The organism is Haliea sp. E1-2-M8, from assembly GCF_030649675.1.
Taxonomy (GTDB): Bacteria; Pseudomonadota; Gammaproteobacteria; order Pseudomonadales; family Halieaceae; genus Haliea.
Genome location: NZ_JAUTDR010000010.1, coordinates 115,344 through 172,548 on the forward strand (window position 1 = coordinate 115,344; position 57,205 = coordinate 172,548).

Below are 57,205 nucleotides of genomic sequence, written 5' to 3' on the forward strand. Positions count from 1 at the left end.
TCGACATATACTCTGCAACCTTGCTTTCAGAAGCCGAGCGGTAGTGTAGCCCATCGCGCCCTTTAATAGAATGGGATTATCCGTTGCTAACCCGTGCGTTTTTCGAATTCAAGCTCCGGATAGCCCTGGTTGGCAGACTCGTCCATCCTGTCGTAGTAGTTGTTGGCCCCGCCGAAGTAAATCAGCACGCGCGGCGCTTTATCTTCGAGGTTGGCACCCATCATCCAGGAGTTCACCTTGTCACCCTCGGCCATCAGCGTCTGGTTGTGAATCTCCGCGGTGTGTGCCGTCCACTCATCCTCCGCTTCTTGGCGCGGGCTAACCACATCGTAACCTTCGCTTTCCATTTTCTTGATGCAGTTTGTGATCCAGATCACATTCTGCTCAATGGATGTCGGCAGGTTGGCGAAGGGCGCTTGTGGCCCGGTGACAATGAACATGTTGGGGAAATCCGCGACGCAAACACCCATGATCGACTTCGATTGCTGCTGCCACTTCTCCCGCAGGGTCTGGCCGCTGACTCCGCGAATGGGAAAGGCTTCCAGCGCCCCGGTGTAGGCCTTGAAACCGGTAGCGAGCACAATGATGTCGAACTCGTAGTGGTTTTCCGTGGTGCGCACGCCGGTCTCGGTGATTTCGACAATGGGCTCGCGGTCCTTGATATCGATCAGGTGGACGTTGTCGCGGCTGTAGGCTTCCAGATAGCCATGGTCCAGAGGGGGGCGCTTGGCGAACAGCGGGTAATCCTCGAGCTTGGGGACCAGGATCTCTGCGATGGCGGGGTCCTCGATCCGCTCCTTCATCTTGTCGATGATGAACTGCGAGGCCATCTTGTTCGCCTCGGGGTCAGATAGCAGGTCTTCAAAAGTCTCGAACACCCAGCGGAAGCTGCCGGTCCATTTCTCCTCGAAGATGCGCTGCCTTTCCTCTGGTGACGTCTCGACGGCCTTGCGACCCTCGGCAGTGTCGAAGGCCATGCCAAAAATGTGATTGCGGCACTTGGTGACGATCTCGTCGTAGTTCTCCTTGATCTCCTTTTCCCACTCCGGCGTCATCGGCTGCTGCATCGCAGGCAGGATGAAGTTCGGTGTGCGGTGGAAGACCGTCACGCTCTTGGCAGTCTTGGCCATCACCGGCAGCATCTGTACGGTGGTGGCGCCCGCACCGATAATGCCAACGCGCTTGCCGGCGTAGTCGAGGTCTTCCTGGGGCCAGCGCGAGGAATGGAACAGGGGGCCCTTGAACGTATCCATGCCCTTGATCTTCGGAATCACCGGCTCCGAGATCATGCCCATCCCACTGATGAAATATTTGCAGGTGAAGGTGTCGCCCGCGGCCGTGGTGATCAGCCAGTGAGCGCTGTCCTGCTGGTAATCGGCGCTGACAATTTCCGTGTTCAACTGGATGTGCGGCCACATATCGCACTTGTCGGCGACGAAATGAAAGTAGTTGTGGGTCTCTTTCCAGTCGGGGTAGCGCCGGGTCCAGGACCACTCCTGCAGGAGCTCCCTGGAGAAGGTCAGACAGTAGTAGTAACTTTCGCTGTCCGTCATTGCTCCCGGGTAGCGGTTCCAGGTCCAGGTGCCACCGATGTCGGCTGCCTTGTCGAACACGCGGATGGACAATCCCGCCTCGCGGAGGTAGTGAATGAGGGCGAGGCCGGCAAAGCCGGCGCCAATCGCGATGGCATCGTAATCAGTGTGCTGGGTTGTCATGCTGGTATTCCTCGTCTTATATATGATGGCGCCGGCCAAATATCGCTGATCCGGGCAGCCAACAGCAACCCGGATGGGCACGATATTATACTTGCTAGGCGCAAACAAGCAAAATATTCGGGCTTGAGGGGCCCGGCTGGAAGGGCGCGCATCCACTGTTGTCGAGGGCGTAGTGGGCATCCCGGTTGCCTGCGAGCATGCGCTGTCGCCGCAGGAATCTCTGTTGGTAAACGAACACAGGGTTTGAATTACGGACACCTGCAAGGTGTGCCAGCGTACCGACGTCCACCGCGTTAACTTTCATTATGTCTTGGGTGCAGTACGCCACGGTGGTCGCTGAGAGCCACCACGTCATTGAAATCCGGGAGAGAGCTCATGAGTGTAGGAACAATTCTGCTGATCGTACTGATATTGCTGTTGATAGGGGTGATTCCCAGTTGGCCCCACAGCCGCCAATGGGGCTACGGTCCGAGTGGCGCTATTGGGGTGATCGTACTGGTATTGGTTGTATTGCTGTTGATGGGAAAAATCTGATGAATTACGGAGACGATATGACGAACTACGGAGAAGACATGATGAATTACGGTGACAGTGCGAGGAACAACGATCCATCCATGGGTTCCGCCAGAAAGCAGTTCGCCGAGGATTTCAAGGCGGTAGTGGCCGATGCCGAGGCGCTGATAGCGGCGACCGCAAACCAGGGCGACGAAAAGCTGGTTGAGATCCGGGCCCGGGCGGAAGAATCCGTCAAGGCAGCCAAGGCAACGATCGCGGAAATGCAGTCTGCGATGGTGATGAGGTCGAAGGAGGCAGCGGACGCGGTTGATGTCTATGTCCACGAAAGCCCCTGGCAGTCCATAGGTATCGCCGCCGGCGCAGGGGTTATCGTTGGCCTTATGCTGAGTCACCGTTGAACCCATGGCGGAAGATGTAACGCCGCAGAAAAGGGGCTTGATGGCTTCGGTGTTTGCGCTGACAGACACTCTGCTGGTTATAGCCCACACCCGCCTTGAGCTGCTTGCCAATGAGCTTGAAGGCGAGAGGGCCGCCTTGCTGTCATGGCTGGTCCTGACCCAGGTGATGCTGTTTTGCCTGGGGGTCGGAGTGGTGCTGGCATCGATTCTGCTCGTGCTGGCACTGGGCGAGGCCTATCGCCTGCCAGCGCTGGCGGTGTTGACCGTTGTTTTCATCGGCACGGGGGTTGTCGCCGGCTGGTATGCCTATCGGAGCATCAAAAACAAACCGAAGTTGTTTGCGGCCAGTTTGGCGGAACTGCAAAGCGACCGTAGCCGGCCAGAGACACCGCTGTGAGTGCGAAGCGTGAAAGTATTGCAGCGCGGCGACGGATGCTGATCGGCGAAATAGCCCGGCAGCGTCAGTCCCTGGGGCAGGAGGTGGCCTCGTGGGCTGCGCCTCTGGCGGTGGTTGACCAGGGCCTGAACGTGTTGCGCTATGTCAAGCGCCACCCAATAATGGCGACTGTAGCGGTTTCGCTGCTGCTCAAGTTGCGCCGTGGTGGGCGAACTACCACATGGCTTAGCCGCGGTCTGATCGCCTGGCGGTTGATCGACAGGTTTAATGGCCTGGGGAGAGGCGATGGGGGGCGCGCAGCCCATCGACGCGGTGATGAGGCAAAAGAACCCGGGTTGCTGCGCCAGCAGCCCGTGGCCTGAATTGCTTTACCTTTGCTGGTCGGCCCGCATCAGGGCCGCATCGCGGTCAGCGGTCAGCCGCGCTTTTTCGGCGGCAAACTGTGCATCCGCCTCGCTCTTGCAGGCCTTCTTTTCGAGATCCTCCAGGGCATCGCACTTCTCGGTTTCGATATCGTAGCGGCCTTCAGCTTCGGCCTTCGCGATCTCGAATTCAGCCCGCACTTTTTCGCTCATTGCCCCGGACTCGGCTGCAGCGAGATCCTCACGGCTGTCCTTGCTGCTGCTACTGTAGCTGTCCCTCGCCGAAGCCATATCCCTCTCCGAATCCTCATGGTTTTCCCGCGCATCCTCCTTGGCTTCCCGGACCTCCTCAAACGCATCCGAACGGGCCTCCGCCACATCTCCGGCCGTACTCGACGCGTCTTGATCACACCCTGTAATGGCGAGGCCGAGGCTTGCCGCAGCGAGCAGGGATAATAGCTGCTGATTCATTGCACGTACTCCTGAGCGAATGGGAATAACTTGCCGAGGCTTGCACCCGGAATCACCGATGGTGGACCGCGGGCAATCCTGCGTCTGTATGGTGTCGCACTGAGTGTTTCGCTGGCCGGTGGTATGCCCTCGGGTCAAGGTAGCAGGCGTGCATATCCGTCCATTACCATGCCATAGCAGTCGCAGGACTCGGCTTCCAGGGCCTTGCGGTCAAGGATCGAAATGTGGCCTCGGGTGTAGTGAATGATGTTTGCCCGCTGCAGGTGACCCGCAGCGATAGTGACACCGCCTCGCTGCACGCCCAGCATGTCGGCGAGAACCTGGTGGGTCAGATGAAAGTGGTCGCTGTGGGCCCGGTCGTGGACTGTCAGCAGCGCGCGTGCCAGCCGCGCAGCAACATCGTGGAAGCGAAAACAGGTAGCGGTTTGGGTCAGTTGCAGAATCATTACATACAGGTAGTGCTTGAGGTAGCGCGCCGCGACGGGGCTATGCTTCAGAATCTCCAGTAGCTCCCGGGGTGGCATTTGCAGCGCCGTTCCTGAGGCCTGTACCACGCTGCGCTCGGGTGCCACATCGACCCCGAGCAGAACGGTCACGCCGAGCATTCCTTCGTTACCTATCTGCTCGGTTTCAATGGACTGATGACCGTTCAGCACTTTCACCATGCTGATCACCCCGGACATTGGAAAGTACACATGCTGGAACGGCGTTTCCGATTCACACAATACATGGCCCACCTGCAACTCGACCTGCTCGCAATGGGCCATGAAATGGGCGTGTTCCAGTGGTGGCAATTTCTCGATCAGCCGGTTGGCAATGGGCGCCGTTGTTGGCAGCGGGCTTGAAGTTTGCATTATCACCTCGTGCGTCCTGAACTCGAGTCGGGATGGCCTGGTGCGTCGTGGAGGGTGTGCATAACCCGGCGCAACCCAAGTATCGTTCGACTGAGCGCGAGTATCTGTTCGTTTACACACAAATGCCTGCTTCATTCACGCGATTCTCCCAGCGGCCTGCGAGCGGACAGCGGCGTCGCAACGACCGGCCAATGTGCTCGAGCGCACAGACGCGTGCGCACCTCGGGGGTCATGCTGGATGAGGTCGACTGCGAGAGGGGCTCGGTACATTGGTGCCGGGCAGTGGCGTTTATGTCCTTCGAATTGTCGCCCAGGTCAGAAATTCATCGGCCACCCGGTAGTGGTGGCGACAACGAGGCAGGACAACATGAGCAAGAAGCTAACATTCGGATTGTACAACTTTAAGGTACCCAGGTTCGTCTCCTTGCGGTTTGCAGCCGTCCTCGCAGGGGTGCTCGTTCTCGCAGCCTGCGCTTCCGCACCGCAGGCTCCCAACCGGTCCCTGCAGGCCGCTGAGCAGGCGATTGCCACAGCTGAGCAGGCGCGGGTCGCGGATTATGCCTCCCTGGAATTGAGTCAGGCTCGCGAGAAGCTCGCCGCTGCCCGCCGCGCGGTGCACCAGGAGGAGATGATTGTGGCGGAACGGTTGGCGGACGAGGCGCTGGTAGAAGCCCAGCTGGCCACCGCCAAGGCCAGCGAAATCAAGGCCAAAAAGATCAATGACGATATGCAGGAAAGCACCAGGACTCTGATCCTTGAAATGCGCCGCGACACAGGAATTCGCTAATGAACATTCTCAAGCAACATCTGAAACTGCCGCTGGCCGTGGCCCTGGCTTCCCTGGTGCTGGCAGGCTGTACCTCAGTATCTGCACCGGAAGGCTCCGCTGAAGTGCGCAGCAAACTGACCCGGCTCCAGGCCAACCAGGAACTGGCCAGTCGCGCGCCGGTGTCGATCAAGGAGGCCGAACAGGCAGTGCGTGCCGCGGAAGTGCCTGAGGAAGACGAAGACCTCGCCGAGCACCGGGTGTTCATGGCGGACAGGAAGGTCGATATTGCTGCCGCCCAGGCCCACGCCCGTCTCTACGAGGACCAGCGTGTGGAGCTGAGCAAGGCAAGTGAACAGGCGCGCCTGGACGCTCGCACCCGGGAAGCGGACAGGGCACGCATGGACGCCGGTGTCGCCCGCAGTGACGCCGAACAAGCCCGGGCGGAAGCCCGCCGTGCCCGGGATGAAGCCGCTCTCGCCAATCTGGAAGCCGGCGTTGCCCGCGAGGACGCCGAAGCCGCGCGCCTGAAGCAGGCGGAACTCAATCGTCAGCTTGAGGAACTCAACGCGAAGGAAACTGCGCGCGGCATTGTTATCACGCTGGGCGATGTACTGTTCGCCACGGGTCGGGCCGAGCTCACCGGCAGTGCGCCAGAAGGCTTGCGCAAGCTCGCCGCCTTCCTTGGTGAGTATCCGGATCGCAGTATTGCCATTGAAGGGCACACCGATAGCGTCGGCACCGACGAGTTCAATATGGGCCTGTCCCAGCGCCGCGCGGATGCTGTGCAGACCTTTCTCGTCAACCAGGGTGTCGCCGCCAGTCGCATGCGCGCGGTGGGCAAGGGTGAAGGTTCGCCCATCGCGAGCAATGACACAAACACCGGCCGCCAGCAGAATCGCCGGGTTGAGGTGATTATCGAGAAATAGCAGCAAGCATTACCGAGGCACTTTTTGAGGCCTGGCCAGCGGACCGGAAAGACGGTCCATTGGCCAGGCTTTTTATTGTCTGGCAGCGAAGGGTCGGGTACCGTCACGGCTGCATTGGACCTGAGGCCCGATCCTTGAACATACTCTCCCACAGCGACTGGATGCAGCGCGCGTTGACCCTGGCAGACCGTGCGGCCGCCGAGGGCGAAGTGCCGGTGGGCGCAGTGGTGGTGCGCGCTGGCGAGCTCTTGGGTGAGGGTTGGAACTCCGTTATCGGCAGCCAGGACCCCACCGCCCATGCGGAGATTGCTGCACTGCGGGATGCCGCCCGCCGGGAGGGCAACTATCGCCTGCCCGGCGCGACCCTGTATGTCACCCTGGAGCCCTGCAGCATGTGTGCCGGTGCGCTGGTACACGCCCGCATTGAACTGCTGGTGTTTGCGGCCCGTGAGCCCAGGGCGGGGGTGGTGTGCAGCCAGTGCGCCCTGCTGGAGTCGCCCTGGTACAACCACCGGGTGCAGTGGCTGGAGGGGGTGTTGGCAGATGAATCCAGCGCCCGGCTGCAGAGGTTTTTCCGGGCCCGCCGCTTATAGCGCGAGGAAGCGCTTCTCCCGCAGGGGCAGCGGCAGGAAGTCGTCCGGATGCAGGGGCCGTTCCGGCTGGATGGCGGGCATGTCCTGCCACTGCAGGATGCTGTAGTAGTGGCGGATATTCTGCACAAAGTGCATGGCCTCGCCGCCGCGGGCATAGCCATAGCGGGTGGTTCGATAGTGCTCGCGTTTCTGCAGCAGCGGCAGGTGTGTCATCACATCGCTCCACAGGTGCGGGTCGCCACCCATCCGTTCAGTCAGCACCCGGGCATCTTCCAGGTGCGCCAGGCCGATATTGTAGGCAGCGAGCGCCATCCAGGTGCGGTCGGGTTCGTAGATATCTCGTGGCAGTCGCCGCCGCATGTCCTTGAAGTAGCGGGCACCGCCGCGCAGGCTCTGCACCGGGTCGAGACGATCCTCGACCCCCATCTCTTGCGCCGTCGGGTTGGTCAGCATCATCATGCCGCGGACTCCGGTCGGTGACGTTGCCTCCGGTTCCCAGTGGGACTCCTGGTAGGAGATTGCTGCCAGCAGGTGCCAGTCGAGTTGGTATTCGTCGGCGACCTGACGGATCAGTTCGCGGTAAGCAGGCAATTTGCCGCGAATATTGCGGGCGAAGGTATGCGAGCCGATGCGGGACAGCACCGTGGTATGGCCGAAGTGCTGTTCCCGCAGCTGCTCCAGGCTGCCGTCGCCCTGCAGCCGGGCGAAGAACTGGTTGACGCGCTGTTGCAGGCTGCGGTACTCGGGGCCCGGCGGCAGGTACCAGACCATCTCCTGCTCCGGGCCCAGGTCGAAGGCGACCTCCAGCATCGGGTACAGGCTCTGTTGCATGCGAAATTCATTGGAGTCGATTACCGCCAGCTCCGCGCTGCCGTTGTCTACCAGCTCGAGTAGCTCCATGGTGTCGGCGCCTTCGACGACCTCCCAGCGCAGTTCCGGCCAGTCCTCTTCCGCCATGACTTCAAGCGCCTGTTCGTGGCTGCTCCCGGCCAGTACCACCAGCCTCAGGTCGCCGAGGTCATCGAGACCGTCCGGGCGGCGGTTCCCGGTCCGGTAGATAACCCGGGGTATCATGCTGGCATAGCCGATGGAATGGCTGAAGCGCTGGCTGCGGTCGTCGGTGAGGCTGAGGCCCGCTGCCGCCAGGTCGACTTCCTCCCGCTGCAGCCGGCGGAAAATGCCGTCCAGGGAGTACGCGGTCTGCATGCGCAGGTCGACGCCCAGGTCCTCCGCCAGCAACTGAGCCAGGTCGTGCTCAAAGCCCGCAGCGCCTTCCTTGTCGAGGTAGTAGGTGGTGGGACTGTTGCGACTGACCACGGCGATTTCGCCATCGGCCAGCACCTGTTGCAGCCGATCGGACGGGGAACAGGCGCTCAGGGTTGCCAGCACCAGCATGCTGACCAGGCATCGAATGGTAATCATGAATTCATTCTAGCGCAGTCCGGAGCGCACAGCCCGGTAAGCTCTACAACAAGTGGACAATAGGGAGCGACAGCGTCGGTTGTACTCCTCTATCACTCATTCAGGGTATTTGCCCCCGACGAACTGCGGTTAGGCTATTCTACTTGCAAATAACAGGAGTACTGCCCATGACCTTGCCCGTGACGCCGCTTACCCACCGTCCTCCCCTGCGCGCCCAGGATATCTATGACCGGGTGCTGGCGCTGGGCGACCTGTTCCGTCGCAACGCCTCCGAGGCGCGCAAGATCCGCAAGGTGCCCCAGGACAATATCGACGCCCTGCAGGAGGCCGGGTTTTTCCTGGCCCTGCAACCGCGGCGCTGGGGCGGGCACGAGGTGGACCCCCAGGACTTCTTTCGCATGCACCTGGCCATTGCCGAGAACTGCATGTCCACGGCCTGGGCGTCGGGGATTATTGCCGTACACGCCTTCCAGCTTGCTTTGATGGACGAACGTGCGCAGCAGGATGTCTGGGGCGAGGACATTCATACCCGGATCTCGTCCTCTTATGCGCCGCTGGGCAAGGTGACCGAAGTGGAGGGCGGCTTCCGCCTGGGTGGACGCTGGGGCTGGAGCTCGGGCTCCGACCATTGCACCTGGGTGTTCCTCGGCGCCATCTGCCCCGACGGCGGCTTCCGCAGCTTCCTGGTCCCGCGCGGCGATTACGAGATCGTCGACACCTGGCATGCCATGGGCCTGCAGGGCACCGGCTCCAACGATATCGTGGTCAACGATGCCTTTGTCCCCGACTATCGTACCCACAAGGCCGAGGACGGCTTCCTGGGCACCAACCCCGGCGTCACCGCGGACAGCGCGCCGCTGTACCGCCTGCCCTGGGCGCAGCTGTTCGTGCGGGTGGTGTCTACCCCGGCGATCGGCGCCGCGCGGGAAGCCCTGGACCTCTACCGCCAACTGGTGGTGGGCAAGGCCAGCGGCGATGCGACCAAGCTCGCCGGTGATACCGCACCTCAGGAACGCATAGCCGCCGCCATCACCAGCATCGATGAGATGGAGGCAATCCTGTTTCGCAATTTCGACCGCATGATGGCCCAGGTCACCTCAGGTGAGGAAGTGCCGGTCCTGGAGCGGATCAAGTATCGCTACCAGGCCTCACTGGTGATCGAGCGCTGCATGGCGGTGGTCGACAGCCTGTTTTCCTCCGCCGGCGGTGGCTCGGTATTCCTGGGCAGCGAGATCCAGCAGCGGTTCCTGGATATTCACACGGGCCGGGCCCACGTGGCCAACAACCCCACGGCATTCGCCCGTAACCTGGGCTCGGTGCTGCTGGGCAACGAGAGCAAGGACTTCTTCGTCTAGCAGCCTGTCGGTCCGACAGGCTGCTAGCTCCACCAGGGTTACCGCCGGCGGCGCTATCCCGTACAATGGCGGGCTTTCAGAAGACCTCTCCTGGAGCTCGCCCCAGCATGCTGATTTTGCGCGGTGCCCCGGCGCTGTCCCCGTTCCGGCGGGACAAGCTGGCACACAAACTGTCCGCTATTGATCCCAAGATCCGGCTTCTGCACTGTGAATTCGTGCACTTCGCCCAGATCGACGAAGCCCTCGGCGAAGAGCGCCAGGGCCTACTGCGGCAGTTGCTGCATTACGGCCCTGCCGCCGGGAGCGAGCAGTCCGCTGTGGATACGGGCAGCGCCGAACTGCTGCTGGTGGTGCCGCGCCCGGGCACCATCTCCCCCTGGTCCAGCAAGGCCACCGATATCGCCCACAACTGCGGATTGCGGGAAGTGCGTCGCCTGGAGCGGGGCACGGCCTGGTACCTGGAGTTGCCTCAGGGCTTGACGGAAGCGGCGCGCGGGCAGGTGACCGCGGCCCTGCACGACCGCATGACCGAGGCCGTGCTGCCCTCCCTGGATGCCGCGAGTGCACTGTTCCGGGTTCAGGAACCGGCGCCTATGGCCACGGTGGATATCCTCGGCGGTGGCCGCGATGCGCTGGTAGCGGCGGATGCCAACCTCGGCCTGGCCCTGGCCGAGGACGAGGTCGACTACCTGGTGCAGGCGTTTAACGGCCTCGGGCGCAACCCCAGCGACGTCGAGCTGATGATGTTCGCCCAGGCCAATTCCGAGCACTGCCGGCACAAGATCTTCAACGCCAGCTGGACCATCGATGGCGTGGCCCAGGACAAGTCCCTGTTCGGCATGATCCGCAATACCCACGAGTGCGGCGGTGAGAATGTCCTCTCCGCCTATTCTGACAACGCAGCCGTTGTCGCCGGCCACCACGCCGGCCGCTTCTTCCCCGACCCGGAGACCGCGGAGTACGACTTTTCCCAGGAACCCATCCACCTGCTGATGAAGGTGGAGACCCACAACCACCCCACAGCCATTGCGCCATTTCCGGGCGCCGGCACCGGCGCCGGCGGCGAAATACGCGACGAGGGCGCAGTCGGGCGCGGCTCCAAGCCCAAAGTCGGCCTCAGCGGGTTCTCTGTGTCCAATTTGCAGATCCCGGGCTATGTCCAGCCCTGGGAGTCGGACTACGGCAAACCTGCGCGCATCGTGTCGGCGCTGGAGATCATGCTCGAGGGGCCGATCGGCGGCGCCGCCTTCAACAACGAGTTTGGGCGCCCGAACCTGTGTGGCTACTTCCGCAGTTTTGAACTGGATGCGCCGGGCGCGGATGGCGTTGAGCGCCGCGGCTACCACAAGCCGATCATGATCGCCGGCGGTTACGGCAATATCCGCGAGGAACATGTGGAGAAGGGTGAGTTCGCTCCCGGCGCCAAGCTGATTGTCCTGGGCGGCCCCGCGATGTTGATAGGCCTCGGCGGCGGCGCCGCCTCCTCCATGGCCAGCGGTGCCAGCGCCGAGGATCTGGACTTCGCCTCGGTGCAGCGCCAGAACCCGGAAATGGAGCGCCGCTGCCAGGAGGTCATCGACCGCTGCTGGCAGCTGGGTGAACGCAACCCCATTGCCTTTATTCACGACGTCGGTGCCGGCGGTCTCTCCAACGCGCTGCCGGAGCTGGTCAAGGACGGCGGCCGCGGCGGCCGTTTCGCCCTGCGCAACGTCCCCAACGACGAGCCCGGCATGGCGCCGCTGGCGATCTGGTGCAACGAGTCCCAGGAGCGCTATGTACTGGCGGTGGAGCCGGAGCACCTTGCGGGCTTCGAAGCTATCTGCGCCCGTGAGCGCTGCCCCTTTGCGGTGGTGGGGGAGGCCACGGCGGAGCCGCACCTGACTCTGGCGGACAGCCATTTCGGCAACGCCCCGGTGGACCTGCCGATGTCCATCCTGTTCGGCAAGCCGCCGAAAATGCAGCGCGATGTGCGGCGAGTGCCGGTGAGCCTGCCGCCGCTGGCGCTGGAATTGCCGCTGGCCGAGGCGGTCGAGCGGGTGCTGCAGCTGCCGGCGGTGGCCAGCAAGCAGTTCCTGATCACGATCGGCGATCGTACGGTAACCGGCATGGTCGCCCGGGACCAGATGGTGGGCCCCTGGCAGGTGCCGGTCGCTGATTGCGCGGTCACCACCGTGTCCTACGACAGCAATGCCGGTGAAGCCATGGCGATGGGCGAGCGCAGCCCGCTGGCACTGGTCAGCGGGCCCGCTTCCGGCCGCATGGCGGTGGCCGAGGCGATCACCAATATTTGCGCCGCACCCATTGCGGCCCTGCAGGACATCAAGCTGTCCGCCAACTGGATGTGCGCCGCCGGTCACGGCCGCGAGGACGAGGTGCTGTTCGACACCGTGCGCGCGGTGGGGATGGAGTTCTGCCCGGCCCTGGGGATCACTATTCCGGTGGGCAAGGATTCCATGTCCATGCGCACTACCTGGCGCGAACAGGGGGCACAGCGGGCGGTAACGGCGCCGGTGTCGCTGGTGGTCTCCGCCTTTGCCCCGGTGACGGATGTGCGGCTGGCAGTTACTCCGCAGCCGCAATTACAGGAGGGTGCCGAACTGTGGCTGCTGGATCTCGGCCGCGGTGCCGGGCGCCTTGGCGGCTCGGCCCTGGCGCAGGTTTGTGGCCAGGTGGGCGACAGCGTGCCCGACATTGAGCATCCGGAAGACCTGGTGGCGTTCTTCACCCTGCTGCAGGAACTGCTGCAGGCGGGTACGCTGCTGGCCTACCACGACCGTTCTGACGGTGGCCTGCTGGTAACCGCGCTGGAAATGGCCTTCGCCGGCCGCTGCGGCCTGCACCTGGACCTGCCCAACCTGGCAGCCAGTCCCCTGCAGCAACTGTTTGCGGAGGAAGCGGGCGCCGTGCTGCAGGTGGCCGCTGCAGACGTGCCGGCCCTGCGCAGCCGGGCGCAGGAGCTGGGGCTGGCGGCCTGTCTGCACCCACTCGGCCGTGCCGTGGCTGGTGACGAGGTGACCATCAGCGCCGCCGGCTCACCCCTGCTGCGGGACCGCCGCAGCCGCCTGCAGTCGCTGTGGGCACGTACCAGCTACGAGATCGCTGCGCTGCGGGACAATCCGGACTGCGCCGCCGAGGAATACCAGCGCGTGCAGGCTGCGGACCCCGGCCTCTCGGCCCGGCTCGGATTCGATCCGCAGGAGGATGTGGCCGCTCCCTATATCGCCACCGGCGCCCGGCCCCGGGTAGCCGTGTTGCGGGAGCAGGGCGTGAACGGTCATGTAGAAATGGCGGCGGCCTTCCACCGCGCGGGCTTTACCGCGGTGGATGTACACATGAGTGACCTGCATGCCGGTACCCGCACCCTGGCGGAGTTCAAGGGTCTGGTGGCCTGCGGCGGTTTTTCCTACGGGGATGTGTTGGGTGCCGGCGAGGGCTGGGCCAAGAGCATTCTCTTCAACCCGGCCCTGCGCGACCAGTTCAGCGCCTTCTTTGCCCGCGATGACAGTTTTACCCTGGGGGTGTGCAACGGTTGCCAGATGGTCTCCACCCTGCGCGAACTCATTCCGGGGGCGGAGCACTGGCCGCGCTTCGTGCGCAACCGTTCCGAGCAGTTCGAGGCCCGGCTGGCGCTGGTGCGGATCGAGCAGAGCCCGTCCATCCTGCTCGCGGACATGGCCGGTTCGCACCTGCCGATCGCGGTTGCCCACGGCGAGGGGCGGGCGGAGTTTGCCGTTGCCGGGTCCCAGGCGGCCTGCGAGAGCAGCGGCAGCGTGGCCCTGCGCTACCTGGAGAACGACCTGTCCGTGGCCGAGCGCTACCCTGCGAATCCGAACGGCTCGCCGGCTGGTATTGCCGGACTCAGCAGTCGGGACGGCCGCGCCACTATCATGATGCCGCACCCGGAGCGCGTGTACCGGACGGTGCAGCACTCCTGGGCCCCGGCGGAGTGGGGCGAGGACGGCCCCTGGCTGCGCCTGTTCCGCAACGCACGGCGCTGGGTGGGTTAGTGTCCTGTCACCCTACTTGTGACCCCCCTCGTATTCCTTATAATGGCGGACTTTTCATTCCCGGCAGCGCCGTACCCGTAGGCGCGGCTGCCGAGGCCCGGTCTCCTGGCAGAGCAAAACTATGCTGAACAAATATCCATTGTGGAAATATGTCCTGGTGCTGATGGTGTTGGCCACGGGCCTCCTGTACGCCTCACCCAATCTCTATGCACCGGATCCGGCGCTGCAGATTACCGGGGAGAGCAGTGCCCAGGTCATTGATCAGCAGACCCTGTCCCGGGCAACCGCCGCCCTGACGGAGGCCGGCATCGAGCACTTCGGTGAGCTCATCGACCCGAACGGGCGCAATGCCCTGGTGCGCCTGCAGAATGCCGACGAACAGCTGGTGGCCCAGGCCCGGGTGCAGCGCGCACTGGGCGACGGCTTCATCGTGGCGCTGAATCTGGCACCGACCACCCCGGACTGGCTCAGCAGTCTCGGTGGCCAGCCCATGAAGCTGGGTCTGGACCTGAGCGGCGGCGTGCATTTCAAGCTGGAAGTGGACATTGATGCGGCCATGGAGCGGCGCCAGGAATACTATGCCACCGCCATTCGCCGCGCCCTGCGCGAAGACCGTATCCGCGGTATCGTCGACGCCGATGCCGCGGGCCGCATCGTCGCCCGCCTGCGGACCGAGGCCGACCGCGAACAGACCCGGGATCTGGTGGTGGAAAATCATCCGGAACTGACCCTGGAGCGCGGCGGCTCCGGCGACAACTGGACCCTGACCGCGGCCATGACCGAGCAGATGCGCACGGAAATTGCCAACTATGCGGTGACCCAGAACCTGACCACCCTGCGCAACCGGGTCAACGAACTTGGGGTCTCCGAGCCGCTGGTCCAGCGCCAGGGCCAGAACCGCATTGTGGTGGAGCTGCCGGGTATTCAGGACACCGCGGAGGCCAAACGTATCCTCGGCACCGTGGCCAACCTGGAGTTCCGCCTGGTCGCCAACCTGGACGCGCCGGAATCCGAGAAGCAGCGGTTCGAGTATCGCAGCGAAGACCGCGCCGGCTCGTTCGAATGGCTGGAGCGGGAGATCATCATCACCGGCGAGCGGGTCTCCAATGCCCAGGCCAGTTTCGACGAGAACGGTCGCCCCAATGTGCAGATCAGCCTCGATAGCGAGGGTGGCACCCTGATGTCGCGGGCCACCCGCGACAACGTCAAGCGCCGCATGGGGGTGCTGTTCATCGAGCGCAAGTACCGCACCCGCTACGAGATGCAGGAAGACGGCAGTGAAAAGGCGGTACAGATTCCCTACGACGAGCGCAAGCTGCTCACCGCACCGGTGATCCAGTCCGCCCTGGGTGCCCAGTTCCAGATCACCGGCCTCGACAGCCCGCTGGAAGCTACCGAGCTGGCCCTGATGCTGCGCGCCGGCGCCCTGGCGGCGCCCATCACTTTCGTCGAAGAGCGCACCGTGGGGCCGTCCCTGGGGGCCGAGAATATCCGCCTCGGGGTGAAATCCGTGCAGTTCGGCCTCGCCCTGGTGGTGATCTTCATGATCCTGTACTACCGGGTCTTCGGGATTATCGCGGTGGTGGCGCTGAGTGCCAACCTGGTGCTGCTGGTGGCGTTCATGTCGCTGATCGGGGCGACTCTGACGCTGCCCGGCATCGCCGGCATCGTGCTCACGGTGGGCATGGCGGTGGATGCCAACGTACTGATTTTCTCCCGCATACGGGAGGAGTTGCGCGACGGCCGCTCACCGCAGATGGCGATCCACTCGGGCTATGACGCGGCCCTCTCCACCATTCTGGACGCCAACATCACCACCCTTATTGTGGCGGTTATCCTGTATGCCGTGGGCACCGGCCCGGTCAAGGGCTTCGCCGTCACCCTGTCGGTAGGCATCGTGACCTCCATGTTTACCGCCATAATCGGCACTCGCGCCCTGGTCAATCTGTTCTACGGCGGGCGCAAGGTGAGAACCCTGTCCATCGGGGGAGTGAAATCATGAAAATCATCAACTTCATGGGCCAGCGCAAGCTTGCGCTGGCCCTGTCCACGATTTTATTGGTCATTGCCATCGCTTCCCTGGCGACCCGCCAGCTCAACTGGGGCCTGGACTTTACCGGTGGCACCCTGGTGGAAGTGAACTACAGCCAGTCCGCGAACCTGGGTGAAATTCGCGGCCTGCTCAATTCGAGTGACTACGCGGGCGCGATTGTGGTGAGCTTCGGCAGCGACCGCGATGTCATGATCCGTCTGCCCCAGGGCCACGCCGACACCGAGGGCACGGCGCTGGTGCGCCTGCTGGAGGACAACTTCGACGGTGTCGTCGAGCTGCGCAGGATCGAATTCGTGGGGCCCCAGGTGGGCGAGGAACTGCGGGAGCAGGGCGGACTGGCCATGCTGATGGCGCTGGGCATGGTGATGCTGTATATCGGCTTCCGCTTCCAGTTCAAATTCGCCGTCGGCGCTGTCGCCGCCCTGATTCACGACGTCCTCATCACCCTGGGCTTTTTCTCCCTTATCGGCCTTGAGTTCGACCTCACCGTGCTCGCTGCCCTGCTGGCGGTGATCGGCTACTCCCTCAACGACACCATCGTCGTCTCCGACCGCATCCGCGAGAACTTCCGCAAGCTGCGCAAGGCCGACTCGATCGAAGTCATCAACATCTCCCTCTCCGAAACCCTGGGCCGCACCATGGTCACCTCGCTGACCACGTTGCTGGTGCTGGTTTGCCTGGCTCTGTTCGGCGGCGAAATGATCAACGGCTTCGCCAACGCGCTGCTGGTGGGCGTCGTGGTCGGTACCTACTCATCCATCTATGTCGCTGCCAATGTCCTGGTGCTGATGGGCGTGAGCAAGGAAGACCTCATGCTGCCGGTCAAGGAAGGCGCCGAGCAAGAAGACCTGATGCCGTAACGGGGACCATCCCCCGCTCAATTACTTCCGGACGCAGGGCTTCAGTAGCAGGTGATGAAGGCCGGATTGACGGGAGCTACGTAGCGGGGCCGCGGTGCGGGTCCGGCCACTGCCAGTCAGGACTCGCCGCAAGTACATCCATGTAGGCTCGTATCGCCTGGGCGGCCCCGCGCATCCATGCGCTCAACGGTCCCGACTGGCAGCGGCCGGCCCCACGCCGCTTCTGGTGCCCGTACCTTCCGAGCATGTCATTCGCTGGTCTGCCCGCTTTGCTGTATGTGCCATATCGACGACGCGTGCAGACGTCCAGTTGGCTCCGAAGGTAGGTCTTCAGCGGCAGAGCAGGCAGAGCGGGACTGTGTGAGACATGGATGTCGAGCACAAGCCCCCATGGACGGGTTTACGGCGTGTCCCGATCTGCCTGCTCTGGTGCTGAAGACCGGATTCACGCGAAGAATCTAGCTTCCCAGCAGCGGCTTGGTGACCTGCAGGACAGCCTTGAAGCACTTGGGATTGCCGCAGACGATATTGCCCGAGGTCATGTAGTTTTCCGAGGCATTGATGTCGGAGACCATGCCGCCGGCCTCTTTCACCAGCAGCGCGCCCGCGGCCATGTCCCAGGGGGCGAGGCCGATTTCCCAGAACGCGTCGAGGCGCCCGGCGGCGACGTAGGCGAGGTCCAGGGAGGCGGCGCCGGCGCGGCGGATGCCGGCGACCTGGCCGGCGAGGATTTCAAGGGTCTTGCTGTAGGCGGGGAGGCGGTCGTCGCAGTGGTCCTTGAACGGGATGCCGGTGCCGAGCAGAGCGCCGTCGAGACTGGTTCGGCTGCTGACCCGGATGCGACGGCCGTTGAGCTGGGCGCCGCGACCGCGGGAGGCGGTGAATTCCTCGCGTCGCACCGGGTCGAGGACCACGCCGTGCTCCAGCTTGCCCTTGTACAGGCAGGCGATGGAAACGGCGTAGTGGGGGATGCCGCGGAGGAAGTTGGTGGTGCCGTCCAGGGGGTCGATGACCCAGCGGTAGTCGGCGTTTTCGTCGCCGCTGAGGCCGGTCTCCTCGCCCAGGATTGCGTGCTCGGGGAAGGCCTTGCGCAGGTGGTAGATGATCTCGCGCTCGGCATTGCGGTCGACGTCGGAGACGAAGTCGTTGACGTTCTTCTCCTGTACGTCGATGCGGTCGAGCTCATCGGAGGCGCGGACAATCTGCTCGCCGGCCTTGCGCGCGGCGCGCAGTGCGATGTTGACCATCGGTTCCATAACGGTGTCCTGGGAAGGCGTTTTCGGGCGCGGGATTATAACAGTAGATCTCGCCTTGATCATACCGGCAATCTGCTACACTTGCCGGCTTTTGCTGGAGGGCGCGGCGCGCGCAGGAACCGGGGATGAATCTCGACAATATCCGCATTGTACTGGTCAACACCTCCCATCCGGGCAATATCGGAGGCGTCGCCCGGGCGATGAAAAACATGGGCCTTTCGCGCCTGACGCTGGTCGCGCCGCGGCAATTCCCGGACGAGCAGGCCGACTGGCGCGCCGCCGGTGCGCTTGACCTGCTGCAGCAGGCGACAGTTTGCGCGACACTCGATGAGGCCATTGCCGACTGCCAGTATGTAGTGGGCACCAGCGCGCGCGAAAGGCGCATCCCCTGGCCGTTGCTGGATCCGCGCCGCTGCGCGGAGGAAATGGCGCGCCGCTCAGGCCGGGAGCAGGTCGCGGTGCTGTTCGGGCGCGAGGACCGTGGGCTGACCAACGACGAGCTGCAGCGCTGCAACCTGCACCTGCACATCCCCTCGGATCCGCACTACAGCTCCCTCAACCTGGCCATGGCGGTGCAGATTGTCTGCTATGAGCTGCGCATGCTGCAGCTGGGGGACACTCTGCCGGCCGCGGCGGAGGATGAGTGGGATGCGCCCTTCAGCACCGCGGCGGGCATGGAGCGGTTCTACCAGCATCTGGAAGAAACCCTGGTGGGGATCGGCTTTCTCGACCCCGCGGCCCCGCGCCAGCTGATGGCCCGGTTGCGGCGCCTGTACGGGCGCGTGCGGCTCGACGAAATGGAGCTCAACATCCTGCGCGGGATCCTCACCGAGACGCAGAAGTTCGCGCCAGCGAGCGATCGCGTCCCGGACAATCGCGTCCCGGACAATCGCGTCCCGGACGATGGCGTCCCCGACGATGGCGTCCCCGACTAGCGCGCCCCGGGCTGGGCGCCCCGGGCTACGCGCCCCGGGCTACGCGCCCCGGGCTGGGCGCCCCCAACCATAGTTGATCAATTTGGTTGGTTATTGCATACTGCCGCCTTTCCACCAACGGGTATTGCCATGCGGCTGACCACCAAGGGACGCTATGCTGTTACCGCGATGCTGGACCTGGCGCTGCACGGCGGCGGGGGCCCGGTAAGTCTCGCGGAAATTTCCGGTCGGCAGGACATCTCCCTGTCCTACCTGGAGCAGCTGTTTGCGCGTCTGCGGCGGCGCCAGCTGGTGAGCAGCGTGCGCGGTCCGGGCGGTGGTTATCGGCTCGGGCGCAGCTGCGACGATATTTTTGTTGCCCAGATCATTGACGCGGTAGACGAGGCGGTGGACGCCACCGGCTGCGGCGGCAAGGCGGACTGCCAGCAGGGTGAAGTGTGTCTGACGCACCACCTGTGGCAGGATCTCAGCGACCAGATTCACGGCTTCCTCAGCCAGATCAGCCTGGCCACCCTGGTGGAGCGGCGGGAAGTGCGTCACGTGTCGTCCCGCCAGGATGCCCGTTCGCGCATCAACCAGGATGGCCTGGTTGCCCTGCGGGAACTCTGAGCGTCCGGCCGCGGCCGGCCCCTGACCCATGCAAAAGCCTGTTTATCTCGACTATCTCGCTTCCACCCCGGTTGATCCGCGGGTCGCGGCCGCCATGGCGGAATGCCTGACCCTGGACGGTAATTTCGGCAACCCGGCGTCCCGTTCCCATATCTACGGTTGGCGGGCTGAAGAAGCGGTGGAGCAGGCGCGACGCGAACTGGCCGACCTGATCAACGCCGACCCGCGGGAAATTGTCTGGACTTCCGGGGCCACCGAGGCCGACAACCTGGCGCTCAAGGGTGCCGCCGGTTTCTACCGCGATCGCGGCTGTCACATTGTCACCTCGAAGATCGAGCACAAAGCGGTATTGGATACCTGTGCCTGGCTTGAGCGGCAGGGCTGGGAGGTCAGCTGGCTGGACCCGGACCGGGACGGCCTGGTCTCGGCCGCCAGCGTAGCCGCGGCGCTGCGGCCGGATACCCTGCTGGTGAGCGTGATGCACGTCAACAATGAGCTCGGCACCATCAACGACATCGCCGCCATCGGTGCGGTGGTTCGTGATGCCGGCGCCCTGTTCCACGTGGATGCGGCCCAGAGCGTGGGCAAGATCCCGGTCGATCTGGCACAGTTGCCGGTGGACCTGCTGTCCATTTCCGCGCACAAGTTCTACGGCCCCAAGGGCATCGGCGCCCTCTACGTGCGGCGTCAGCCCCGGGTGCAGCTGGAAGCGCAGATCCACGGCGGCGGCCATGAGCGCGGTATGCGCTCGGGCACCCTCGCCACCCACCAGATCGTGGGAATGGGCGAGGCAGCCCGGCTGGCCCGGGAGGAGATGGCGGCGGAGAGCACCCGCTTGCTGGCCCTGCGCCAGCGCCTCTGGCAGGGCCTGGCCGGGATCTCCGGACTGCACCTGAACGGGCACCCGGAGGCCCGCGTGGCGGGCGCGCTGAATGTCAGTGTCGAGGGAGTGGACGGTGAGACCCTGCTGCTGTCCCTGCGCGAGTTGGCCCTGTCCAGCGGTTCTGCCTGCAACTCCGAGAGCATTGAGCCGTCCTATGTCCTGCGCGCTATCGGCGTTCCCGATGCCCTGGCCCACAGCGCCCTGCGCATGTGCTGTGGCCGTTTTACCACCGAGGAAGACGTCGACCGCGCTGTCGCCCACCTCGAAGCGGTCATACCCGCCCTGCGCCAGCGCGTTTAGCGGATGAAACCCGGCAGTAAAGCCCGTATAATTGCGCGGCTTTTACCCGGGGGCCGACGGCCCCTGATTTTTTTGTTTTTTGTGGAGATAGTTGCATGGCTGTTGAGCGTACCCTGTCCATTATCAAGCCGGATGCCGTTGCCAAGAACGTCATCGGCCAGATCTACTCGCGTTTCGAAGGCGCTGGCCTGGAAGTGGTCGCGGCGAAGATGCTGCGCCTGAGCGAAGACCTGGCCGGCGGTTTTTATGCCGAGCACCGGGAGCGCCCCTTCTTCCCCGCCCTGATCGAGTTCATGACCTCCGGCCCGGTCCTGGTGCAGGTGCTGGAAGGCGAGAACGCCATTGCCAAAAATCGCGAACTGATGGGTGCTACCAACCCGAAGGACGCCGACCCCGGCACGATCCGCGCCGACTTCGCCGAGTCCATTGACGCCAACGCCGTGCATGGCTCTGACTCGCCGGCTTCCGCCGAACGCGAGATTGCCTATTTCTTCGCCGCCAGCGACCTCTGCGGTCGCGGCTGAGCGAGCGGACCCCGCCATGACCGCCCCGCTGATTGCCACCACTGCCGTCCATTCCCGGGTCAACCTCCTGGGCATGACGCAACCGCAGCTGGAACAGTTCTTCCTTGACCTGGGGGAGAAGAAGTTCCGTGCCCAGCAGGTGATGAAGTGGATCCACCACGGCGGGGTCACCGATATTGGCGCCATGTCCAACCTGGGCAAGGCGCTGCGGGAAAAGCTGCTGCAGATCGCCGAAGTGCGGCCGCCGGAAATTGTCAGCCAGCACGACTCCACCGACGGCACCCGCAAGTGGGCGGTGCGGGTGGCAGGTGGCGGGCTGGTGGAAGCGGTGCTGATTCCCGAGGGCACCCGGGCCACGCTCTGCGTGTCGTCGCAGGTGGGCTGCAGTCTGGATTGCAGTTTCTGTTCCACCGGCAAGCAGGGTTTCATGCGCGATCTGACCGCGGCCGAGATCGTCGGCCAGGTGTGGCTGGCGATAAAATCTTACGACGCCTTTCAATCGGGCAACGGCCGGGTGGTCACCAATGTGGTGATGATGGGCATGGGCGAACCGCTGATGAACTTCGACAACGTGGTCGCGGCCATGGACCTTATGCTGTCGGACCTGGGCTACGGCATTTCCAAGCGGCGGGTCACCCTGAGCACCTCCGGCGTGGTGCCGGCGCTGGACCGGCTGGCGGAACTCAGCGAAGTGTCCCTGGCGATCTCGCTGCATGCGCCCAACGATGCCCTGCGCAGCCAGCTGGTGCCGATCAATCGCAAGTACCCGATTGCCGAGCTGTTGCGCAGTGCACGCCAATACATAGATGCCCAGGCCGACAGCAAGCGCGTGGTTACAGTGGAGTACACCCTGATTGCCGGGGTCAATGACCAGCCGGACCAGGCTCGCGAGCTGGCGCTGCTGTTGAAAGATTTTCCGTGCAAGATCAACCTCATTCCCTTCAACAGTTTTCCCGGCTCGGAGTACCGCCGTCCCAGCGGCAACGCCGTGTCGCGGTTCTGGCAAGTGCTGGTGGATGCCGGCTATATTGTCACCGTCCGCACCACCCGTGGGGACGACATCGACGCGGCCTGCGGGCAACTGGTGGGCCAGGTGGTCGACCGCACGCGTCGCAGTGAGCGCCACCGTGCAGCGGGCCAGGCCCGGGAGGTAGAGGCAGGGTGACTATTTCGGCTGTGGCTATCGGCAGGCAGGGGCGCAGGGCCCTGCTGCTACTGGTTGTTCTGTGTACCGGCTGCGTGACCACCACCGACAACGTGTTTACCACACCCCCAGCTCCGCAGGAGGCGCTGGAGCGGCGGGTGGCGCTGGCGCGGCAATATATCGGCCAACGCGACTGGGACAACGCCAAGCGCAATCTGGCCCAGGCGGTGGCTATCGACGATAGCAACGCGGAAGTGCACGAGGCCTTCGCCCTGGTATACCAGAGCACCGGCGAGAAAGAGCTGGCGGAGGAGAGCTTTGAGAAGGCGATCCGGCTGGACCGCAATTTCTCCCGTGCGCGCAACAACTTTGCGGCCTTTCTGTATTCCGAGCAGCGCTACGCTGACGCCGAGAAGCAGTTGGAGCAGGTGGTCAAGGACACGCTGTACACCGGGCGAACGATGGCGTTTGTGAACCTGGGCCTGTGCCGGCAGCAGCTGGACAAACCGGCGGCGGCGGAGGAGGCCTTCAGGCGCGCGCTGGCGATGGATCGCGCCAACTCCATCGCGCTGTTGGAACTGGCCCAGCTGCGCTTTGAGGCGGGCGACCATGCGGAAGCCAACCGGCACTACGGTACCTACCGGACCGCGGTCAGGCCCCAGTCCGCCCGCGCCCTGTGGCTTGGTATCCGTTTGGCCCGGGCAATGGATGATCGCGATGCTGAAAGCAGCTACGCACTGGCTTTAGGCAGCCTTTACCCCGAATCCCCGGAATTCCGGGATTACCAGCGGACGCAACGCAATGGGCAGTAAAGAAGTATTTGCTGAAACGCCCGCCCGGGTTTCACCCGGTGCGATGCTGCAGGCAGCCCGGGAGGCTCGGGGGCTCACCGCCCTGAACGTGGCCGAGCGCCTGTTCTGGCTGCCGGAGTATGTGGCGTTCATCGAGCGCGACGAGTTTGAGCGCCTGCGCCGGCCAGCCTTCGCCCGCGGCTACGTCCGCGCCTACGCCCGCATGCTGGGGCTGGATGAGGCTCTGGTGTTGGCCGGCTTTGACGAGGTCAGGCCGCTGCCCGCAGTGCCATCAGCCAGAGCGCGCAGCGCGCGCCCGCTGCCCCTGCAGCGCACCGGGGTCGGCATTATTTTCGGTCTGGGAGTGCTGGCGCTGCTGGTGCTGGGCCTGTGGTGGGCGCAGTCCGGGCAGGCGGTCGCCGGTCCCGTTTACGGAGGTTGAGGTATGCACAAGCCATCTCCCATAACCCGACGCCGCAGCCGCCAGATCATGGTCGGCTCGGTGCCCGTCGGCGGCGACGCGCCGATCAGCGTCCAGAGCATGACCAACACCGAAACCTGTGACGTAGCGGCAACGGTCGCGCAGGTTCAGGCCATCCAGGATGCCGGCGCCGACATCGTGCGTATTTCCGTGCCCAGCATGGATGCCGCGGAGGCCTTCCGCGAGATCCGCGCCCGGGTCACTGTGCCGCTGGTAGCAGACATTCATTTCGACCACAAGATTGCGCTCAAGGTGGCGGAATACGGTGTCGACTGCCTGCGCATCAACCCCGGCAACATCGGCAACGACAAGAAAGTGCGGGCCGTGATCGACTGCGCCCGGGACAAGGGCATACCCATCCGCATTGGGGTCAACGCCGGCTCCCTGGGCAAGGACCTGCAGCGCAAGTACGGCGAACCCACCGCGGAAGCGCTGGTGGAGTCCGCGCTGCACCACGTGGATATCCTCGACCGCTTCAACTACCCCGAGTTCAAGGTCAGTGTGAAGGCCTCCGACGTGTTCATGGCGGTAGCTGCCTACCGCCTGCTGGCAAAGCAGATCGAGCAGCCGCTGCATCTCGGCATTACCGAGGCCGGCGGCTTGCGCGGCGGTACCGTGAAGTCGGCGGTGGGCCTGGGCATGCTGTTGATGGACGGCATTGGCGATACCATTCGCATCTCGCTGGCGGCAGACCCGGTGGAGGAAGTGAAGGTCGGCTTCGAGATCCTCAAAAGCCTGAAGCTGCGCGCCAACGGAATCAACTTTATTGCCTGCCCCAGCTGCTCGCGGCAGAATTTCGATGTGATTGCGACCATGAACATGCTCGAACAACGCCTGGAGGACATCCGTACGCCGATGGATGTGGCGGTGATTGGTTGCATCGTCAATGGCCCCGGCGAAGCGCGCGAGGCCGACGTGGGCCTCACCGGCGCCAGCCCCAGCAACCTTATTTATATCAATGGCGAGCCCGATCACAAGGTCAGCAACCAGGGCTTTGTCGACCACCTGGAGCAGGTTATCCGCCAGCGCGCGCTGCAGCTGGAGCAGGAACGGGCCGCCGAGGACGCCAGGCTGATCGCCCGGTCACCGGCCTGACCGCATGATGTCGCAGGAGATCAGTTGACTACCATTCGTGCCATCCGGGGAATGAACGACATTCTCCCCGAAGAGAGTGTTGCCTGGCAGTATCTGGAGTCCGCCATTGCCGCGGTGTTGGACAGCTACGGCTACGGCGAGATCCGCCTGCCGATTGTGGAGCAGACGGCCCTGTTCCGGCGCTCCATCGGCGAAGTCACGGACATCGTCGAGAAGGAGATGTACAGCTTCGACGACCGCAACGGCGAGAGCCTGACCCTGCGCCCGGAAGGCACCGCGGGCTGCGTCCGCGCGGCGATCCAGAACAGCCTGCTGGGCGTGCCCCAGCGGCTCTGGTACAGCGGCCCCATGTTCCGCTACGAACGTCCGCAGAAGGGCCGCCAGCGGCAGTTTCACCAGGTGGGCGCCGAGGCCTTCGGTATCGCCACCCCGGATATCGACGCCGAGCTGATCCTGCTCAGCGCCCGCCTGTGGCGGCTGCTGGGCGTTGCCGACCATGTGCAGTTGCAGATCAATTCCATTGGCAGCAGCGGCGCGCGCCAGGCCTATCGCACGGCGCTGGTCGATTACCTGACCGGCCATCGCGAGGCCCTGGACGAGGACAGTCAGCGACGGTTGCAGAGCAACCCCCTGCGGATTCTTGACAGCAAGCATCCCGGCACCCGGGAAATACTGGCGGACGCGCCGGTGCTGACGGATTACCTGGACGCTGAATCCCGGGCGGATTTTGCCAGGCTGGGTGAACTTCTGCAGGCGGCATCGGTCCCCTATGTGGTCAATCCGCAGCTGGTGCGCGGACTGGACTACTACAACAAGACCGTGTTTGAGTGGGTGACGGACAAGCTCGGCGCCCAGGGCACCATCTGCGCCGGCGGCCGCTATGACGGACTGGTCGAGCAGCTGGGCGGCAAGCCAACCCCGGGCGTCGGCTTTGCCCTGGGCAAGGAACGCCTGGTCCTGCTGCTGGAGGCGCTGGCGGTGGCCCCGCCGGTGCCTGCGGCTGCGGATATCTATGTGGTCAACGCCGGTACCGCGGCGGAAGTGGCCGCCGTGGCAGCGCTGGAAACGCTGCGCGATGCCCTGCCTGCACTGCGTATTGTGCAGCACACGGGCGGCGGCAGTTTCCGCAGCCAATTGAAAAAAGCCGACAAGAGCGGGGCTCGCTGGGCCCTGATCTGGGGTGAGGACGAGGTCGCGTCCGGCACCGTGACCGTCAAGTCACTGCGCGAGCAGGGGCCACAGGAGTCCATGGTGGTAGCGGATCTCCCCAACTACCTGGCACAACATTCAGCGCCATAACAGGAAAATCAAGGAACCGGATCGTGGAATCATATCGGACAGAAGAAGAGCAGGTTGAAGCACTCCGCCGCTGGTGGAACGAGAACGGCCGCTCAACCATGTTTGCCATTGTGCTTGTGCTGGCGGGGGTGTTCGGCTGGCAGGGCTGGCAGCGCTATGAAGCCCAGCGCAGCGCCAGCGCCTCGGACCTGTATCAGCAGATGCTGGAGGCCGTATCCATGGCCGAGCAGGGGGTTGTGAATGGCGCTCCCGCTGAACGGCTCGCCAGCCAGTTGCGCAACGACTATGGCGGTACGACCTACGCCCAGTTTGCCGCACTGCACCAGGCTCGCATGGCAGTAGCTGGCGACGATCTCGACGCCGCGGAGAACCACCTGCGCTGGGTCCTCGGCAAAGCGGGCAGCGGCAGCGATACCGCCATGGTGGCGCAGCTGCGGCTGGCACGGGTGCTGGCGGCCCGGGGTGAGACCGAGCAGGCGCTGAAACTGCTGGCACCCGCCAGTGGCGACACATTCCCCGCAGCCTCGGCACTGGCCCGCGGCGACGTGCTGGCAGCGGCCGGTCGCGACGCCGAGGCACTGGCTGCCTACCGCGACGCCCAGGCCCTGGTGCAGGAGTATCCCGGCCAGCTCGATCTTTTGACCCTGGAGGCAAAAATCCAGAGCCTGGTCGCCGCTGGCGGGGAGGCGGGCGCATGATGACGCTATCCGCACGCTGGGGCGCCCTGCTGCTGTCGGCTCTGCTTGTCAGCGGCTGCAGCACCATGAAAGGCTGGTTTTCAATTGATGATGACGAGGACCCGCGGCAGCCCGTCGAACTGCAGGACATTGAGGAAACCGTCAAGGTCAAACGCCTCTGGTCCACCGGCATCGGGAACGGTCAGGGCGACGGCCTCTACCGCATTGAGCCGGTCATTGGCGGCGAGCGGATCTACGCCGCTTCCGCCGATGGCGAGGTGCAGGCACTGGAGCGCAGCAACGGCCGTCGGATCTGGAGCCGGGACCTGGAGATGCCGATTTCCGGCGGTGTCGGCCTCTATGGTGACAACCTGTTTCTCGGCGGCAGCGATGGTTTTGTGCTGCGTCTGGACGCCGCTACCGGGGAGACTCGCTGGCGCGCGCGGGTAACCGGGGAAGTGCTGGCCCCGCCCCAGGGCAATGGTCGTGTGGTCGTGGCCCAGACCTATGACGGCAAACTGCACGGTCTGGATTTTGCCTCCGGCGAACGGCTGTGGACCTATGACAGCAACATGCCGGTACTGACCATTCGCGGCACCAGTACACCCATATTCCGCGACAGCATGGTGCTGGCGGGCTTCGCCAATGGCAAGGTGCTGGGATTTGATGCCCGCACCGGCGGTGTCGAATGGGAGGCCAGGGTGGCTATCCCCCAGGGCCGTTCGGAGATCGAACGCATCGTCGATATCGACGGCACCATGGTGGTGGTGGGCAACGAGGTGTTCGCAGCCAGCTACCAGGGCAATCTCGTCGCGATCGAGGCCAGTAGCGGGCGCAAGCTGTGGGAGCGTCCGGTGTCCTCCGTGTCCGGCGTGTCCCAGGGCTTCGGCAATGTCTATGTCGCGGACGAGGATGGCACGGTATTCGCGTTCCAGCGCAATGGCCGGGGCCAGCGCTGGAGTCAGGACGCGCTGGGCTGGCGCGGCCTCGGCCGCCCGGTAACGGCCAGCAGCTACGTCGCGGTGCCGGATTTCGAGGGCTACGTTCACCTCCTGTCGCAGGTGGACGGCAGCTTTGTCGGCCGCTTTCGTGCCGACAGCAAGGGCATCAGTGCCGATATGCTCAACGATGGCAACATACTCTATGTGTATGGCAACGGTGGCAAGCTGCAAGCCTATGAGCTGAGTGCCACAACCAGGTAAATGCAATGGTTCCGGTGATTGCCCTGGTCGGGCGTCCCAATGTGGGCAAATCGACCCTGTTCAACCAGCTGACCCGCAGTCGCGACGCGCTGGTGGCAAACCTCTCGGGTCTGACCCGGGATCGCAAGTACGGTGAGGCCCGTATCGGCTCGCGCCGTTTCATCGCGATTGACACCGGTGGTATCAGTGGCGATGAAATGGGAATCGAGGCGCAGATGGCCGGGCAGTCCCTGCTGGCCATCGAGGAGGCGGATGCCGTTCTCTTCCTGGTGGATGCCCGGGAGGGCCTGAACGCCGCGGACGAAGCCCTGGCGCGCCACCTGCGCCAGCGCAACAAGTCCTTTCACGTGGTAGTGAACAAGATCGACGGGCTCAACGAGGACGTCGCGCTGGGCGATTTCTACGCCCTGGGCGTCGAGCATCTGTTCGCCATCGCTGCCTCCCACGGCCGCGGCGTGCGGCAGATGATCGACGATGTGCTCGCGACCTTCCCCGAAGCGGAAACCTCCGCCCACGCAGAGTTTGATCACCGTGACAGTGTCCGGGTGGCCATTGTCGGCCGTCCCAATGTCGGCAAGTCCACCCTGGTCAATCGTCTGCTGGGGGAGGAGCGGGTTGTGGTCTACGACGAGCCGGGCACCACCCGCGACAGTATCTACATCGACTACGAGCGCGACGGGCAGCGCTATACGCTGATTGATACCGCCGGGGTGCGGCGGCGCAAGAATGTGCGCGAGACGGTGGAGAAGTTCTCCATCGTGAAAACCCTGAAGGCCATCGATGACGCCCACGTGGTGCTGCTGGTCATGGATGCGCACGAGGGAATCGTCGACCAGGACATGCACTTGCTGGGGCACTGCATCGACGCGGGGCGCGGGCTGGTGCTGGCGGTGAACAAGTGGGACGGGATCGAGCCGCATCAGCGCGACTGGATCAAGACCGAGCTCAATCGCCGCCTGATCTTTGCCGACTACGCCGACACCCACTTCATCTCGGCGCTGCACGGTACCGGGGTCGGGCTGCTGTATAAATCGATTCTCGCCGCCCACAGCTCCGCCACCCGCAAGCTCAATACCAACCAGCTGACCCGGATTCTCGAGGGCGCCGTGTTCGACCATGCGCCGCCGATGATCAACGGCCGCCGCATCAAGCTGCGCTACGCTCACCCCGGTGGCCAGAACCCGCCGCTGATCATCATTCACGGCAACCAGACAGCCAGTGTCCCGAACAGTTACCAGCGCTATCTGGAGAAGGTGTTCCGGCGCGAGCTCAAGCTCACCGGCACGCCAGTGCGGATCGAATTCCGAACCGCCGAGAATCCCTTCGAGGGCAAGCGCAACCAGCTCACCCAGCGCCAGGTCCAGCGCAAGCGGCGGCTGATGGCACACGTGAAAAAGAACGAGAAGAACAAGAAACGCTGAGGGAGGCGCTGTGACCAAGCCTGATCTCGACAGCCGCGCCCATATCGAAGCCTTCGTTGACCGCTTCTACGCCAAACTGCTGGTGGACCCCCAGCTGGCGCCGATATTCCTCGATGTAGCGCACATCGATCTCGCGGTACATCTGCCCCATATCAAGGATTACTGGTGCAAGCTGCTGCTGGGCGAACGTGGCTACAGTCGCCATACCATGGATATCCACCGTCGCCTGCATCGTTTGCGGCCCCTGCAGGCAGAGGATTTTCAGCGCTGGCTGGCACTCTTCACCGCCACGGTGGATGAACACTACAGTGGTGAGCGGGCCAGCCGCGCCAAACAGCTTGCTGCCACCATTGCCGCCAACATGCAGCAGAGCCTGCCCTGAGGAGAAATTTTCAGCAACGGCTTGCACTCTCCGGTTTTGGTGTTATAGTTAGATATAACACCATAGCATTGAGGTTAAGGAGATGCTCATAAACTTACGGCGCAAGCGTCTGCTGGTCAGTCCCAACGGTATCCTGCCCGTGGCGGCATTGTTTATGCTGGCCGCGCTGCTGCTGGCACTGCCGCGGCTGGCGCTGGCGGAAGATGCGATACAAGTGCAGCGGGTGGCAGGCCTGGACGTCAACGAGGTGCTGGTCCACGGCGCCATCGAGGTGGAAATCAGTCAGGGCGACACCGCGGAGCTGCTCCTCCGGGGGCGCCAGAATGAGCTGGAGCCGCCGCCGTTCCACGTGCGCGAGCGCACCCTGGTGCTGGGCCTCCCCGCCGGGGACCGCAGCAGCAGGATCAAAGATGTGCAGTACAAGCTGACCCTGCCGACCCTCGCGCGCCTGCAGCTGCTTGGCTCCGGCGATGTCTTTGTCCGCCCTTTCACCACACCGGCATTGTCGGTCATGGTCGATGGCAGCGGCGATGTGCGTCTGTACGACCTCGACAGCGGCAGTGTGCGCTTCGATATGCGTGGCAGCGGCGACATCCAGGCCGCCAACGTGCAGGCCGAGTCGGTGCGCCTGACCCTGACCGGTTCCGGCGACATCCAGCTTGGGCAGGTCGTGGCCGAAAGCATCGAGGCAGTGGTCAATGGTTCGGGTGATCTCAGCATTGGCAAGGACAGCCGCAGCGGCACTACCGGAATCAACGTTGTCGGGTCCGGCGATGTCAATTTTGCCGGCCTGGATAGCACTGAGGCGGAGATCAATATCGTCGGCTCGGGTACCGCCAGGGTAGGCGAGGTCCGTGCCCTGGATGTGACCATCATGGGTGGCGGAGATGTTTATTACCGCGGCGATCCCGACATCGACCAGACCATATTCGGCTCCGGCCGCCTGCAGCGGAAATAGCACGCGTGGAGTGGAATGACAAACAGCCTATTTACCGGCAGCTGCGCGACCTGGTAGTGGAGAGAATCATGGATGGAACCTTCGCCGAAGGCGAGGCCGTGCCCTCGGTCAGGCAGGTAGCTACCGACTACCAGATCAACCATCTCACCGTGGGCAAGGCCTACCAGGAGCTGGTCGATATCGGCCTGCTGGAGAAGCGGCGGGGCCTGGGCATGTATGTAACCGATGGTGCCCGGGCGGCCCTGACCGAAGATGAGCAGGGCCGTTTTTACAGTGAGGAAGTGCCGGCTTTTGCCGAGCGGGTGCGGGCACTGGGGCTGGATATGGACGATGTGGCGGCGCGGCTGCTGCAACAGGGGGAGGAATCATGACTACTGCAGTCGTCGCGGCCCGGGGGCTGCAGCGCAGGTTTGGGGAGCAGGTGGCGGTGGCGGGCGTTGACCTGCAACTGGAGCCAGGCACGGTGCTGGGGCTGATCGGTCCCAACGGGGCGGGCAAAACGACGCTGTTGCGTTCCCTGCTGGGGTTGACCCGGTGCGAGGGTGATCTGGCGGTGCTGGGGATGGATCCGCGGCGGGATCAGGCAAAACTGATGGAGCAGGTCTGCTTCATCGCCGACACCGCGGTGCTGCCGCGCTGGATGACCGTGCAGCAGCTGCTGGACTATGTGGCGGGAACCCATCCCCGCTTCGACCGCGCCCACACCGAACATTTGCTGGCCGCGACCGAGGTACAGCTCAAGCGCCGCGTCAGCGAGCTCTCCAAGGGCATGACCGTGCAGCTGCACCTGGCGCTGGTGATGGCGATTGACGCCCGCCTGCTGATTCTGGACGAGCCGACTCTCGGCCTCGATATCCTGTTCCGCAAGCAGTTCTTTGAGCAGCTGCTGAACGACTATTTCGACCAAGAGCGCACCATTGTGATCTCGACCCATCAGGTGGAGGAGGTGGAAAACATCCTCACCCATGCCATGTTCATGAATCGGGGCAGGGCGATCCTCTGCGATTCCATGCTGGCGCTGCAGGAAGAGTATCTCGAGCTGCGCGCGGTAGGCGCCGCCGTCGCCCGCGCGGAAGCGATTCCCCATGTCGGCCAGCGCCCGCTGTTGGGCGGCAAGGCCCTGATTTATCAGGGTATTGGGCGCGAGGCTCTGGAGCCCCTGGGGGAGGTGCGCGCGCCGTCACTGGCGGATCTGTTTGTGGCCAAGGTAGGGGAGGACAACAGCCATGTCTGATCATGGGTCGGCGCGCTGGTTTACCCTGGTGCAGCGCGAGTTGCAGGAATACCGGGTATCCCTGGTCTGGACTCCTCTGGTGCTGGCGGGTGCGTTGGCGGTTCTGATGCTCGCCGGCGTGCTGGTAGCCAACCAGTTCAGTAACCTGGGCCAGATTATGCTGCAGGCGGTAATGCAGGAGGAATCCAGTGAGGGCCTCAATCTCAAAATTGGCGTGGTCGTCAATGGTAACGGCAAGCAGGTAACCGTAGTCGCCACCGAAACCGGTGCCGAATCCGCTGCACTGGACGGCCCGGTGCGGGAGGATTACCAGATAGAAGCGGCGCCGGAACTGGCAGACGAGCAACTCTGGGACTTCTCTGCGGACTGGACCTTCTCGCCGGTGGTGCCGGTTGCCGCGGACGGCAAAGGCAATGGGGCGGCTCCGGTAGACAGTCTCAACCCCTTGCTGCACGGGGTGCATGTGTTCATGTTGCTCATCCTGGTGTTTGTGAGCTTCAACTACCTGCTGGGCTGCCTGTACCACGACCGCAAGGATCGCAGCATTCTGTTCTGGCGCTCCATGCCGGTCTCCGTCCGGGATGAGGTGCTGGCGAAACTCGCTGTTGCCCTGCTGGTGGCGCCGGCCATTTTTATCGCCGCATCCCTGCTGGCGCAGCTGGCCACGGTCTTGCTGGCCATGCTGCTGGTACTGCGTATGGACCTGGACCCCTTTGCAGTGGTGCTGAGCCATATCCAGTTCGGGCGTCTGCTGCTGGATCAGCTCGGCGGCTGGCTGCTGACTTCACTGTGGGTGCTGCCGGTCTATGCCTGGGTGCTGCTGGCTTCGGCGGGGGCCAGGCGCTCGCCGTTCATGCTGGCGCTGACGCCGGTGCTGGGCCTGGTACTGCTGGAAGCACTGCTGTTGGGCAGTAGCCACTTCGGCAGCGCGGTCATGAACCACCTGCCGCATTACGACAGTGGCCGCAGCGCGGTGGGTTTCTATCTCCTGGGTCCAGACTGGGCCAATCTGGACTTCCTGGGCCTGGTGCTGGGGCTGCTGGCAGGGACGGTACTGCTGGCGGCGACGATGTGGCTGCGGCGCTATCGTTGGGAGATCTAGAACTATTTTCGAAATGAATAGTAAAAATATTTTCTATTTATTTCAATTATAGTGCTGGGCTCTCTAAGATACCTCCATCCTGTCCTGAAACAGTCGAGGCCTCCCATGTCGGATTATCTGCAAGACGTCGCTTCCTTCACCACTCTGCGCGCCGCGCAAAACGGTACCTGGAACAATATAAACCCCGAATACGCCGCCCGCATGAAGCTGCAGAACCGCTTCCGCACGGGGCTCGATATTGCCCGCTACACCGCCGCCATCATGCGCCGGGACATGGCGGAGTACGACGCCGACAGCAGCCAGTACACCCAGTCCCTGGGCTGCTGGCACGGCTTCATCGGCCAGCAGAAGCTGCTGGCGATCAAGAAGCACCACGGCACCACCAACAAACGCTACCTGTACCTGTCGGGCTGGATGATCGCCGCCCTGCGCAGCGAATTCGGCCCGCTGCCGGACCAGTCCATGCACGAGAAAACCTCGGTACCCGCACTGATCGAAGAGTTGTATACCTTCCTGCGCCAGGCTGACGCCCGCGAGATGGGGCACCTGTTCCACGATCTGGATGCCGCCCGCGCCGAGGGTGACCAGGTCAGGGAAAAAGCTGTGCTCAATGCCATCGACAACTACGAAACCCACGTGGTGCCGATTATTGCCGACATCGATGCCGGTTTCGGCAACGAGGAAGCGACCTATCTGCTGGCGAAGAAAATGATCGAGGCCGGTGCCTGCGCCATTCAGGTGGAAAACCAGGTTTCCGATGCCAAGCAGTGTGGTCACCAGGACGGCAAGGTCACTGTTCCCCACGAGGACTTTCTGGCCAAGATCAACGCCATCCGCTACGCCTTCCTCGAACTGGGCGTTGACGACGGCGTCATCGTCGCCCGCACCGACTCCCTGGGTGCCGGCCTGACCCAGAAGATCCCCGTATCCCGCGACGCCGGTGACCTGGCGCATATGTATAACGCTTTCCTGGAAACAGAAGTGGTGGAAAGTGCCGACGATGTGCGCGAGGGCGACGTGGTGATCAAGCAGGACGGCAAGCTGGTGCGTCCGGTGCGCCTGGCCAACGGTCTCTACCGTTTCCAGGACGGCACCGGCGAAGCCCGCTGCATCCTGGATTCCATCACCAGCCTGCAGCACGGCGCCGACCTGCTGTGGATCGAGACCGAGAAACCCCATATCGGCCAGATTGGCGGGATGGTGGACGAGATCCGCAAGGTTATTCCCAACGCCAAGCTGGTGTACAACAACTCACCGTCTTTCAACTGGACCCTGAGTTTCCGCCAGCAGGTGTTCGATGCCTGGAGCAAGGAGGGCCGGGACCTGTCTGCCTACGACCGCGACCAGCTGATGAGCGTCGACTACGACGGCACCGAGCTGGGGCTGGAGGCCGACCGTCGCATCCAGACCTTCCAGGCGGATGGCTCGCGCGACGCGGGGATTTTCCACCACCTCATCACCCTGCCGACCTACCACACTGCGGCCCTGTCCACGGACAACCTGGCCAAGGGCTACTTCGGCGAGGAAGGGATGCTGGCCTACGTGCAGGGCGTGCAGCGCAAGGAGATTCGAGAGGGCATCGCCTGTGTCAAGCACCAGGACATGGCCGGCTCCAACATGGGCGACGACCACAAGGAATACTTTGCCGGGGAAGGCGCGCTCAAGGCCGGCGGCAAGGACAACACGATGAACCAGTTCGGCTAACCGAAGGGGTCATCCACCGAATGGGCCGGCTGGGTAAACCAGTGCGGCCCTTTTTCTGTCATGTAGAAATGGTCCTCGTGGCGCACGCCGAAGGCGCCGGGCACGCAGATCATCGGCTCGTTGCTGAAGCACATGCCCGCCGCCAGCGGGGTGTCGTCGCCGCGCACCAGATAGGGCCATTCGTGGATGTCCAGGCCAATGCCGTGGCCGGTGCGGTGCGGCAGGCCGGGCAGGGCGTAATCGGGGCCGAGGCCCGCCGCCGTCAGCACCGCGCGGGCGGCGTCGTCGACGCTGCCGCAGGGCACGCCGATCTGCGCCGCGCCGAACGCCGCCAGCTGCGCCGCCTGTTCCAGGTTCCAGATCTCCCGCTGCTGGGCAGTCGGTTCGCCAAAGACGTAGCTGCGGGTGATGTCGGAGATATAGCCGTGGAGCTGGCAGCCGGTGTCGATCAGCACCATGTCGCCCTCGTCCAGGGTCTTGGGCTGGGCCACGCCGTGGGGGAAGGCGCTGTCCGGGCCGAACAGCACGATGCAGAAATACGAGCCCGCCGGGGCGCCGACCTGGCGGTGGGCAGCATCGATGAATGCGCTTACCTCAGTGGTACTGATGCCCGGACGCAGAATGCGCGCAACTGCCCGGTGCACCTCCAGAGTCATGTCCTTGGCCCGCTGCATCAGGGCCAGCTCGGCGGCGGACTTGTACATGCGGCAGCCGGCGGTGACCGCTGTGGCGCTTTGAAAGTGGCAGTCCGGGGCCGCCTGCTGCAGGCCGCCGGCGATGAAGAAGGGTGCGGATTCGTCGATCCCGACTTCGCGGGCGCCGCTATTCGCCAACAATCGGGCGCAGAGCTGGTAGGGGTTTTCATGCTCTTCCCAGCAGTGCACCTCGCCGGGCACCCGCAGGAAACCCTGCAGTGTGCCAAGCTCGAACGCCGGAGCGATGTATACGGGCTCGCCAGTGGCGGGCACCAGCGCCCCTACCAGGCGCTCGCTGGCGGACCAGCGGGTACCGGTAAAATAGTACAGGTTGGTGCCGGCGTTCAGGTAGACCGCATCCAGCCCGATGGCTTGCATCAGGGCCTGGGCCTGAGCCAGCCTGGCGGCAAACTCGCTGTCTTCGATGGGGGTGCTGCCTGCGGTCATATCCTGCAGGCGGGCCAGTTCGGTAGCGGCATCGGAGCCGCCTATGCCGTGGGTCATGGGAGTCCTCGTTGGCGTTGGCGTGGCGGTCGGCTATCCTGACTGCCGGTGTAGTGGAATGATAGTAGCGGGATGATAACTGCAGGGGCTGCAGGGGGAAAGCGGGATGCGGTGGACAAATATTGATCAGCAGCTGTGTTCGGTGGCGCGCGCGCTGTCGGTGGTGGGGGAGCGCTGGACGCTGCTGATCCTGCGGGACGCCTTTCTGGGTACCCGGCGGTTCGAGCAGTTTCAGCACAATCTGGGTATCACCCGGCATCGGCTGTCGGAACGCCTGGGCAAGCTGGTGGAGCAGGGCGTGCTGGTCAAGGTCCCCTACTGCGAGCGCCCCCCGCGCCACGAGTATCGGTTGACGCGCAAGGGCCTGGGACTGTATCCGGTGCTGATGAGCCTGGCGCGCTGGGGCGACGACTGGATGGCCGGCGACGAGGGCGTGCCGCTGGAGTATGTGCATCGCGGCTGCGGCAAACTCACCCGGCCGGTGCTGGCCTGCAGCGAGTGCGGCGAACCCCTGCGCCCGGAGGGGGTTACCCCGCAGCCCGGGCCGCCGCTCGAGACCCTGGCTCAGGAGTTGGGCCGACAGGGGGAGAAAGGCCTCTCCATCCCGGCCCTCATCGGCCGTTCACGCCCCCCGGAATAGGCCGCCGGGCACCGCCCATTTGTATGAAAAAGTTACATTGGCGGGAACTTTAACTTTGCGTTTGAGCGCGTAGACTCTGCGGTATTACAAAAACATCCCCGAAGGAACCCGCAATGACACATTTCAGAAAGACCATTCTCGCAGCGGCAGTCGTCGCCCTGGTGCCGTCAGTTTCCCATGCCCAGCTTGAAGAGGTGCTGGTAACCGCGACCAAGCGCGAGGCATCGGCCCAGGATCTGCCCTTCTCCATCAACGCCCAGTCGGAAGCGGATATTCGCCGTACCGGCGCTACCAATCTGGAAGAGCTGTCGCGCAACGTCGCCGGCCTCGCCATCCAGAACCTGGGTCCGGGCCAGAGCCAGGTCTCCATCCGCGGTGTGTCAGCCGGCCAGGTGGTGCGCGACCAGCCCGGGGTGAAGGAGCAGGTGGGTGTTTACCTCGACGAAACCGTGATTTCCCTGTCGCTGTTTACCCCGGACCTGGACCTGTATGACCTGAACCGGGTCGAGACCCTGCGCGGCCCCCAGGGCACCCTGTTCGGCTCCGGCTCCGTGGGTGGCACGATTCGCTTTATCACCAACCAGCCGGATTTCGAGGAATTCAGCGGTTCGGTGGAAGCCAATCTCAACACCATTGAGGACGGTGATGTGGGCGGCCACTTTAAGGGTATGCTGAATATCCCCATGAACGACAGGGCGGCCCTGCGCATTGTCGGCTACGGCACCGAGTACGGTGGCTGGGTTGACGCCCTGCGCGAAGACGGCAGCTTCAAGGAAGACGTCAACAGCGGCGGCCGCTACGGTGGCCGCATTGCCCTGGCGCTGCAGCCTACCGACAACCTCACCATCACCCCGCGTATCGTGTTTCAGAGCATCGAGACCGATGGTTTCAACCGCGAGGAAGTGTACAACCTGTTTGCCAACCCCTTCACTACCACTCGTCCGCCGGTGCGGCTGGGGGAGCGCGAGCAGTACCTGCGCCTGGACGAGGCGTTTGAAGACGACACCATGATCGCGGACCTGGTGGTCAACTGGAGCCTGGATAACGTCGACGTAACCTACGTCGGCAGCTATGTGGACCGGGAAATCCTCGCCAGCCGCGACGCCAGCGCCCTGACCGGGTCGGTCTCGGTGGATCTCGGTTTTCCGGCGGACGCGGTGCTGATCCCCTCCAACCTGCGCGACAGCACCGACCTCCAGCAGACCACCCACGAACTGCGCCTGGCGTCCAATGCCGACGGGCCGTTCAACTGGGTGGTCGGTGGCTTTTTCTCCGACGTGGAACGGGAGTATGTTCAGCGTCTGCCGACGCCGGGCTACGATGCGGTCACCGATGCGGTGCTGGGCGCAGGTACCGCCGACGCGGTGAGCAACGGCTACGGCCCCGACTCTCCGTACAACTCGGACCTGCCCTACGACATCGAACAGATGGCGGTGTTCGGCGAGGTGACCTTTGACATCACCGAGCGCCTGAACATGACCCTGGGCGGCCGCTTCTACGACTTCGAGGAGGAGCGCCGCTTCACCACCGGCGGCCTGTTCTCGAACGGCGACGACCAGGTGGATTCCACCTCCTCGGACGGCTTCAACCCGCGCGTGCTGGTCAGCTACGATGTCAGCGATGAAATGACGGTGAACGCCCAGGCATCCCAGGGCTTCCGCCTCGGTGGGGTGAACGATCCGCTGAACGTGCCTCTCTGTGATGATGGCGACCTGGAGACCTTCGGCGCCTTCCAGGCCTACGACGATGAGACCCTGTGGAACTATGAACTCGGCTTCAAGAGCGAGTTCGACAAGGTGCGCTTCAACGCCGCGATGTTCTACACCGACATCGAGGACCTGCAGGTGACCCTGGATGCCGGTTCCTGTTCCTCGCGGATCAGCTTCAACGTGCCCGAGGCCCACACCCTGGGCGTAGAGTGGGAGCTGACCGCCTACCCGATGGAACTGCTGATGCTGACATTCTCCGGCAGCCTGCTGGAAGCCGAGTTTGATTCCACAGTGACCGACAGCAGCGGCAATGTGCTGGGCGGGGTCGAGGATGGCAACCGGCTGGCGTCAGTGCCCGAGTTCCAGATGGCGGCCTCCGCCACCTACACCTTCCCGGTGAATGCCTTCGGCTCCAACGAGATGTATCTCACGGCGATGTTCCAGCACGTGGGCGAGCGCTACACCCAGCCCAGTGACCAGGTGGCCGGCGCCGGCAACTTTGTCTCCGGCCTGCCGTTCGGTGGTGCTACCGGCGCGGAGGTTACCGCGGTGGATCTGGAGCTGGATGCCTACGAGCAGGTGAACCTCCGGGCAGGGATTGTCTGGGACACGTTTGAGACGGTGTTCTACGTGGACAACGTGACCGACGAAAACGCCCAGCTGTCCTTCGACCGCGAGCGCGGCGGCCGCGCCCGGCTGGCCTATCGCAACAACCAGCCGCGGACCATTGGTGTCACCCTGCGCAAGTTCTTCTGATCAATCGCCGGTAATGTAGGAGCGCACTCTGTGCGCGATCGCCCGCAGAGCGGGCTCCTACAGGGCGGGAAGGTGTGGGAGCCCGCTGTGCGGGCGATCCGCAGTTTAAAGCACCGGCTCGCGGTAACTCTCAATTGACGGGCAGGAACACACCAGGTTCCTGTCCCCATACACATTGTCGACCCGGTTCACCGGCGGCCAGTACTTGCTGCGGCGCAGGGAGGCTACCGGGAACGCTGCCTGCTCGCGGCTGTAGCCGTGCTCCCACTGTTCGGCGGTAACATCCAGCAGGGTGTGGGGGGCGTTGCGCAGGGGGTTGTCCTGCGCATCGAGGCGACCTTCCTGCACCGCGCGGATCTCCTCGCGGATGGTGATCATCGCGTCGCAGAAGCGATCCAGCTCCGCCAGTGATTCCGATTCGGTCGGCTCGATCATCAGCGTGCCCGCCACCGGGAAGGACATGGTCGGGGCGTGGAAGCCGAAGTCCATCAGCCGCTTGGCAATGTCCTCTTCGCTGATCCCACTGGCTTCCTTCAGTGGCCGGATGTCGACGATGCACTCATGGGCCACGGTGCCGTTGCGGCCGGTATACAGCACCGGGTAGTGGTCCCTGAGGCGGTGGGCGATGTAGTTGGCGCTGAGAATGGCGACCCGGGTCGCCTGGGTCAGGCCCTCGGCCCCCATCAGGGCAATATAGGCCCAGGAAATCGGCAGGATGGAAGCGCTGCCCCAGGGCGCGGCGGACACCACGTCGTTGTCAGGCGCCAGCCCCGGCAGCGGCACCACCGGGTGCGAGGGGAGGAAGGGCTGCAGGTGGGCGCCGACACCGATCGGGCCCATCCCCGGGCCGCCGCCGCCGTGGGGAATGCAGAAGGTCTTGTGCAGGTTGAGGTGCGACACGTCGGCGCCGAACCTGCCCGGTGAGGCCAGCCCCACCAGGGCGTTGAGGTTGGCGCCGTCGACATAGACCTGGCCGCCGTGGCGGTGGACGATGTCACAGACGTCCACCACAGTCTCCTCGAACACGCCGTGGGTGGAGGGGTAGGTGATCATGATCGCCGCCAGTTCGCTGCTGTGCTTGCCGGCCTTGGCCTCCAGATCGACCAGGTCGACATTGCCCTGGTTGTCGCACTCCACAATGACCACCCGCATACCCGCCAGGGCCGCGCTTGCCGGGTTGGTGCCATGGGCGGAGGAGGGGATCAGGCAGATGTCGCGCTGCTGGTCGCCACGGCTTTCGTGATAGCGGCGAATCGCCAGCAGGCCTGCGTACTCACCCTGGGAACCGGCGTTGGGCTGCAGGGAAATGGCGTCGTAACCGGTGCACTCCTTGAGCATGTGCTCCAGCTCCGCCAGCAGTTGCTGGTAGCCCTCGGCCTGCTCCGCGGGCGCGAAGGGGTGCATCCCGGCAAACTCCGGCCAGGTGATCGCCAGCATTTCGCTGGTGGCGTTGAGTTTCATGGTGCAGCTGCCGAGCGGGATCATGGCGCGGTTGAGGGCGATGTCCCGGTCCTCCAGCCGGCGCAGGTAGCGCAGCATTTCGGTTTCGGAATGGTATTCGCTGAACAGCGGATGCTGCAGGTAGTCGACCTCGCGCTGCAGCGCAGCGGGAACACCTTCGGCGGCATCGTCCCGCTCGCGACAGCTCGCGGCGGGTGCGCTACCGGTGACTACCGCCAGCAGCTGGTCCACATCCTCCGCCGTGGTGGTTTCGTCCAGGGCAATACCAATCTGCTCAGTGCCGATGATGCGCAGGTTCATGCCGGCTGCCAGGGCGCGCTCGACAATGGCCCCCTGCTCGCCGCCGACGTCCAGGGTCAGGGTATCGAAAAAGTGTGCATTCACCGGCCGGATGCCCGCCGTTTCCAGCCCGGCGGCCAGCAGCCCGGTCAGGCGCTGTACACGCTCGGCGATACGGCGCAGCCCCCCCGGGCCGTGATACATGGCATAGAAAGCCGCCATGATGGAGAGCAGAGCCTGAGCGGTGCAGATATTGCTGGTGGCCTTCTCCCGGCGTATGTGCTGCTCCCGGGTCTGCATCGCCATGCGCAGGGCTTCGTTGCCGTGACGGTCGATGGACACGCCGATGATGCGCCCGGGGGTGGAGCGCTTGTAGGCGTCGCGGGTGGCGAAGAAGGCCGCGTGCGGGCCGCCAAAACCCATCGGTACGCCGAAGCGTTGGGAGTTGCCCACCACCACGTCGGCGCCCTGGGCGCCCGGCGACTGCAGCAGCAACAGGGAGAGGATGTCGGCGGCCACGGCAACCAGGGTGCCGGCCTCGTGAGCGCGGGCAATCAGCGGCTGCAGGTCGCGGACGTGGCCGTAGGTGCCGGGGTATTGCAGCAGCAGGCCGAAGGCTTCGGTGCTGCCCACCAGTTGTTCGGGGTCGCCCACCACCACCTCAATGTCCAGCGCCTCGGCGCGGGTGCGGACCACGGCGATGGTCTGGGGGTGGCAGTCCTCGGCGACCAGGAAGCAGCTGCTGGGGTTCTTCTTGTTGACCCGTTGCAGCAGGGTCATGGCTTCCGCCGCGGCGGTCCCCTCATCGAGCATGGAGGCGTTGGCCAGCTCCATCCCGGTCAGGTCCATGATCACCTGCTGGAAAGTGAGCAGCGCCTCGAGCCGACCCTGGGAAATCTCCGGCTGGTAGGGCGTGTACGCGGTGTACCAGCCAGGGTTTTCCAGCACATTGCGCTGGATGACGGCGGGGGTGAAGGTGTCGTGGTAACCGGTGCCGATATAGGATTTCAGCACCTGGTTCTTGCGGGCGATGGCCTTCAGTCGCGCGATCACCGCCTGCTCGGTCTGCGCGGGTGGCAGGTCCATGGGCCGCTGGTTGCGAATACCCGCTGGTACGGTGGCGTCGATCAGGGCATCGACGCTGTCGAAACCCAGGGTGCGCGCCATCTCCGCCTGCTGTTGGGGCGTGGGCCCGATGTGGCGGCCAATAAATTCCTGATGATGTTCCAGTTCCGGCAGGGAAGGGCGCTTCATGGGGGGGGCTCCGGGGCTGTGGCTGAGGCTGGGCAGGGAGAGGTCTCGAGCAGGCGCGAATGGTAGCAGCCGTGCCCCGCAGCGGCAATAAACTGTACCCTTTCTGACCAGTCTGGCACACTGCCGGGCTGTCTCCCCTGACCCGGAATAAGGAATCTTCATGGAACTGGTGACCCCCGAAGCGTTGGGCCTCCACAGTGGCCAGTTGAGCCGTATTGGCGAACACCTGCGGCAGCGGTATATCGAACCAGGCAAGCTGCCCGGCAGCATCACTCTGGTGGCCCGGCACGGCCAGGTTTGCCTGCTGGACATCGCCGGTGAGCGCGACCTCGAGCGCGGCACGCCGATGACCGCGGATACCATTTTCCGCCTCTATTCCATGAGCAAACCGATCACCTCGGTCGCCCTGATGACCCTGTTCGAGCGCGGCCTGTTCGCGCTGGATGACCCGGTGCACCGCTTTATCCCGTCCTGGCGCGGGCTGGCGGTGCGCAAGGCCGGCGCCTTCCCGCTGTTCGAGACCGTGCCCTGTGAGCGGCCCATGACCATCCGCGATCTGCTGCGCCACACCTCGGGGCTGACCTATGATTTTCTCCGCGAGAGCAACATCGACTACGCCTACCGCAAGCTGCAGGTCGGCAACCCGGCGCCGGGCTATACCCTGCAGGACATGGTCGACCAGCTGGCGCAGCTGCCGCTGGAGTTCTCCCCTGGCAGTCATTGGAATTATTCCCTGGCGACGGACGTGCTCGGGCATCTGATCGAGGTGCTCAGCGGTCAGACACTGCCGGAGTATCTGCAGCAGACCCTGTTCGAGCCCCTGGGCATGGTCGACACCGCTTTTAATATTGCCCCGGACAAGGTGGACCGGCTCGCCTCCTGCTACGAGCGCGATGCCGCCAAAAAATTGGTCTTGAATGACGACGGCCAGGACAGCCAGTTCCGCGACCGGGTGTTCTGGTCCGGGGGTGGCGGCCTCCTGTCCACAGTGTCCGACTATTACCGCTTCTGCCAGATGCTGCTGGGAGGCGGCAGCCTGGACGGCGAGCGGGTCATTGGCTCCCGCACCCTGGAATACATGACCGCGAACCATCTGCCCGGTGGCGTGGACCTGTCCGCCATCGCCATGGGCAGCTTCAGCGAGACCCAGTACGAGGGTGTCGGCTTCGGGCTCGGTTTTGCCAGCAAGATTGATCAGGTGAAGAACGGCAACCCCGCCTCCCATGGCAGCTTCTTCTGGGGCGGCCTTGCCAGCACCCTGTTCTGGGTGGATCCGGCGGAAGAGCTGGTAGTGATCTTCATGACCCAGCTGATGCCCTCGAGCACCTTCAACCTGCGCGGTCAGCTGGAGGCGCTGGTATACGCCGCGCTGGACTGAACAAGGCAGGCTGAGCTAGTCTCAAGGGGTCCGAACACAATAATTGATTACAGGAGGTCTTCATGGGCCCTCTTCGCTCCGTTTCCGCACTGGCGCTGGTGGCATTGCTGGCAGCCTGTTCCGATAGCAGTGACGCCCCGGCAGTGCCGCCAGAGCCACCGCCGCCACCTCCGATCAGCATCGCCACCCCGAACGCGGACCGCTGCGAGATGCTGGATGCAGACAACTGCATGTTCCCCTGGCCCAGCGATGTTTTTACCGTGGCCGACGAAGCGATGGACACCGGCAAGCGGGTCAACCTCAATCAGGAGTCCATGCCCGCCAACAAGCGCGGCGACCGGGTCGACCCCGCGGAGTGGAACCGCAACGACGGCTTCTCTCCCTCGCAGATGATTCTGGCCCAGGTGCCGGGGCTCGACCTGGATGAGACCGGCGCGCCGCCTATCACCGACCTGTCCCTGTCCCTGGAGGCGGACTCCCCGGTGGTCGTCATTCGCGCCAGCACCGGCGAGCAGCACCTGGTGTTTGCGGAACTGGATGCCAATACCGACGACCCGGCCGAGCAGACCCTGATTATCCGGCCCATGGATCAGTTTGAGCGCGGTGAGCGCTATATCGTTGCCCTGCGCAATCTGCGCAATGCCGAGGGGGAACTGATCGAGGCGCCCGAGGTATTCCGCGCCTTCCGCGACGCCACCATCACCGACAATGATGCCATCGAGGCCCGCCGCCCCGACATGGATGCCCTGTTTGCGACGCTGGAGGAAGCGGGCATCGCCCGCGACGAGTTGTACCTGGCCTGGGATTTCACCGTCGCCAGCGTCCGCAATATCACCGAGCGCATCCTGCACATTCGCGATGAGGCCTTTGCCGACCTCGGCGGGGCGGCCCCGGGATACAGTATCGACAGCATCACCGACTTTGCGCCCTGCGACGAGGCTGGCTGCGGCGAGGGCCAGGACGAGCAGATAGCGAGAGAAGTGGCCGGCACCTTCCAGGTCCCGAACTTCCTGGATTCAGAGGATGGCGCGCCCGGTTCGGCATTCTACTATGCTGAACCCGATGACGGCCTGCCGGACCGGCTCAACGGCGACAACTTCTTCAGCGCCAATTTCGTCTGCCGGATCCCGCGCTCGGTAGCGGAGGATTTCGCTGTCTCGCCGCTGGCGGTCGCCCGGCCATCACTCTACGGTCACGGCCTGCTGGGCAGCGTCAACGAGGTCCGGGGCGGCACCCGCCAGAACGTCGACATCATGGCGCTGGACCATGAAATGATGTTCTGCGCCACCGACTGGGCCGGCTTTTCCGGCGCCGATGTAGGCTACGCAATCCAGGTCCTGCAGGACTTCAGCCTGATGCAGGCGTTTTTTGACCGCCAGCAGCAGGGCCTGCTGAACTTCATGTTTCTGGCGCGCTTGCTGAAAAGCGATGCCGGCTTTGTTGCGGATGCGGCGTTCCAGGCCGGGGGTGAGCCCGTGTTTGACAACAGCAGCGTGTTCTACGATGGCAACAGCCAGGGCGGCATCCTCGGCGGCGCGCTGATGGGGGTGATCCAGGATGTGACCCGGGGCGTGCTGGGGGTGCCGGGCATGTCCTACAGTTTCCTGCTCCGGCGCAGTGTCGACTTCGATGCGTTCAAGCCCTTCTTCAGCGGCAGCGGCACCGGGGACGAAGGTGGCGGCTATCCGAGTATCAAGGACCAGAGCTTCCTGCTGTCCATGGCGCAGATGCTTTGGGACCGGGCAGAGTCCAGCGGCTATGTCACCCATATCGAGCGCGAACCGCTGCCGAACACCCCGCAGCACGCGGTACTGCTGCAGGTGGCCTACGGTGATCACCAGGTCAGCATGTGGTCGGCGGAGTTCATGGCCCGCAGCATAGGGGCCCGGCTGCGCATTCCCGCGGTAGAGACCGGCCGCCACCCGGACAGCAATCCCTATTTCGCCCTGGAGCCGGTACCGACGGGGGAGTTCACTGGCTCCGTGTTGACGATCTGGGATGACGGCCCCGTCGATGGCGGCGCCCTGGACGGTGGCACCGCACCGCCACCGGTAACCAATACACCGCCCTTCGAGCCTGAGTTTGGCGATGATCCCCACAGCCTGCCCCGGCGTGAACCCGCGGCGCAGGAGCAGAAATCCGCCTTCCTGCGCCCGGAAGGGGAGGGTCGGTTCGTGGACACCTGTGCCCCGGAACTGCCCTGCACCACCAACGGCTACAGTCCGGGAGGTTGAACCGGGAATTATTAAACAAAAATAATTCTCATTAAGTATTGTAAATACGAATACTTCTCAATAAGATCCCTCCCAATATGATGTTCACCGTTGGGAGGGAATACAATGCAACGCACACTTATGGCGGCCGCCGTCGCCGTGGCACTGCAGGGCACCATCGCAAGTGCCCAGAGCCTGGAAGAAATCACTATTTTGGGCGACCGGGAGCAGGTGAGAAATCTGCCAGGGTCGGCTGCTCTGGTCGACGCTGAACAGATCCGGATCGAAGCGGCGAATGACATAAACCAGTTGCTGAAAACAGTGCCTGGCATCTACATCCAGGAAGAGGATGGCTACGGGTTGCGGCCCAATATCGGTATCCGCGGCGCCACCTCGGAGCGGGCGTCCAAGATCACACTGCTTGAGGACGGGGTCATGATAGCACCCGCGCCCTATTCCAATCCCGCGGCCTATTATTTCCCTACCACTCTGCGCATGTCTTCGGTGGAAGTGCTCAAGGGTGCGCCACTGCTGCGCTACGGCCCCCAGACCACCGGCGGTGTGGTGAACATGATCTCTACTCCGATTCCGCAGGAGAGCGCGGGCAGCCTGAAACTGAGGGCAGGCGAGAACGGTGAAGGCGATCTGCTGGCCAATTACGGCGCCCGTGCCGGCGACTTCGGTTTCCTGATCGAAACCGCCCAGCGTCGCAGCGACGGTTTCAAGGATATCGACCACAGCGGTCGCGACTCCGGCTACGATATCTCCGACTATGTGCTCAAGCTGGGTTGGGAAACCGGGCAGCAGAGCCTGCTGTTCAAGGCCCAGTATTCTGAAGAAATCTCCGATGAAACCTACCTGGGGCTTACCGATGCCGATTTCGCCCGCGATGAGAATCGCCGCTATGGCCTGTCCAGCATTGACGAGATGGATAATGATCACCAGGGTTACAATCTGACCTATCGACTGGCCCTGTCGGAGCGGGTGAAGGCGAGCGCTGTCGCCTACCACAATGAGTTTGCCCGCAACTGGTTCAAGCTCAGCGGTGGCAGCAGCCTGGTCGGCGCTGCCAATGCCGGTGATGCCTTTGCCCAGGGTGTGCTGGATGGCAGCGAAGATATCGCCGGACTGAGCTACAAGAACAACAGCCGCGAGTACGAATCCCGCGGCCTGGAACTGAATTTCGATATTGACCTGGGCGAGCACCAGCTTGCCCTGGGTGGGCGCAGCCATCGGGACGAGATGGACCGCTACCAGCCGCAGGATATCTATGACCAGGTTGGTGGCGAACTGGTTTTTGTCCGCTCGGTACAACCCACTGGTGGCGACAACCGGTTTGAAAAGGCCGATGCCCTCGCCTTTTGGGCCGTAGACAGCTGGCACGCAACCGATGCGCTCAATCTCAACCTGGCCCTGCGCTACGAGGACGTGGAATCCCGGCGTCGACAGTACAGCGATCCGGAGCGGCTGGCCGATCCCAGTGTGCGGGGCAATGACAGCAGCGAATGGCTGCCGGGTGTTTCTCTGGTCTATGACCTGAACCCGAACTGGCAGCTGCTGGCGGGCGTGCACAAGGGCTTCTCGCCCCTGGGCGGCGGAGCGACTTCAAACGAGGACCCGGAAACCAGTGTCAACTGGGAGGCTGGGCTGCGCTATGAGGGCGGCTGGTTTGTCGAAGCCATCGGCTTCTACAGCGATTTCGACAACAAGGCGGAAAATTGTTCCAACGCCAGCCCCTGCAGCAACGGCGCGACTTCCGGTTCTTTTGTCACCGGTGAAGCGGTGATTCAGGGCCTTGAGCTGCAGGCGGGTACCGTCTTTACCCCGGGTGCCATGTCGGTTCCGCTGAATCTGATGTACACCTACACCGACGCCGCAATCAGCGAGGAAAACGCGGCGCTGGGCTTCAGTGATGGCGACAGCCTGGCCTCCGTGCCGGAGAATACGTTCAGCCTGCGCATGGGGCTCGAGACCCGGATTGGCTGGAACAACTACGCGGTGGTCAAGTACATCGACGAGCTGTGCATGAGCATTGGCTGCAACAAAGACGGCGATGCCTTCAACCGCAGCGAGGACCTTTGGGTCGTCGACGTCATCAGCCGCTACGCCCTGACCGACAGCATGGTGGCCTACCTGAGGGTGGAGAATCTGTTTGACGAACAGGCTATCGTGTCCCGCATCCCCGACGGGGCCCGGCCGAACAAGCCGCGGACCGCCTCAGTGGGCTTCGAGTGGAACTTCTGAGTAGCAAATGCCGGTGATGCAGTAGCTTTGCTCACCCGCGGGGCTGTGCACCATCACCTCATCATCGAGGCGCTTGCCCAGCAGGGCGCGCGCCAGCGGTGAATCCATGCTCAGCTTGCCCGCGGCAAGGTCGAACTCGTCCGGGCCAACGATGCGATAGCGGCGTTCGTTGCCGTCATCGTCCTCCAGCGTCACCCAGGCCCCGAAGAATACCTTGCCGGTATCTGCCGGGGCCCGGTCCACCACCGTGAGTTCCTCCAGCCGCTTGCTGAGAAAGCGTACCCTTGAGTCGATTTCCCGCAACCGGCGCTTGCCGTAAATGTAGTCGCCGTTTTCCGAGCGGTCGCCGTTTTTGGCGGCCTCGTGCACCACGTCGGTGACCTGTGGCCGTTCCACCTTCCACAGCTGGTGCAATTCCTGGCGCAGGACACGCTCCCCTTGCGGGGTGATGTAGGCCGAGCCGCGGCGACGGGGAGGACGGTATCTGCTCATCGCGCGTATTCTAGCGGCCCCCGATTCAGTACACTAGCAGTCAATGAGACTCGGGAGCCAAGATGACGAATACCCTGAAAACACTGCTGGCAGGGGCTGCCATGGTCTGCCTGCCCCTGAATGCGGCCGCGGCCTGCATTGAACTGCAGGGCCAGCTGCAGCAGGGCGGACTGGTCTGGGGCCAGGCGGCCGCAGGCAGCACGGTCAGCCTGGACGGCCAGACGCTGGATGTGCTGGCTGATGGCACCTTTCTCGCCGGCTTTGGCCGCAATGCGGCGCGCGCGGCGGAACTGGTGGTGGGCGACTGCCGCCAGAATCTGGCCGTGGCCAGCCGCGAGTACAATATCCAGCGGGTGGAAGGCGTGCCCCAGCAGACCGTGACGCCGCCGCCGGAAGTCCTGGAGCGCATCGCCCGTGAGCGCGAACTGGTCAGCGCCGCCAAGGCGCGCCGACTCGCGCGGCCGGACCTGCTGGCGGATGCGCTGGCGGGCTTCAGCTGGCCGGTGCAGGGGCGCATTTCTGGTGTCTACGGCAGCCAGCGGGTCTACAACGGCACCCCGGGCAATCCCCACTATGGCGTCGATGTTGCGGTACCCACCGGTACAATCGTGCGCGCACCCACCGCCGGCGTGGTGACTCTGGCGGAGCCGGATCTGTTCTACTCCGGCGGCACCATCATCCTCGACCACGGCTACCGCCTGTCGTCCTCCTTCCTGCACCTGAGCAAGGTGCGGGTGGCAGTCGGCGATGAAGTGCAGGCCGGGGACATCATCGGCGAGGTGGGCGCTACCGGTCGCGCCACCGGCCCTCACCTGGACTGGCGCATGGCCTGGCGGAACGAGCGCGTCGACCCGCAGTTCCTGGTGCCACCCATGCCGCAGCCGGCGGCGGCGCACGGTTCTTGAGCGCAGCCTCCTGAGGCCGGCATGTTCCGGCCCGTAAAAATCCGTATAATGCAGCCCCTTCAAAACCCTCAGGACCTGCCATGATCGACGACAAACTGCTGAGTATCCTGGTGTGCCCGGTAACCAAGGCGCCGCTGGAATACGACAAGGACAAGCAAGAGCTGATCTGCAAGGCCAGCGGCCTGGCCTATCCGGTTCGCGACGGTATCCCGGTGATGCTGGAAAGCGAGGCCCGGCAGCTCACTGCGGACGAGAAACTGGGGTAAAGCATGACGGATACCATCTTTGGCAAGATAGTCAGCGGCGAAATTCCCGCGGAGTTCCTCTATGAGGACGAGCACTGCGTCGCGATCAACGACATCAACCCCCAGGCCCCGGTGCATGTGCTGGTGATTCCGAAGCGGGCCATTGCGCGGCTGGTGGATGCGCAGGCGGATGACCAGGCCCTGCTCGGGCACCTGATGCTGGCGGCGGGCAAAGTGGCATCGCAGCTGGGTGTGGACGACGCCTTTCGCCTGATCGTCAACAACGGTGCCGGCGCTGGCCAGACCGTTTTCCACCTGCACCTGCACATCCTCGCGGGCCGCGGTTTTGCTGAAGGACAGATGGCAGGATTCAAATGAAAACAGGCGACATACGCGAAGCTTTCCTGGCCTATTTCGAGAGCCAGGGGCATACCCGGGTGCCCAGTAGTTCCCTGGTGCCGGGCAACGATCCCACCCTGCTGTTCACCAATGCGGGGATGAACCAGTTCAAGGACACTTTCCTCGGCACCGACCCGCGCCCCTATGTGCGCGCGGCCAGCAGCCAGCGCTGCGTGCGCGCCGGCGGCAAGCACAACGACCTGGAAAACGTCGGCTACACCGCCCGCCACCACACCTTCTTCGAGATGCTGGGCAACTTCAGCTTCGGCGACTATTTCAAGCGCCAGGCGATCCAGTTCGCCTGGAGTTTCCTCACCGAAACCCTGGGTCTGCCGGCGGAGCGCCTGTGGGTCACTGTGCACGTGTCCGACGACGAGGCCGCGGATATCTGGCTCAAGGAGATGGGCGTCAGCGCCGAGCGTTTTTCACGCCTGGACGAGGACAACTTCTGGCAGATGGGTGATACCGGCCCCTGCGGCCCCTGCTCGGAAATTTTCTACGACCACGGCCCGCACGTACCCGGTGGTCCACCCGGCAGCGAGGGCGACGACCTCGACCGCTACATCGAGATCTGGAACCTGGTGTTCATGCAGTTCAACCGCGACGCCAGCGGCGAGCTGAACCCGCTGCCCAAGCCTTCGGTGGACACCGGCATGGGCCTGGAGCGCATCGCCGCAGTCATGCAGGGCGTGCACAGCAACTACGAGATCGACCTGTTCCAGGCCCTGATCCGGGATGCCGCAAAGCTGCTCAAGGTGGAGGACCTGCAACACAATTCCCTGCGGGTGATTGCGGACCATATCCGCTCCTGTGCGTTTCTCATTGTCGACGGCGTGCTGCCGGGGAACGAGGGGCGGGGCTATGTGCTGCGGCGCATCATCCGTCGCGCCATTCGCCACGGCAACAAGCTGGGCGCGACCGCCCCGTTCTTTCACCAGCTGGTGGCGACCCTGGCGGCGCAGATGGGCGACGCCTACCCCGAGCTGCTGAAACTGCAGCCGCAGGTGGAAAAGGCGCTGCTGGCGGAAGAGGAGCAGTTCGCCAAGACCCTGGACAACGGCCTGCAGATTTTGCAGGACGCCCTGGCGAATATCGACGGCAATGAAATTCCCGGCGAAGTCGTATTCAAGCTCTACGACACCTACGGCTTCCCGGTTGATCTTACCAATGACATCGCCCGCGAGCGCGGCCTGAACCTGGACGTCGCCGGCTACGAGGCAGCCATGGCCGCCCAGCGTAGCCGCTCCCAGGAGAGCGGCAGCTTCCGGGTGGATTACAATGCAGTGCTTACCCTGGACGGCAGCACCGAATTCACCGGCTACGACAGCCTGGAAGGGGAGGGCACCGTCACGGCACTGCTCTGCGATGGCGCCGAAGTGGAGACACTGAGCGCCGAGCAGCAGGGCGTGGTGGTGCTGGACCGCACGCCGTTCTACGCCGAGTCCGGCGGCCAGGTCGGCGACAGCGGCTACTTGCAGGCGCCGGGCCTGCGCCTGGAAGTCGCGGATACCAGCAAGGCCCAGAGCCAGCACCTGCATCACGTCAAAGTGCTCGAAGGCACGCTGAGTGTCGGCGACAAAGTGCAGGGCCTGGTGGATGGCAGTGTGCGCCAGCGCACCCGCCTCAATCACTCCGCTACCCACCTGATGCACGCGGCCCTGCGCCGCATCCTCGGTGAGCACGTGACCCAGAAGGGCTCGTTGGTGGACTCCGCGCGCCTGCGCTTCGACTTCTCTCATTTCGAGGCGGTGACCGCGGCGGAACTGGCGGAGATCGAGCGCCAGGTCAATGCGCAGATCCGCGCCAATACTCCGGTTACCACCCGCCTGATGGGGATGGACGACGCCATCGCCGCCGGCGCCATGGCCCTGTTCGGGGAGAAATACGGCGAAGAAGTGCGCGTCCTCAGCATGGGCGAGAGTGACTATTCCGTGGAACTCTGCGGTGGCACTCACGTCGACCGCACCGGTGATATCGGCCTGTTCCGCATCGTCTCTGAATCCGGCGTCGCCTCCGGCGTACGCCGCATTGAAGCGGTGACCGGTGCCGGTGCCCTGGACGCCATCGCCCGCACCGAGGCCCAGCTGGACGCGGTGTGCGAGGTGGTCAAGGCCAGCCGCGATACCGCGGTCGCCAGGGTCAGCGCGCTGCGTGCGGAGAGTCGTGAGCTGGAGAAAGAGGTTTCGCGCCTGAAGCAGAAACTGGCGACGGCCGCCGGCGGTGACCTGACCGCCAGCGCAGTGGCGGTGGCCGGGGTGAAAGTGCTGGCGGCGACCGTCGATGGCGCCGATGCCAAGTCCCTGCGCGATACCCTGGACCAGTGCCGCAACAAGCTGGGCAGCAGCGCTATTCTGCTGGCGGCGGTGGATGGTGACAAGGTGGCCCTGGTGGCCGGGGTCAGCAAGGACCTGACAGATCGGGTCAAGGCCGGTGACCTGATGCGCGAATTTGCCGGCCGTCTGGGCGGCAAGGGCGGCGGCCGTCCCGACATGGCCCAGGGTGGCGGCAGCGATGTCGCCGGTCTGGCGGCGGCGCTGCAGGCCGTGCCGGACTGGGTCGCGAACGCGCTGGGCCAGAACGCCTGAGATGAGCCTGATTGTCCAGAAGTTCGGTGGCACCTCCGTTGGCAGTATCGAACGCATTCAGCAGGTCGCCGACAAGGTGGCCCGCTTTCACGCCGAGGGCCACCAGCTGGTGGTGGTAGTGTCCGCGATGAGCGGTGAGACCAATCGCCTGCTCGGGCTGGCCGAGGCAATCCAGGAACAGCCCGTGCCGCGGGAGCTGGATGTGCTGCTCTCCACCGGGGAGCAGGTAACCACGGCGCTGCTGAGCATGGCCCTGAACAAGCGCGGTATAGCCGCAAAATCCTATAACGGCAGCCAGGTGCGTATTCTCACCGACGATGCCCACACCAAGGCCCGCATCCGCGAGATCGACAACCGCCGGCTGCACGCGGACCTGGACGCCGGCCAGGTGCTTGTTGTCGCCGGCTTCCAGGGCGTGGACGAAAACGGCAATATCACCACCCTGGGCCGCGGCGGCTCCGACACCACCGCGGTGGCCCTGGCGGCAGCCCTGCAAGCCGATGAGTGCCAGATCTACACCGATGTCGATGGCGTCTACACCACTGACCCCCGGGTGGTCGATGACGCCCGCCGCCTGAACCGGATCACCTTCGAGGAGATGCTGGAGATGGCCAGCATGGGCTCAAAGGTACTGCAGATCCGCGCGGTGGAATTCGCCGGTAAATACAGTGTGCCCCTGCGGGTGCTGCACAGCTTCAAGGACGGCCCCGGCACCCTGATCACCCTGGAGGATGCGTCACAGATGGAAACCCCGACCATAGCGGGCATCGCCTTCAACCGCGATGAAGCCAAACTCACCGTTCTCGGCGTCCCCGACATGCCGGGTGTGGCCTACCGCATACTCGGCCCGATCGGCGAGGCCAATATCGAAGTGGACGTCATCGTACAGAACGTGGCCGAGGACAACAGCACCGACCTCACCTTCACCGTGGGCCGCGCGGATCTGCCGCGGGCCCGCGCGGTGCTGGAAAAGATCGCCGCCGAGCTCCATGCCCGCGAGCTGCGTTCCGACAGCAAGATCGCCAAGGTGTCCGTGGTCGGGGTCGGCATGCGCTCCCACGCCGGCGTTGCCAGCCAGATGTTCCAGGCCCTGGCGGAGGTCGGCATCAACATCCAGATGATCACCACCTCGGAAATCAAGATCTCGGTCATCATCGAAGAGAAATTCATGGAGCTGGCGGTGCGGGCACTGCACTCATCTTTCGGGCTGGACAGGGAACCTCTGGACGAAAGCGCTGCCTGACTCGCTACTGCAGTTGCGTTTTTCTAGTTCTGAACTACAACTAACAAAGACCCGGGCGCAAGGTAGGCGCCGTTCGGCGCAGCGTTGCCGGACGACAGGAGGCAAGGATCGATGCTTATATTGACGCGCAGAGTAGGCGAATCCCTCATGGTAGGTGACGACATCACCATTACCGTGCTGGGCGTGAAAGGCAACCAGGTGCGCATCGGCGTCAATGCACCCAAGGATGTCGCCGTGCACCGCGAGGAAATCTTCAATCGCATCCATGAGGGAGACCAGGCTCCGCTGCCGGAAGGCGACGCGGGCCACTAAGTCCCTGCACGCGATGCGCCTTCTTCCGATGATAGCCAGCGGACTCTGTCTGCTTGCTTTCGCCGGCTGCGACAGTGGCAACGACGCAGATGCCCCCGGTTCCGGGTACCAGGCGGAGATCATCCGCACCAGCTACGGCGTGGCCCACATCACCGCCGCTGATTTCGGCAGTCTTGGTTATGGCGAGGGCTATGCCGCCGCCGAAGATCACGTCTGCAACATTTCCAGGTCCCTGCTCGAGGCGCGCGGTGAGCTCGCCCGCCATTTCGGCGCCGGTGATGGCGATAAGCACAGCGCCAGTGATGCCGTGGTCCGCGCGCTGGATATCCGCAGCCAGGCCCTGGCCGCTCTGCGCCAGCAGGACAGCGACAGCCAGAATTGGCTGCGGGGCTATGCCGACGGCTACAACCGCTACCTGGGTTCGGTGCAGGGCAACCGCGTCGGCTCATGGTGCGACGGTGAAGAATGGCTGCAGGCCATCACCGACCTGGACCTGATGGCGCGCATGGTCCTGGTGGCCCAGACCCTGCCGCGAATGGCAGGCGCCCTGATTGCGGCACAGCCGCCGGTCGATAGCGCGCCGCCGGTCGACACCGCGGTCGACACCGCGGTCGACGAAGGTCTGCTGGCCCTGGCCGCGGACGCCGCCGCCCTCGACGGTATGGGCTCCAATGCCTGGGCCTTTGGCAAGGCCCGCAGCGCAAATGGCCGCGGCCTGCTGCTCGGCAATCCTCACTACCCGTGGTACGGCGACAGCCGGTTCTGGGAAAAACACCTGACCATTCCCGGAGTGCTGGATGTGTACGGCGTGCACCTGCTGGGGGCCCCCGGCGTTGCCGTCGGTTTCAATCGCGGCGTGGGCTGGAGCCATACCGTCTCGGCCAGCCAGCGTCTGGTTTTCTACCAGCTACAGCTGGTGCCGGGCAAGCCCACTCACTATCGCTATGAAGACGGTGAGCGGGCCCTGCGCCAGGTGAAGGTGGCCGTTCCGGTCAGGCAGGACGACGGCAGCCTCGCCAACCATGAGCACACCCTGTATTTCAGCCACTACGGGCCGATGCTTACCCTGTCCGGCATGCCCTGGACCGAAACCACCGCCTTCACAGCCCGCGACGCCAATGCCGATAATTACAGCCTGCTGGGCCAGTGGCGGGCCATGAGCCAGGCCGAGGACATGGACGCCTTCATCGACGCGCACCGGCAGTGGAACGCCATGCCCTGGGTCAACACCATCGCCGCCAGCGCCGATGGTCGCGCGGTGTACCTCGATAATTCCACCGTCGGCCGCCTGAGCGAGGAAGCGATCGGCCTCTGGCGCAAACGGCTGGCGGCGGATGAGCTAACGGCGCAGGTCTACAGGGAACGCGGTTTTGTGCTGCTGGATGGCAGCGACAGCCGATTCGAATGGCAGAACGATGGAGTCGTTCCCGTTGCCGGCACCGTACCCTTCGAGCGCCGCCCCATGTTGGAACGGGAGGACTACGTCTTCAACTCCAACGACAGCTACTGGCTCAGCAATGCCCTGGCGCCGCTGAGCGGCTATTCGCCCCTGTATGGCCCCGCAGCCACCGCCCGCAGCCTGCGTACCCGCATGAACGTCAAGCTGATCGAGGAGGGCGAGTTCAGCATTTCCCGGATCCAACAGACCTTGTTCGCCAATGAAAGCCTGGCTGCCCGGCTGCTGCAGCCGGGGCTGATGGAGGCCTGTGCCGATGTGGCGGAGCTTGCTGAGGCCTGTGCTGCCATCGGCGAATTCAACGGCCGCTTCAACGAGGACAGCAAGGGCGCACTGCTGTTCCGGGAGTGGCTGGTAAGCTACCCCTACGCAGACAGCATGCGCGCGGGAGACCTGTTCGCAGTTCCCTTTGATCCGGCGCGGCCCGTCGCCACGCCCAACACCCTGGCTGACCCGGAGCTTGCTCTGCAAAGACTTGCAAAGGCCGCCGAGCTGCTGGAGTCCGCGGGCTACGCCGTGGACGCGCCGCTCGGTGCAGCCCAGTTCGCCTACCGCGGCGAGCGCCGGATTCCACTCCACGGCGGCAACGGTTACGAGGGCGTAGCCAACCTGATGGTCTCCGATATCCCCGAGCACCCCATCGCCCCGCCGGAGCCGACCCCCGTGGCTGGCAGCCCTCTGCTCACCGATGCCGGCTACCCGATCATCCACGGCAGCAGCTTCATCCTCGCCCTGGGCTTTGACGACGACGGCCCCGTGGCCGAAGCCCTGCTCACCTACAGCCAGTCCGGCAACCCGGAGTCGCCACATTTCAGCGACCAGACCGACCTCTACCGCAACAAGCAGTGGCGCCCGGCACTGTTTGACCGCGCCGCGGTGGAAGCAGACATGCAGTCCAGGCTGGAGCTTATCGGCCCCCGCCGCTAGTTCGGCCCTTTGATTTTACAGTCATTGTGGTATCATGCGCGCCTTCTGGAGAGGTGGCCGAGTGGCTGACCCGGAGCTGGCGAAGCCAGCGCAGGGAGCGCCGGAGGAACGACGGCGACCCGAAGGGCGAGGAGCGTAGCGACGAGTAACGCGCGCCCCGGGAATCCCTGAAAAGAGTTTTGGAGAGGTGGCCGAGTGGCTGAAGGCGCGCCCCTGCTAAGGGCGTATAGGGTAAAACCTATCGAGGGTTCGAATCCCTCTCTCTCCGCCAATATTTGCCCTCAAAGCCGCATGTATACTGGGTCTATATTTTGAAGGGTACACTTTAGGGTACACTTTTGCGTTAACTCGACTTCGTGAGTGCCGACGCTGGCTCTACCGGCTCTACCCACTTAACAATGGGATGGACTCCTCCTCACCCACTTTCGGCATCAAGTGCCACACTGAGTGTGCTGTCCAACAGGGCTCTACCCAACTAACGGGGGACTGGCCGGTTTTCACTAAACCCGATCGATGATGCCTTAGCGGCCCAGAAAGACCCTCAGGCTACACTCAGTTCCGTTTTTCCGGACTGAGGGTGATGGGATCAGATAATGGCATGAAAAGTCCCGGATCCTTGTTCGATGTGTTGCCCACAGCCCGATTGACCGGGTAGAGCGTCAACTTCTCCTTCAGAAAGGACGCCAGCATCAGATCCCCAGGGTCGATGGCCTGGCGGTTATCTATCCACCGAATACATTCCTCCCGCGTTAACATGACGGGCATACGGTTGTGCCAGGGGCGGAATTCGGGCGCGGCTTCCGTGGTAACCAG

General features: G+C 64.0%; 51 protein-coding genes and 1 tRNA gene (2 of these 52 only partly in view). 42 read left to right on the forward strand and 10 right to left on the reverse strand.

The features are described from left to right. Positions 1-7, reverse strand: the start of a protein-coding gene (locus Q6D67_RS10330) for a PAS domain S-box protein (protein ID WP_304705529.1). It extends 596 nt beyond the left edge of the window; 7 of the gene's 603 nt are visible here — the first part of the coding sequence; its start codon is at positions 5-7; its stop codon lies off the left edge, out of view. Between the two features lie 79 nt (positions 8-86). Further along, positions 87-1,715: an NAD(P)/FAD-dependent oxidoreductase gene (locus Q6D67_RS10335; protein WP_304705530.1), complete on the reverse strand. Its 1,629-nt coding sequence runs from the start codon at positions 1,713-1,715 to the stop codon at positions 87-89. Between the two features lie 375 nt (positions 1,716-2,090). Between Q6D67_RS10335 and Q6D67_RS10340 the strand changes: the two genes are divergently transcribed. Genes Q6D67_RS10340 through Q6D67_RS10355 form a run of 4 tightly spaced genes read left to right on the forward strand, consistent with a single transcriptional unit; the run spans position 2,091 to position 3,388 of the window. Continuing rightward, the gene (locus tag Q6D67_RS10340) at positions 2,091-2,249 is read left to right on the forward strand and encodes a DUF3309 family protein (RefSeq protein ID WP_304705531.1); all 159 of its coding nucleotides are present in this window, start codon (positions 2,091-2,093) and stop codon (positions 2,247-2,249) included. A 17-nt stretch (positions 2,250-2,266) separates the two neighbouring features. Then, positions 2,267-2,629, forward strand: a complete 363-nt coding sequence (locus Q6D67_RS10345) for a YqjD family protein (RefSeq protein ID WP_304705532.1) — start codon at positions 2,267-2,269, stop codon at positions 2,627-2,629. Between the two features lie 40 nt (positions 2,630-2,669). After that, positions 2,670-3,026 (forward strand): phage holin family protein, encoded by a 357-nt coding sequence (locus Q6D67_RS10350; protein WP_304705533.1) that lies wholly within the window; start codon positions 2,670-2,672, stop codon positions 3,024-3,026. Beyond that, entirely contained in the window at positions 3,023-3,388 is a 366-nt protein-coding gene (locus tag Q6D67_RS10355; protein WP_304705534.1) for a YqjK-like family protein, read from the forward strand. Before Q6D67_RS10350 ends, Q6D67_RS10355 begins: the two co-directional genes overlap by 4 nt. Positions 3,389-3,394: 6 nt before the next feature. Here the strand turns inward: Q6D67_RS10355 and Q6D67_RS10360 are convergent, their stop codons facing one another. Both Q6D67_RS10360 and Q6D67_RS10365 read right to left on the reverse strand, forming a co-directional pair. After that, entirely contained in the window at positions 3,395-3,859 is a 465-nt protein-coding gene (locus tag Q6D67_RS10360; protein WP_304705535.1) for a hypothetical protein, read from the reverse strand. A gap of 134 nt (positions 3,860-3,993) precedes the next feature. Beyond that, entirely contained in the window at positions 3,994-4,713 is a 720-nt protein-coding gene (locus tag Q6D67_RS10365; protein WP_304705536.1) for a Crp/Fnr family transcriptional regulator, read from the reverse strand. 424 nt (positions 4,714-5,137) lie between these two features. On the opposite strand from Q6D67_RS10365, the gene Q6D67_RS10370 reads away from it, so the two are divergent. The 3 genes from Q6D67_RS10370 (at position 5,138) to tadA (ending at position 7,001) form a co-directional block, all read left to right on the forward strand. Continuing rightward, positions 5,138-5,500, forward strand: coding sequence for a DUF4398 domain-containing protein (locus Q6D67_RS10370; RefSeq protein ID WP_304705537.1), 363 nt, complete (start codon positions 5,138-5,140; stop codon positions 5,498-5,500). Further along, positions 5,500-6,408 carry an OmpA family protein gene (locus Q6D67_RS10375; RefSeq protein ID WP_304705538.1) on the forward strand — a complete coding sequence of 303 codons (909 nt, stop codon included), beginning with the start codon at positions 5,500-5,502 and terminating at the stop codon, positions 6,406-6,408. Before Q6D67_RS10370 ends, Q6D67_RS10375 begins: the two co-directional genes overlap by 1 nt. 134 nt (positions 6,409-6,542) lie before the next feature. Continuing rightward, on the forward strand, positions 6,543-7,001 hold the full coding sequence (gene tadA / locus Q6D67_RS10380) for a tRNA adenosine(34) deaminase TadA (RefSeq protein ID WP_304705539.1): 459 nt from the start codon (positions 6,543-6,545) through the stop codon (positions 6,999-7,001). On the opposite strand, the gene mltF is transcribed toward tadA, so the two are convergent. Further along, entirely contained in the window at positions 6,996-8,423 is a 1,428-nt protein-coding gene (mltF, locus tag Q6D67_RS10385) for a membrane-bound lytic murein transglycosylase MltF (protein WP_304705540.1), read from the reverse strand. The two genes, tadA and mltF, sit on opposite strands and share 6 nt — an antisense overlap. Before the next feature lie 167 nt (positions 8,424-8,590). Here mltF and Q6D67_RS10390 point away from each other — a divergent pair, with 167 nt between their 5' ends. The 4 genes from Q6D67_RS10390 (at position 8,591) to secF (ending at position 16,698) form a co-directional block, all read left to right on the forward strand. Next, a complete protein-coding gene (locus tag Q6D67_RS10390; protein WP_304705541.1) occupies positions 8,591-9,778 on the forward strand; it encodes a flavin-dependent monooxygenase in 1,188 nt (395 codons plus the stop codon). A gap of 107 nt (positions 9,779-9,885) precedes the next feature. Continuing rightward, entirely contained in the window at positions 9,886-13,785 is a 3,900-nt protein-coding gene (gene purL / locus Q6D67_RS10395; protein WP_304705542.1) for a phosphoribosylformylglycinamidine synthase, read from the forward strand. Between the two features lie 121 nt (positions 13,786-13,906). Continuing rightward, a complete protein-coding gene (secD, locus tag Q6D67_RS10400) occupies positions 13,907-15,787 on the forward strand; it encodes a protein translocase subunit SecD (protein WP_304705543.1) in 1,881 nt (626 codons plus the stop codon). Beyond that, positions 15,784-16,698 carry a protein translocase subunit SecF gene (secF, locus tag Q6D67_RS10405; protein ID WP_304705544.1) on the forward strand — a complete coding sequence of 305 codons (915 nt, stop codon included), beginning with the start codon at positions 15,784-15,786 and terminating at the stop codon, positions 16,696-16,698. The genes secD and secF overlap by 4 nt, the downstream gene beginning before the upstream one ends. A 458-nt stretch (positions 16,699-17,156) precedes the next feature. Here the strand turns inward: secF and Q6D67_RS10410 are convergent, their stop codons facing one another. Continuing rightward, positions 17,157-17,954: an inositol monophosphatase family protein gene (locus Q6D67_RS10410; protein WP_304705545.1), complete on the reverse strand. Its 798-nt coding sequence runs from the start codon at positions 17,952-17,954 to the stop codon at positions 17,157-17,159. Positions 17,955-18,079: 125 nt separating this feature from the next. Between Q6D67_RS10410 and trmJ the strand changes: the two genes are divergently transcribed. The 18 genes from trmJ (at position 18,080) to Q6D67_RS10500 (ending at position 34,695) form a co-directional block, all read left to right on the forward strand. Continuing rightward, positions 18,080-18,889: a tRNA (cytosine(32)/uridine(32)-2'-O)-methyltransferase TrmJ gene (trmJ, locus tag Q6D67_RS10415; protein WP_304705546.1), complete on the forward strand. Its 810-nt coding sequence runs from the start codon at positions 18,080-18,082 to the stop codon at positions 18,887-18,889. Positions 18,890-19,018: 129 nt separating this feature from the next. Then, positions 19,019-19,498, forward strand: coding sequence for a Fe-S cluster assembly transcriptional regulator IscR (gene iscR / locus Q6D67_RS10420; RefSeq protein WP_304705547.1), 480 nt, complete (start codon positions 19,019-19,021; stop codon positions 19,496-19,498). Positions 19,499-19,526: 28 nt separating this feature from the next. Beyond that, positions 19,527-20,681, forward strand: coding sequence for an IscS subfamily cysteine desulfurase (locus tag Q6D67_RS10425; RefSeq protein WP_370551944.1), 1,155 nt, complete (start codon positions 19,527-19,529; stop codon positions 20,679-20,681). Between the two features lie 95 nt (positions 20,682-20,776). Then, on the forward strand, positions 20,777-21,205 hold the full coding sequence (gene ndk / locus Q6D67_RS10430; RefSeq protein WP_304705548.1) for a nucleoside-diphosphate kinase: 429 nt from the start codon (positions 20,777-20,779) through the stop codon (positions 21,203-21,205). Positions 21,206-21,221: 16 nt separating this feature from the next. Continuing rightward, positions 21,222-22,370, forward strand: a complete 1,149-nt coding sequence (rlmN, locus tag Q6D67_RS10435; protein ID WP_304705549.1) for a 23S rRNA (adenine(2503)-C(2))-methyltransferase RlmN — start codon at positions 21,222-21,224, stop codon at positions 22,368-22,370. Then, a complete protein-coding gene (gene pilW, locus Q6D67_RS10440) occupies positions 22,367-23,161 on the forward strand; it encodes a type IV pilus biogenesis/stability protein PilW (protein ID WP_304705550.1) in 795 nt (264 codons plus the stop codon). Before rlmN ends, pilW begins: the two co-directional genes overlap by 4 nt. After that, entirely contained in the window at positions 23,151-23,582 is a 432-nt protein-coding gene (locus Q6D67_RS10445) for a RodZ family helix-turn-helix domain-containing protein (protein WP_304705551.1), read from the forward strand. The genes pilW and Q6D67_RS10445 overlap by 11 nt, the downstream gene beginning before the upstream one ends. Positions 23,583-23,585: 3 nt before the next feature. After that, the gene (gene ispG / locus Q6D67_RS10450) at positions 23,586-24,716 is read left to right on the forward strand and encodes a flavodoxin-dependent (E)-4-hydroxy-3-methylbut-2-enyl-diphosphate synthase (protein WP_304705552.1); all 1,131 of its coding nucleotides are present in this window, start codon (positions 23,586-23,588) and stop codon (positions 24,714-24,716) included. 24 nt (positions 24,717-24,740) lie between these two features. Beyond that, a complete protein-coding gene (gene hisS, locus Q6D67_RS10455; protein ID WP_304705553.1) occupies positions 24,741-26,015 on the forward strand; it encodes a histidine--tRNA ligase in 1,275 nt (424 codons plus the stop codon). Positions 26,016-26,038: 23 nt separating this feature from the next. Beyond that, positions 26,039-26,713 (forward strand): tetratricopeptide repeat protein, encoded by a 675-nt coding sequence (locus Q6D67_RS10460; protein WP_304705554.1) that lies wholly within the window; start codon positions 26,039-26,041, stop codon positions 26,711-26,713. Then, a complete protein-coding gene (bamB, locus tag Q6D67_RS10465; protein WP_304705555.1) occupies positions 26,710-27,894 on the forward strand; it encodes an outer membrane protein assembly factor BamB in 1,185 nt (394 codons plus the stop codon). Before Q6D67_RS10460 ends, bamB begins: the two co-directional genes overlap by 4 nt. A gap of 5 nt (positions 27,895-27,899) precedes the next feature. After that, complete coding sequence (gene der / locus Q6D67_RS10470) at positions 27,900-29,315, forward strand: ribosome biogenesis GTPase Der (RefSeq protein ID WP_304705556.1); 1,416 nt, start codon at positions 27,900-27,902, stop codon at positions 29,313-29,315. A gap of 10 nt (positions 29,316-29,325) precedes the next feature. After that, entirely contained in the window at positions 29,326-29,697 is a 372-nt protein-coding gene (locus Q6D67_RS10475) for a group III truncated hemoglobin (protein WP_304705557.1), read from the forward strand. A gap of 82 nt (positions 29,698-29,779) precedes the next feature. Continuing rightward, complete coding sequence (locus Q6D67_RS10480; protein WP_304705558.1) at positions 29,780-30,655, forward strand: GIN domain-containing protein; 876 nt, start codon at positions 29,780-29,782, stop codon at positions 30,653-30,655. Between the two features lie 5 nt (positions 30,656-30,660). Beyond that, positions 30,661-31,026: a GntR family transcriptional regulator gene (locus Q6D67_RS10485; RefSeq protein ID WP_370551945.1), complete on the forward strand. Its 366-nt coding sequence runs from the start codon at positions 30,661-30,663 to the stop codon at positions 31,024-31,026. Beyond that, on the forward strand, positions 31,023-31,889 hold the full coding sequence (locus Q6D67_RS10490; protein WP_304705559.1) for an ABC transporter ATP-binding protein: 867 nt from the start codon (positions 31,023-31,025) through the stop codon (positions 31,887-31,889). Before Q6D67_RS10485 ends, Q6D67_RS10490 begins: the two co-directional genes overlap by 4 nt. Further along, positions 31,882-32,991, forward strand: coding sequence for an ABC-2 transporter permease (locus tag Q6D67_RS10495; RefSeq protein WP_304705560.1), 1,110 nt, complete (start codon positions 31,882-31,884; stop codon positions 32,989-32,991). The genes Q6D67_RS10490 and Q6D67_RS10495 overlap by 8 nt, the downstream gene beginning before the upstream one ends. 105 nt (positions 32,992-33,096) lie before the next feature. Beyond that, complete coding sequence (locus Q6D67_RS10500) at positions 33,097-34,695, forward strand: isocitrate lyase (protein ID WP_304705561.1); 1,599 nt, start codon at positions 33,097-33,099, stop codon at positions 34,693-34,695. On the opposite strand, the gene Q6D67_RS10505 is transcribed toward Q6D67_RS10500, so the two are convergent. After that, positions 34,692-35,894 (reverse strand): Xaa-Pro peptidase family protein, encoded by a 1,203-nt coding sequence (locus Q6D67_RS10505; RefSeq protein WP_304705562.1) that lies wholly within the window; start codon positions 35,892-35,894, stop codon positions 34,692-34,694. The two genes, Q6D67_RS10500 and Q6D67_RS10505, sit on opposite strands and share 4 nt — an antisense overlap. A gap of 106 nt (positions 35,895-36,000) precedes the next feature. Between Q6D67_RS10505 and Q6D67_RS10510 the strand changes: the two genes are divergently transcribed. Together Q6D67_RS10510 and Q6D67_RS10515 are read left to right on the forward strand one after the other, a co-directional pair. Then, complete coding sequence (locus tag Q6D67_RS10510) at positions 36,001-36,534, forward strand: helix-turn-helix domain-containing protein (RefSeq protein WP_304705563.1); 534 nt, start codon at positions 36,001-36,003, stop codon at positions 36,532-36,534. A gap of 113 nt (positions 36,535-36,647) precedes the next feature. Beyond that, positions 36,648-38,999 (forward strand): TonB-dependent receptor, encoded by a 2,352-nt coding sequence (locus Q6D67_RS10515; protein WP_304705564.1) that lies wholly within the window; start codon positions 36,648-36,650, stop codon positions 38,997-38,999. A gap of 105 nt (positions 39,000-39,104) precedes the next feature. On the opposite strand, the gene gcvP is transcribed toward Q6D67_RS10515, so the two are convergent. Next, positions 39,105-41,993, reverse strand: a complete 2,889-nt coding sequence (gene gcvP / locus Q6D67_RS10520; protein ID WP_304705565.1) for an aminomethyl-transferring glycine dehydrogenase — start codon at positions 41,991-41,993, stop codon at positions 39,105-39,107. A 160-nt stretch (positions 41,994-42,153) separates the two neighbouring features. On the opposite strand from gcvP, the gene Q6D67_RS10525 reads away from it, so the two are divergent. From Q6D67_RS10525 to Q6D67_RS10535, 3 genes are all read left to right on the forward strand, one after another. Further along, the gene (locus tag Q6D67_RS10525) at positions 42,154-43,371 is read left to right on the forward strand and encodes a serine hydrolase (protein ID WP_304705566.1); all 1,218 of its coding nucleotides are present in this window, start codon (positions 42,154-42,156) and stop codon (positions 43,369-43,371) included. A 62-nt stretch (positions 43,372-43,433) separates the two neighbouring features. Further along, complete coding sequence (locus Q6D67_RS10530; protein WP_304705567.1) at positions 43,434-45,605, forward strand: hypothetical protein; 2,172 nt, start codon at positions 43,434-43,436, stop codon at positions 45,603-45,605. Between the two features lie 105 nt (positions 45,606-45,710). Beyond that, the gene (locus tag Q6D67_RS10535; protein WP_304705568.1) at positions 45,711-47,828 is read left to right on the forward strand and encodes a TonB-dependent receptor domain-containing protein; all 2,118 of its coding nucleotides are present in this window, start codon (positions 45,711-45,713) and stop codon (positions 47,826-47,828) included. Here Q6D67_RS10535 and greB read toward each other — a convergent pair. After that, the gene (greB, locus tag Q6D67_RS10540) at positions 47,802-48,320 is read right to left on the reverse strand and encodes a transcription elongation factor GreB (protein WP_304705569.1); all 519 of its coding nucleotides are present in this window, start codon (positions 48,318-48,320) and stop codon (positions 47,802-47,804) included. The two genes, Q6D67_RS10535 and greB, sit on opposite strands and share 27 nt — an antisense overlap. Before the next feature lie 62 nt (positions 48,321-48,382). Between greB and Q6D67_RS10545 the strand changes: the two genes are divergently transcribed. From Q6D67_RS10545 to Q6D67_RS10580, 8 genes are all read left to right on the forward strand, one after another. Further along, complete coding sequence (locus Q6D67_RS10545; RefSeq protein ID WP_304705570.1) at positions 48,383-49,225, forward strand: M23 family metallopeptidase; 843 nt, start codon at positions 48,383-48,385, stop codon at positions 49,223-49,225. Between the two features lie 80 nt (positions 49,226-49,305). Further along, positions 49,306-49,491 (forward strand): Trm112 family protein, encoded by a 186-nt coding sequence (locus tag Q6D67_RS10550; protein WP_304705571.1) that lies wholly within the window; start codon positions 49,306-49,308, stop codon positions 49,489-49,491. 3 nt (positions 49,492-49,494) lie between these two features. Next, a complete protein-coding gene (locus Q6D67_RS10555) occupies positions 49,495-49,848 on the forward strand; it encodes a histidine triad nucleotide-binding protein (RefSeq protein WP_304705572.1) in 354 nt (117 codons plus the stop codon). Continuing rightward, on the forward strand, positions 49,845-52,454 hold the full coding sequence (gene alaS / locus Q6D67_RS10560; protein ID WP_304705573.1) for an alanine--tRNA ligase: 2,610 nt from the start codon (positions 49,845-49,847) through the stop codon (positions 52,452-52,454). The genes Q6D67_RS10555 and alaS overlap by 4 nt, the downstream gene beginning before the upstream one ends. 1 nt (position 52,455) lies before the next feature. Further along, a complete protein-coding gene (locus Q6D67_RS10565) occupies positions 52,456-53,697 on the forward strand; it encodes an aspartate kinase (protein ID WP_304705574.1) in 1,242 nt (413 codons plus the stop codon). A 111-nt stretch (positions 53,698-53,808) separates the two neighbouring features. Continuing rightward, positions 53,809-54,009: a carbon storage regulator CsrA gene (gene csrA / locus Q6D67_RS10570; RefSeq protein WP_304705575.1), complete on the forward strand. Its 201-nt coding sequence runs from the start codon at positions 53,809-53,811 to the stop codon at positions 54,007-54,009. Positions 54,010-54,037: 28 nt separating this feature from the next. Beyond that, positions 54,038-56,392, forward strand: a complete 2,355-nt coding sequence (locus Q6D67_RS10575) for an acylase (protein WP_304705576.1) — start codon at positions 54,038-54,040, stop codon at positions 56,390-56,392. A gap of 181 nt (positions 56,393-56,573) precedes the next feature. Next, a tRNA-Ser gene (locus Q6D67_RS10580) sits at positions 56,574-56,663 on the forward strand. A gap of 281 nt (positions 56,664-56,944) precedes the next feature. Here Q6D67_RS10580 and Q6D67_RS10585 read toward each other — a convergent pair. Beyond that, a protein-coding gene (locus Q6D67_RS10585) for an SOS response-associated peptidase (RefSeq protein ID WP_304705577.1) crosses the window boundary here: on the reverse strand, positions 56,945-57,205 show its 3' end. The gene runs 420 nt beyond the window's last position; the window shows 261 of its 681 coding nt (coding positions 421-681); its start codon lies off the right edge, out of view; the stop codon is at positions 56,945-56,947.

Excerpts from the sequence above, each read along its gene's own strand:
- Q6D67_RS10335 (WP_304705530.1), bottom strand. The coding sequence starts at position 1,715 with ATGACAACCCAGCACACTGATTACGATGCCATCGCGATTGGCGCCGGC.
- Q6D67_RS10550 (WP_304705571.1), top strand. The coding sequence starts at position 49,306 with ATGATCGACGACAAACTGCTGAGTATCCTGGTGTGCCCGGTAACCAAG.
- ndk (WP_304705548.1), top strand. The coding sequence starts at position 20,777 with ATGGCTGTTGAGCGTACCCTGTCCATTATCAAGCCGGATGCCGTTGCC.
- Q6D67_RS10505 (WP_304705562.1), bottom strand. The coding sequence starts at position 35,894 with ATGACCCACGGCATAGGCGGCTCCGATGCCGCTACCGAACTGGCCCGC.
- Q6D67_RS10495 (WP_304705560.1), top strand. The coding sequence starts at position 31,882 with ATGTCTGATCATGGGTCGGCGCGCTGGTTTACCCTGGTGCAGCGCGAG.
- Q6D67_RS10515 (WP_304705564.1), top strand. The coding sequence starts at position 36,648 with ATGACACATTTCAGAAAGACCATTCTCGCAGCGGCAGTCGTCGCCCTG.
- Q6D67_RS10350 (WP_304705533.1), top strand. The coding sequence starts at position 2,670 with ATGGCTTCGGTGTTTGCGCTGACAGACACTCTGCTGGTTATAGCCCAC.
- Q6D67_RS10480 (WP_304705558.1), top strand. The coding sequence starts at position 29,780 with ATGCTCATAAACTTACGGCGCAAGCGTCTGCTGGTCAGTCCCAACGGT.
- Q6D67_RS10365 (WP_304705536.1), bottom strand. The coding sequence starts at position 4,713 with ATGCAAACTTCAAGCCCGCTGCCAACAACGGCGCCCATTGCCAACCGG.
- Q6D67_RS10545 (WP_304705570.1), top strand. The coding sequence starts at position 48,383 with ATGACGAATACCCTGAAAACACTGCTGGCAGGGGCTGCCATGGTCTGC.
- bamB (WP_304705555.1), top strand. The coding sequence starts at position 26,710 with ATGATGACGCTATCCGCACGCTGGGGCGCCCTGCTGCTGTCGGCTCTG.
- alaS (WP_304705573.1), top strand. The coding sequence starts at position 49,845 with ATGAAAACAGGCGACATACGCGAAGCTTTCCTGGCCTATTTCGAGAGC.
- secF (WP_304705544.1), top strand. The coding sequence starts at position 15,784 with ATGAAAATCATCAACTTCATGGGCCAGCGCAAGCTTGCGCTGGCCCTG.
- iscR (WP_304705547.1), top strand. The coding sequence starts at position 19,019 with ATGCGGCTGACCACCAAGGGACGCTATGCTGTTACCGCGATGCTGGAC.
- Q6D67_RS10510 (WP_304705563.1), top strand. The coding sequence starts at position 36,001 with ATGCGGTGGACAAATATTGATCAGCAGCTGTGTTCGGTGGCGCGCGCG.
- Q6D67_RS10575 (WP_304705576.1), top strand. The coding sequence starts at position 54,038 with ATGATAGCCAGCGGACTCTGTCTGCTTGCTTTCGCCGGCTGCGACAGT.
- csrA (WP_304705575.1), top strand. The coding sequence starts at position 53,809 with ATGCTTATATTGACGCGCAGAGTAGGCGAATCCCTCATGGTAGGTGAC.
- Q6D67_RS10375 (WP_304705538.1), top strand. The coding sequence starts at position 5,500 with ATGAACATTCTCAAGCAACATCTGAAACTGCCGCTGGCCGTGGCCCTG.
- Q6D67_RS10535 (WP_304705568.1), top strand. The coding sequence starts at position 45,711 with ATGCAACGCACACTTATGGCGGCCGCCGTCGCCGTGGCACTGCAGGGC.
- Q6D67_RS10390 (WP_304705541.1), top strand. The coding sequence starts at position 8,591 with ATGACCTTGCCCGTGACGCCGCTTACCCACCGTCCTCCCCTGCGCGCC.
- Q6D67_RS10555 (WP_304705572.1), top strand. The coding sequence starts at position 49,495 with ATGACGGATACCATCTTTGGCAAGATAGTCAGCGGCGAAATTCCCGCG.
- secD (WP_304705543.1), top strand. The coding sequence starts at position 13,907 with ATGCTGAACAAATATCCATTGTGGAAATATGTCCTGGTGCTGATGGTG.
- ispG (WP_304705552.1), top strand. The coding sequence starts at position 23,586 with ATGCACAAGCCATCTCCCATAACCCGACGCCGCAGCCGCCAGATCATG.
- Q6D67_RS10500 (WP_304705561.1), top strand. The coding sequence starts at position 33,097 with ATGTCGGATTATCTGCAAGACGTCGCTTCCTTCACCACTCTGCGCGCC.
- Q6D67_RS10530 (WP_304705567.1), top strand. The coding sequence starts at position 43,434 with ATGGGCCCTCTTCGCTCCGTTTCCGCACTGGCGCTGGTGGCATTGCTG.
- Q6D67_RS10490 (WP_304705559.1), top strand. The coding sequence starts at position 31,023 with ATGACTACTGCAGTCGTCGCGGCCCGGGGGCTGCAGCGCAGGTTTGGG.
- greB (WP_304705569.1), bottom strand. The coding sequence starts at position 48,320 with ATGAGCAGATACCGTCCTCCCCGTCGCCGCGGCTCGGCCTACATCACC.
- Q6D67_RS10360 (WP_304705535.1), bottom strand. The coding sequence starts at position 3,859 with ATGAATCAGCAGCTATTATCCCTGCTCGCTGCGGCAAGCCTCGGCCTC.
- mltF (WP_304705540.1), bottom strand. The coding sequence starts at position 8,423 with ATGATTACCATTCGATGCCTGGTCAGCATGCTGGTGCTGGCAACCCTG.
- Q6D67_RS10425 (WP_370551944.1), top strand. The coding sequence starts at position 19,527 with ATGCAAAAGCCTGTTTATCTCGACTATCTCGCTTCCACCCCGGTTGAT.
- Q6D67_RS10565 (WP_304705574.1), top strand. The coding sequence starts at position 52,456 with ATGAGCCTGATTGTCCAGAAGTTCGGTGGCACCTCCGTTGGCAGTATC.
- rlmN (WP_304705549.1), top strand. The coding sequence starts at position 21,222 with ATGACCGCCCCGCTGATTGCCACCACTGCCGTCCATTCCCGGGTCAAC.
- Q6D67_RS10410 (WP_304705545.1), bottom strand. The coding sequence starts at position 17,954 with ATGGAACCGATGGTCAACATCGCACTGCGCGCCGCGCGCAAGGCCGGC.
- Q6D67_RS10340 (WP_304705531.1), top strand. The coding sequence starts at position 2,091 with ATGAGTGTAGGAACAATTCTGCTGATCGTACTGATATTGCTGTTGATA.
- der (WP_304705556.1), top strand. The coding sequence starts at position 27,900 with ATGGTTCCGGTGATTGCCCTGGTCGGGCGTCCCAATGTGGGCAAATCG.
- Q6D67_RS10345 (WP_304705532.1), top strand. The coding sequence starts at position 2,267 with ATGACGAACTACGGAGAAGACATGATGAATTACGGTGACAGTGCGAGG.
- gcvP (WP_304705565.1), bottom strand. The coding sequence starts at position 41,993 with ATGAAGCGCCCTTCCCTGCCGGAACTGGAACATCATCAGGAATTTATT.
- trmJ (WP_304705546.1), top strand. The coding sequence starts at position 18,080 with ATGAATCTCGACAATATCCGCATTGTACTGGTCAACACCTCCCATCCG.
- purL (WP_304705542.1), top strand. The coding sequence starts at position 9,886 with ATGCTGATTTTGCGCGGTGCCCCGGCGCTGTCCCCGTTCCGGCGGGAC.
- Q6D67_RS10445 (WP_304705551.1), top strand. The coding sequence starts at position 23,151 with ATGGGCAGTAAAGAAGTATTTGCTGAAACGCCCGCCCGGGTTTCACCC.
- Q6D67_RS10525 (WP_304705566.1), top strand. The coding sequence starts at position 42,154 with ATGGAACTGGTGACCCCCGAAGCGTTGGGCCTCCACAGTGGCCAGTTG.